The organism is Microbulbifer maximicatervae (SeqCode) (assembly GCF_052467505.1).
In genome coordinates this window covers 3580344-3638014 of the sequence record NZ_CP174313.1, presented here as the reverse complement: position 1 = coordinate 3638014, position 57671 = coordinate 3580344, and the positions used below count along the sequence as shown (strand labels likewise).

Here is a 57671-nt window from a genome sequence, read left to right as displayed (position 1 = left end):
TGAACAGCACAATTTTACTGTGCCATTGTACTTTGAGAATTTTGACAGTGCGCAGGTCGTGATAGGCCAGGATGATTTTTCCAGTACTTTGACGGCCATCAGTGCAAAAAATCTTGGCGAGGGGCCCCTGGGTTCCGGTGCCGTTACTGATGAGGGGAAGTTGTTCGTACCCGATTATACAAATAATCGGGTGTTAATTTTTAATTCGATCCCCACAAGCAATGGAGCACCGGCCAATGCGGCGCTCAATAAAGATAGTCTCGACGATATCAGCGTGGGAGATTTTGGTCGCGGGCCCACAAATATCAGTTTTGATAGCGGAAAACTTTTAATAAATTATTTTTTGGGCCCCGAGTACCACAGTATTTATGTTTACGATACTATTCCCGAAGATGGTCGGGCACTGCCTAGTGCCAAACTATCGAAGGACAACTGCCAGGGTAACCACTCCATATATACCAGTGCGATGATTGCGGAGGGGCGCGTATTCGCGGCCTCGTGGTCTAAGGCTCGAGTGGTGGTATGGGATGACTTGCCCTCAATGGAAGATGCGGCACCGGATTGGCTGCTGGGCCAGTCCACACTGGATAATTGCACCCCTAACGACCATGAGCAAGATGGCTCGACTGAGCAGGTCAGTGCTCGCACATTGGCTGCGCCCGGAGATGTGTGGAGCGATGGAGAAAAGTTAGCCATCACCGACTCAGAAAATAACCGGGTACTTCTGTGGAACTCAATGCCTACTAGTAGCTTTGCTCCGGCGGATATAGTTCTGGGGCAAGCAGATTTTGTCAGCAATGAAAGCCAGCCCCCAAGTCGAAAAACCCTGAGTTTATTCGAACGGGGTATCTGGTCGAACGGCATTCAGCTATTTGTAGCGGACAGTGAAAATCACCGAGTATTGATCTGGAACCAGTGGCCACAGGAAAATTTCGCTCCGGCAGATGTTGTCTTGGGTCAGGAAGATTTTGATCGCAGTGCCTTCAACGACAGCAACCAGAATGGGGTTGCTGACGAGGGGGAGTTGCCAAGTGCTGCTACGCTGAAATGGCCCGACGGAATTACCGCTTATGAAGATAAGTTGATTATCAACGACTCGGGTAATAACCGCTTTCTTATTTTCCAATCTCGCTAGTTTTTTCTGCTAAATGTACCGGGCTGGTAACCCGGTACAGGCAAACTTAAGTTGATTTGTTTTCTATTGTTGCGGTCTGGCCCCAGCACAATATTAAATACGCAGTACTTACGGAAAATAGTCCATCATATGGTAGTGATTATATTTACGATGGTAGTTTTTCTGGTGCGAAAATAGTTGGTTCTGGCGTTGTGTCTGCGCTTCTAAGGAGGGAGGGTATAAAGGTATTTAACCAGAATATTGTGGGCAGGCTTAGAAAACTTTTGGAAGTATCCAGAGATAAATAAGTTTTCCAGATATATAGTCATATTAAAGGTAGGTATAAAAGTGAATTCTAAAGTTATCAATTTTAAAGAAAAATTAAACCTGTTCTCGGAGCACTGGTCCCCTAAAGTGATTGCCGAGATGAACGATTACCAGTTTAAACTGGTTAAGATCCAGGGTGAATTTACCTGGCATGATCATCCCGATACCGATGAGGTGTTTGTTGTAGTTTCCGGGCATATGCAGATCGAGCTTCGCGATAGTGTCATATCCCTTGGACCTGGTGAGATGACGGTAGTACCAAAGGGTGTGGAGCATAAACCCAGAGCTGAACAGGAATGTGAAGTACTATTGATTGAGCCTAAAGGGGTCGTTAATACGGGCGATGCCGGTGGAGATCTAACTGCGAAAAATGATGTCTGGATCTAAGTGATTGAGCTGTTAATCAACTTTCTTTTACTGTTTGCTTGTCTGATTAACTTGCACCTTTCAGGGCCTGCGTTGGATTGTCTTCGCCCCATGCCAAATTTTGAGATGAGGGGACTGTTTCGCAGCGGCTATGTTATAAAGTGACAAGAATAAAGCTCTAATAAACTCAGATTTCTCTAGGCTAGCCATGCCGCGCTAATAATAAAGGAGAAGATGATGTCTGAAGTGCATACCCGCCCAGTCTCCCCCGGTTTTGCTGCCAATGCGCTTATTAGCGCCGAAGACTACGAGACAATGTACCGCCAGTCGGTAGAGAGCCCAGAGGCGTTTTGGGCACAACAGGCCAAGGACTTTTTGCAGTGGGACAAGCCGTTCACTCAGGTTCTTGAGGAGGATCTGCACAAAGGTCATACCGCCTGGTTCTCCGATGGCCAGTTGAACGTAACTGTAAACTGCATCGATCGGCACCTGGCAAGCCGTGGCGATCAGACTGCAATTCTGTGGGAGGGAGATGATCCCGCTGATAGTAAGGCAATCAGCTATCAGAGCCTGTACGAAAATGTGTGTCGCTTGGCCAATCTGCTGAAATCCCGGGGAGTTAAAAAGGGGGATCGGGTGTGTATTTATATGCCGATGATCCCCGAGGCGGCTTATGCGATGCTCGCCTGTGCCCGTATCGGCGCTGTGCACTCGGTAGTATTTGGTGGTTTCTCCCCGGTGTCCCTGAAAGACCGTATTCTCGATTCCGATTGTCGCCTGGTGATTACTGCTGATGAAGCGGTTCGCGGCGGTAAGCGAGTACCGCTTAAAGCCAATGTGGATAAAGCGCTGGTGGACTGCCCTAATGTGCATACGGCCATTGTGGTTAAACACACGGGCACACCGGTAGACTGGGATAGCAAGCGTGATATCTGCTATGGCGAATCCATAGGTGAGATGGAGCCGGACTGCGCGCCTGAAGTGATGGGAGCGGAGGACCCGCTGTTTATCCTTTATACCTCGGGCTCTACCGGTAAACCCAAAGGGGTCCTGCATACCACTGCCGGCTATCTGCTGATGGCCACCATGACCTTCAAATATACCTTTGATTATCGCGAGGGAGAGATTTTCTGGTGTACTGCCGATGTGGGTTGGATCACTGGACACAGCTATATCGTCTATGGACCATTGTGTGCCGGGGCCACCAGCCTGATGTTTGAGGGAGTGCCCACTTACCCGGATGCTTCACGCTTTTGGCAGGTTGTGGATAAGCACCAGGTCAATATTTTCTACACCGCGCCGACAGCGATTCGGGCGTTGATGGGAGCGGGTGACGAGTTTGTAAAAGCCGCCGAGCGCAGCTCCCTGCGACTCTTAGGCACCGTGGGTGAGCCGATAAACCCGGAAGCCTGGGAGTGGTATTACAGTGTGGTGGGCGATGAGCGCTGCCCGATTGTGGACACTTGGTGGCAAACTGAAACCGGTGCGCAGATGATCACCCCATTGCCCGGTGCCATGGCATTGAAACCCGGGTCAGCCACTCGGCCCTTCTTTGGGGTACAGCCCGCGCTGCTGGATAGTGAAGGCCGGGAGATTGAAGGGGAGGGCGAGGGCTCTCTGGTGATTAAAAAGAGCTGGCCCTCCATGATTCGGGATGTGTACGGCAATCGCCAGCGAATGCTGGATACTTATTTTTCCGCATTCCCCGGTTATTACTTTACTGGCGATGGTGCCCGCCGCGATAGTGATGGTTATTACTGGATTACAGGGCGCATTGATGATGTGTTAAATGTCTCTGGACACCGCCTGGGAACAGCGGAGATTGAGAGCGCCCTGGTACTGCACAATGATACGGCGGAGGCAGCGGTGGTAGGTTATCCCCACGATATCAAAGGGCAGGGAATCTATGCCTTTGTAATGCTTAAATCCGGCCATGAACCCAGCGATGAGCTGAAGGCAGAATTAATTGAACTCTGTCGCAAGGAGATAGGGCCAATTGCCAAGCCTGACTTTATCCAATGGGCGCCAGCACTGCCAAAAACCCGTTCCGGCAAAATCATGCGGCGTATCCTGAGGAAGATTGCCTGCAATGAGTTGGACAATCTGGGAGACGTTTCCACTCTTGCCGATCCCACTGTGGTTGACGCATTGATTGATCACCGCGAAAATCGCTGACCATAGGTGTGGCGCGTGAAGGTTTTATTGGCCGGGCATAGCCCGGCCTTTTCATTGGGGCAGAGGTTAAATTCCTCCCCGATTTTTGCGCCATTTTCAGTTAAATAGACAAGTAAATGCCTGCTGCTTTGCACAGTTAGTAACCCTCTAACTCCGGATATTGTTTTCAGGGTATTTACAGTTAAGGAGATTCCGTTTGGAACAGGGACAGTACCTCTGCGATCACTACCGCTTCGCCGCCGATCAGCGCCTCAAGGTTTTTAATTTTTTTGTTGTGTTAACCATGTTTGTTGAGGGAGGAATTTTCACTGCCATGGAGAAAGACTTCCACCCTCTAATCCTGGCGTTGCTGGGAGGGTCTGTGGTCATACTGGTAACCGTATTTTGGCTGATGGACATTCGCAGCCGCCAGCTTATCAAGCTTGCTGTTCCGGCACTGAAAACCCTGGAAATGGGATTCCCTGAGGAAGCGAGAATTTTTTCCAACGATGCCATTCGCCGAGGTGACTTGGCCCGATACACTTTCGCTTTCAGGGTTTTGTTGGTGGGGCAGCTGTTCTTTGGTCTGGGCGTCGCTTCTTACGGTATTTATCACTGGTATATCGCCCCTTAATCCCAACCTTACAGTGGCGGGTATGACTGCATGAAGTGAACTACCTGCCACAACCTCCTCTTTGTCTCGCACGTCTAAAAGTCGGCGTGACTCCCCTCGCTAGGCTATCTTGCAGAAGTATCCGCTTCCCTCCCAAGGTTTATACGATGCTTGATCATATCCGCCTTTATGTGCACAGCTATGAACGCAGTAAGGACTTCTATCAGCAGGCGCTGATGCCACTGGGATACCAGTTGGTGATGGAGTTTGATGATTGGGCGGGCTTTGGTTGGGCAGATAAAGCGGAACTCTGGATTCGTGGGGGGACCAGCACCACTCCACAATTGCATATCGCCTTTCGCGCTGAAGAGCGGCAGGTGGTCAGGGAGTTCTATCGCTTGGCCCTGGAGGCCGGGGGTAAAGACAATGGCGCACCGGCTGTCTACGAACAACATCACCCGGATTATTATGCCGCCTACGTGCTTGATCCCGATGGGCATAACCTGGAAGTGGTGTGTCATTTACCGGGGGACTTACAGGAATAAGTCGATCGAGATTTGGGAGTAATTTATGAACGAGGCAACCCGAGCAAAATACCTGCCAATAGCGCTGGTCGTTGTAGGAGCGCTTTTTATTCTGGCGATTTACCCGATGATGATGTGGATTTGGCCGGAAGGGTGGGGCTGGACCCCGCGGCAGCCGGAATACGAGCAAATGATTATCGGTATTTATGTCACCTTGGGGGTGTTTTTAATACGCGCTGCAAAAAATCCCGCCGCAAATGCCAGTTTAATTTGGTTCACCATATGGTCCAGCCTTGTACATGCCGTCATTATGTTGGTGCAGGCATTGGTGGATAAAACCGAGCGAATCAATTTGATGGGAGATATTCCCGCACTTTTTTTGATTGCTGCTGTGCTTTGGTATCTTATGCCCAGGCAAAAAAAATCTGATTAAACTTTTTTCCTTTTCCGATTTCTCAGAAATTCTGAATTGCTCCTCCTGACTCATCATTATTGATCTCTGCTATAAGAGCGATAACAAGGTCTAATTTCCCGCTTATTGATCCCCCTTATAAGCTCTACTCCTGTAATAGAGATGGCAGTAGAGATAAATAATCCCATGAAATACTTACCCTTATTTGCATTAACTATCGGTCTGATAGGCGGTGCCAATGCAGAGACATTGACTCGCGATAATGGCGCACCTGTCGGAGACAACCAGAACGCACAAACTGCTGGAGAAAATGGCGGTAATTTGCTGCAAGATGTTCAACTGATTCAGAAATTGCAGCGTTTTGCCCGTGAACGTATTCCCGAGCGTGTAGTTCATGCTCGTGGAACTGGTGTTCACGGTGAATTTGTTGCGACAGCTGACCTCAGTGATTTAACCCGCGCAGCGGTGTTTGAGCGCGGTAGTAAAACGTCAGTGTTTGTGCGCTTTTCAACAGTAATCCACTCAAAAGGTTCCCCGGAAACCCTGCGCGATCCCCGTGGATTTGCCACCAAGTTTTATACGGAAGAAGGTAACTGGGATTTGGTGGGTAACAACCTGCCGGTATTTTTTATCCGCGACGCGATTAAATTCCCGGATATGGTTCACTCCCTGAAGCCCTCCCCGGTGACTAATCAACAGGACCCCAACCGTTTCTTTGATTTCTTTAGCCATGTGCCGGAATCCACCCATATGCTGAGCTGGGTCTATTCCGATTACGGAACACCGGCTAACTTGCGCCAGATGGATGGCTGGGGTGTTCACGCCTATAAATTTATCAATGACAAGGGTGAAGTGAACTATGTGAAATTCCACTGGAAAACCCGTCAGGGCATTAAAAACCTGACTGCGGAAGAGGCAGCAGAAATTCAGAGCAAGGACTTCAGCCACGCAACTCGCGATATGTATGCCGCGATTGAAAAAGGCGAATATCCGCAGTGGGATCTGTTTATTAAAGTACTGAAACCCTCACAGCTGAGCAGCTTCAATTACAACCCCCTGGACGCCACCAAAATGTGGTTGGACGTGAAGGAAACCAAAGTGGGCACCATGACACTCAATCGTGTGCCCAAAAATTTCTTTCGGGAAACTGAGCAGTCCGCATTTGCGCCAGCCAATATTGTGCCGGGTATTGAGCCTTCGGAAGACCGCCTGCTGCAGGGTCGCGTGTTCTCATACTCCGATACGCAAATGTATCGCCTGGGGGCCAATCACCAGCAATTGCCTATCAACCGTCCCCGTGTTGCCGTAAATAACTGGAACCAGGATGGAGCGAGTAACTACGGCCAGCAGACTTCAGATGTGAACTATCAGCCGAGCCGCATCGATGCGCGCAACGAGGACCCTAAAGGTCTTTATAGCAACAAGGTGCTGAATGGCAGTACCCAGCAGAAAGCGATTGAAAAGAAACTGCCGTTTGCCCAGGCGGGTGCTTTCTACCGCAGCCTGAGCCCTGAAGAGCGCCAGAATCTGATTGAAAACCTCGCTGGTGATCTGGGTAAAGTGAGTGATGAAAACACTAAGCACATTATGCTGAGTCACTTCTACCGAGCGGACAAGGACTACGGACAGCGCTTAACCAAAGCAGTTGGTGGAGATCTGGATCGCGTGAAAAAACTGGCCCGGTAATTTTTACCCAAGTGCGGGGGACCTCTGTCGCCCGCTAAATTTATACAGGTGAAATTATGAGATCATTTTTATTCGCACTACTCTTTCTCACCTTGGGGGTTCAGGCAGGGGAGCCGGAAAAAACGGAATCTGATTTTACCGAGCTCTCCCAGTATTATTTTGCCGCAGCCAGGATTGGTGATACCGAGGTGCTGCGTGAATTTTCGCAAGCGGGTTTCCCCCTGGATGTACGCAGCCCGAAAGGTTATACGGCACTGATGATTGCCACTTACAACGGCAACGGGGAGGCTGTGGACTACCTGTTGCAGAGAGGTGCAGATGCCTGTGCCCAGGATCGCCGTGGCAATACTGCCCTGATGGCAGCGATTTTTCGCGGTGAGTTTGCCCTTGCACGAACCCTGCTAAAGCAGGATTGCGATTCGCAGCAGGTGAATAAGGCCGGCCATTCCGCCGAGGATTTTGCCGAAGTCTTTGGTCGTGACCAGATAGTTCGACTATTGCAGCAACAGCGGGCAAATGGCGACTAAGACAGTTTTTTGTGCGGTTGGCATTGGATGGTGTCACCGCTCCTGTCCTGCGTGAAATCCTCTTGAGTTGGCCGCTTTAGCTTGCGGCACATTTCTCAGTTTGTCCCCGCCCCCGCGACCGCGTTAGCATAGCCAGCTGCAATCCAGTTGGTACCCACTATGACCTCGAATCATCATCCCTATGAAGCCCTCACGCCGGACGTGGTGATCGACTGTGTCGAGACTACCGGGCTGATTTCCGATGCGCGCATTTTCCCTCTAAACAGTTATGAAAACCGCGTCTATCAGGTGGGTATTGAGGATGCCGAGCCGTTAATTGCCAAGTTCTATCGCCCAGGGCGCTGGAGTGATGAGCAGATAATGGAGGAGCACCAGTTCACCCTGGAGCTGGCAGAGGCCGAAATTCCTGTGGTGGCACCGATACAGTTTGATGGGCGCACCCTGATGGAGTCCGCTGGATTCCGTTTTGCGCTTTTCCCCCGACGGGGCGGTCGCCAGTTGGAGCTGGATAACTTTGATCACCTGGAGCAGGTGGGGACCATGTTGGGTCGCATTCATGCAGCCGGCAGCGCCAAACCTTTCAGCTATCGCCCATCCCTCACTTTGCAGCGATTCGCAATCGATAGCCGGGAATTTATCCTGAATGGAGACTTCCTGCCACGTGAGAACCAGGAGGCCTACGCTTCCGTCACGGGCCACATTATCGAACAGATAGCCCCGCTGTTTGAGCGGGACTGGGATGTGCTGCGTCTGCACGGTGATTGTCACAGTGGCAACTTCCTGTGGCGGGATGAGACTCCCTGGTTTGTGGACTTGGACGACTGCCTGATGGGGCCGGCGATCCAGGATATCTGGATGTTGATTTCCGGCAATCGCGCAGAGCAAACCGCCTACCTGGATGCAGTGTTGGAAGGCTATGAAACCTTCTATAGTTTTGATCCCCAGCAGTTGCAGCTGGTGGAACCTCTGCGCTGCCTGCGGCAGATGCATCACGCTGCCTGGTTGGCGCGGCGCTGGCAGGACCCGGCTTTTCCCCAGGCGTTCCCCTGGTTTAATACTGCCCGTTACTGGGCAGAGCATATACTGGCATTGCGCGAACAGCAGTCGGCGCTGCTGGAGCCCCCGTTGACCCTGGGGGCTGTGTAACATGGAGAAAGCAATAATGGATGCGACATGCACCGAGGCTGAGGCGGATCTGATTTGGGAGAAGATTCGTATAGAGGTGGCGCAACAAGTAGAGCGGGAGCCGATCCTGGCCAGCTTTCTACACGCGACCATCCTGAATCACAACTCCCTGGAGGCGGCGCTTAGCTTTCACCTAGCCAACAAGCTGGACAATGCGGTGGCACCGGCGCTGTTAATTCGCGAGGTTATCGATGAAGCACTACAAGCTGACCCTTCCATAGGGCATGCGGCGCGAGCGGATTTGAACGCAATTTACCTGCGGGATTCCGCCTGCCACTCCCTGCACGAGCCCTTCCTGTACTTTAAGGGCTTTCACGCCTTGCAGGTTCACCGTGTGGCCCACTGGCTGTGGCAGCAGCAGCGCCGCTCCCTGGCTATGTTCTTACAGCACCGTGTCTCTGTCGTATTCAGTGTGGATATCCACCCGGCTGCGCGTATGGGTGACGGTATATTGCTGGACCACGCGACCGGTATCGTTATAGGCGAGACCGCTGTGGTGGAAAACAATGTTTCCATCATGCAGTCCGTTACACTGGGCGGCACTGGCAAAGAGAGCGGGGACCGCCACCCGAAAATCCGCCACGGGGTTTTAATCGGTGCGGGCAGCAAGGTGCTGGGCAATATTGAAATTGGCGAGTGCGCCCAAATTGCTTCCGGAAGTGTGGTTCTTAAAACGGTACCGGCAAAGGTGTTAGTGGCCGGAGTGCCGGCAAAAGTTGTCGGGGCAGCCACCTGTGCTGAACCGGCATTATCCATGGATCAGTGTGCCCTGTCGCAAGTACAGAAATAAGGCTTGTCGCCCCGTAGCGAACACCGGCTGCGGGGCTGGGATCACTGGGGAAATGATGCAACGGCACTGTTCTTGGCACTATCCTTTGACCCATGAAATATAGTCTCAGCGCGAAAAATCTTACCTGCCGAAATTTGGAGGCTTATGCGGACTACCGCGCGAGCCTGGTAACTCCGGATTGCACCAAGGAAATTACAGGTATTGTCCGCAGTGATAGCGGCCTGCCTTCCATTGGGCTCAATCAGGTGATTTCCAATATGGTAATGCCGCCGCGCATTATTCAGCGTTTTGCGCTGGATTATTTTGCCGAGCGGCACAGCCCCTTCACCCTTTGGCACAGTGCCACCAAACCCCTGGACAATGACGCTTTGGATGAGCTTGGGCTAAAGCGGCGCCAGTCCCTGGTAGCTATGGCCGCCGAGATACCCCGACTCAGCGCTGCCGAGGTTCCGGTAGTGGAACAGCTGACTATTAGTGCGGTGAAAAAGGAGGCCTTGCCTGATTACGGCGCGGTGCAGGCAGCGGCGGCAGGGGAGCTGGAGGGGGCACAGTTGGCGCACTTCTATCAGGGCCTGCAGGAAATCCCCGAGCAGCGACGCGGGCGACTGAAATTATTTCTCGCTAAGCTGGATGGTGTACCGGTGGCCGCCGGTTGCCTGTTTGCGGCAGCGGATGCACTGGGGCTCTATGACCTGGTGACACTTCCGGATTACCGGGGTCGCGGGATTGGTCGGGCCCTGTTCAAGCATCTGCTAACCGCTGCCCAGGGTAGCCACCATAAAAATCTTGTAGCTTTAGTGCCGGCGGATCGTCAGCAGCTACTGCTCGATAGTGGCTTTTTTACAGTTGGCGAGGTTGCCCGCTATCAATACACTCCGGCGCCGGCGGCCGCTAAGCCAGACTGAAAGGGAAGGCGATAACTTCATCAATCGATTGGTAACCGGCTTTTAACATCAGCAGTCGGTCGACTCCCAGCGCGACCCCGGCGCACTCGGGCATGCCTTGATCCAGGGCCGCAACCAGACGTTCTTCAAAGGGGTGTACAGGGCGCTGGTTAGCACGGCGGTATTCCAGATCCTTTTCAAAGCGGCGCTGCTGTTCCGCGCTGTCGGTTAGCTCCCAATAGCCATTGGCCAGTTCCAATCCACCCACATAGGCTTCGAAGCGCCTGGCTACGGGGGTCCCCTGTTCGTCTGCCACCACTTTTGCCAGTGCCGCTTGCTCTGCGGGGAAGTCGTAGAGCAGGGTGATGCCCTCCCTCATGGTGGGTTCCAGGCGGTGGCTCATCAGCAGGTCCAGGCACTCACTGCGTTCACGGGGTACAAAAGACAATTCCATTTCCCGCTTAACGCAGGAAATCAGCTCGGCTTCGCTGGCACTGTGGGGGTCCAGTTGCAGCTCCCTTAAAAACAATTCCCGGTAACTGAGGGACTGAACCTGGTCCGTCGCCAAAATACCGCAGAGCAGCTTGGCGACCTCCTCCATCAGTTGGTGATCGTCCCAACCGCAGCGGTACCACTCCAACATGGTGAACTCGGGGTTGTGTCGACCGCCGGATTCGCCCTGGCGAAAAGCCTTGCCCAAGTAGTAGCAATCTCCGAGTCCTGCGGCGAGTAAACGCTTTAAACCAAATTCAGGGCTGGTGGCCAGGTAGGCGTTTTCGCCCCGGCATTCGGTGGTGATGGACTCGATATGGGGGTCGCTGGTGGCGCGCTGGGATAGCACCGGAACTTCGGCTTCCACAACGTTTCTTTCAGCAAAAAATGTGCGTATTTCAGCGAGTAGTGCAGCGCGTTGGCGCAGGGCTGCAATAGTGGCGGTGGGGCGCCAGGTATCTGTGCTCATGGGGGGTAGCTCTGGAGACGAGCGGCCGTAGGCCGCTCGAGGGGAGGAGGTGCTTAGTCTTCCTTGGCACGGCCCAGGTATTCGGCAGTGCGGGTGTCTACCTTGATGGTTTCACCGATTTCCAGGAACAGAGGAACCTTCACAACGGCGCCGGTAGCCAAAGTGGCCGGCTTGGTGCCGCCCTGGGCGGTGTCTCCGCGCAGGCCCGGATCGGTATCGGTAATTTCCAGGATAACGTGGTTGGGCGGAGTAACTGCCAGCGGTGAGCCGTTGTACAGGGTTACAGTGCAGATATCCTGCTCTTTGAGCCATTTTGAAGCATCGCCCACAGCATCGCTGCTGGCTTGGTGCTGCTCAAAAGTCTCGGGCTCCATGAAATGGTAAAACTCGCCATCGTTGTACAAGTATTCCATTTCGCGATCCATCACATCCGCCGCTTCCAGGCTTTCACCGGAGCGGAAGGTGCGCTCCCATACGCGACCGGTTTTCAGATTGCGAAGCTTCACGCGGTTGAACGCCTGGCCCTTACCAGGTTTGACGAATTCGTTTTCCACGATTGAGCAGGGGTCGCCGTCCAGCATCACCTTGAGGCCGCCCTTGAATTCGTTAGTGGAGTAACTAGCCATAGCAAATAGAGCCCTTTAAGTCATTTATCTATATGATTTTTAACGAGTTTTTTGTTTCTAGCCGATTCCGGCCAAGGCTGGGCTAACGCCCTCCGCTTCCGCCACAAATGGTAGCCGCAGGTAACTCGTCTGGCTGGGGAAAAGAGACTTCACCGCCAGCCCTGCATGATGGAGCGGGATTATACAGGAGGGTGGGAGCTTGAACGAATACCAGAGAGAAATGGAGGGGAGGCGTTCCGGTTGTTATAGCCAAGCTGCAATTATTGCGGCAGCCGGCAGTGCAATGGGCTTTAGCCCATTGCACAAAAGCACTTAACTTAATGGATCGTCCCCGCCGCCATAACCTTTTCTCTGCATGCGGCGCACAAAGTAAGCAAAAGTCGCTTGCGTGCGTTTTTCCTGGAGAATCCAGTCGTGGGCTTCGCGGCCCAGTTCGGGATCAATATCCTGGATGGTGCCGGCTGATTCAGCCAGTATTTGCAGTTTGGCAGCGCGCTCGCACTGAACCGCCATTACACAGGCTTCCTCTACAGAGCGACAGGCCATAATCAGGCCGTGGTGTCCCAGTAGGATTGCGCGCTTGTCCCCAATAGCGGCGGAAATCAGCTCGCCCTCGCTGTTACCCACGGGTACACCCGGCCAGTCTTTGAGGAAGGCAATATCCTCATACAACATGCAGGCGTCCATATGGGAAATCTTTAGCGTGCGTTCCAACATGGAAAGTGCACATACGTGCATGGGGTGGGTATGCACAATACAGTTCACATCGGGGCGTGCCCGGTAGATCCAGGAGTGAAAGCGGTTGGCCGGATTGGCCATGCCCTCTCCGGACAGTACTTCGAGGTCTTCGTTGACCTCCAATAAGTTGGATGAGGTAATTTCATCGAAGCCGAGGCCCAGGCGTTGGGTGTAATAAGTACCGGGTTTTTCCGCGCGGGCGGTAATTTGCCCAGCCAGGCCGGAGTCGTGACCATCGTTAAATAAAATTCGGCAAGTCAGCGCAAGCTTTTCTCTCAGAGACCACTCGGGGGTGCTGAGGTGCTGTTTCATTGCTTCACTGGCTCGCTCAACCAGTTCGTTTTTTGCCAGTGATAGTGTTTCAGCCATTGTTATCTCCAATTCTCACAGCAAGTCATATTAATTCTGCGATATTTAATAAATTTTCCTTTTTTATTTTCTTATCGCAGAATAATTTTTAAAAACCTAACTCAAAATGATTCGATTTCTGTCGAATTTATGTTGGTGGCATTTCCCTATGCCCGTGCTTTCTCCAACAACACCTGTGAGTGGGTTGATAAGTGCTTGCTCATTAAGCTGTAACAGCTTCAACTTTTTTATGTTTAGTGGAGTGGTAGGTGGTTTCAATAGAATCGAAGAATTGTAAGCGGGCCTCTACAAGGTGGCGCCCGGCTTCGAGCATTATGTCCAGTTGGCTGGGATCCTTGGAGCCAATATCTACCATAATATCGCGAATGGTTTCTGCATGGCCGTCATCACATTCAATATGCAGCAGGAAAAATTGCATTTCTGCATCGGTTACGCCGCAAGAACGGAATCCGGCAACAATATCTGTATATAAATCGGGTACCAGAGCTTCGGCTCCCAGGCATAGGGCACCTAATCCTGCACTGGCCCTGAGGTCCCGGCAGTTTTTGAACATGGTATCGATCAGGTGCTGAGTACCTGGTAAAACTTCCGCGTTTTCCAGGGTCAAACCAAAATGCTCGAGGGTTTCGCGATAGATTTCTGCGTGGGGTTTGGGGCTATCTGGTTCCAGGCCCAGCTCTTCCATTAGATTTTCGGCGAGTTCCAGGACTTCGTGGTTACTCGGGAGGTTTGCCATCATTGCACAGAGATATCTAACAAAGAATCCACTGTAGATACCTTGTTGAACCAAAAATATTTTTAATTCGTCCAGCGTAATGGAGCCTTCACGGCAACGCTTCAAGAAAGGATGTGCGCGAGTTTGCTCAATCAGTAGGTCTTTATTGGCTTCAAGCAATTCAAGCTGCATTTCCATTGGGTAATTCCTTTTTGTAATTCTAAACTTACTGTTTGAACACCTTTTAGGTGTTTTATTTATTTCTTGATAGTGCCCGCCTTTGGCGGGGTCGACAAAATGGTTTTCTTTGCCGGCGTTTAAATTAACACCGAATTATCCCTATTGTGAATAAGGGAATTATGAATTTTTTGATATTTGTTGATGGTTTTTGGAAGATGTTTTTTCTAGTGATAAAAATTTTATTAATAAATAATTTTTGCTTTGCTTTATCCTTGTTGGATTTATCAAAGAAAATGTTTTTTGCTCCCTGAATTCACTGTGGAAATGTCGACTGTGTAGATTTTCTTTATTGCAGTGGAGTGTTTTGTGGGGTAGGGGTTTTTATTGGTAGGTAGAGTGAATACTTGCTTCGCCGATAATGAGTCTACTCCTAAATTCAGGTAAAGAAGAGTTAAGGAGCCTCTGAATAACTCCATGATACCTCTGGCATGCAGAGCGGTTCACAATCAAGGCGCGGCTTCGCAGGAATGTCTAGACCTTTCAAGAAGTCGCAACGCGGAGTGTGAATCGCTCTGCAAGCCCTGAAGGGCGGGCCTTGAAGGCCACAGCTGCTGCGTTGCAGCTCTTGCAAAGGGCTACGGCCATTCGCGGCGAGCTGCGCCTAACATCTGCAGCCTTCAAGACCCGCAGAGGCATTACGGAGTTATTCAGAGGCTCCTTAAGGCTCTAGTTGCTTAAAGATACAGTCCAACTATCCGATATTTTTCCACAGAATATTGGTGAAGATTTTTTGATTATGTTTATAGGGTTTCTGCAAAAATTAATTCAGTTTATGTAATTACCCTAGGGAATCGATTTGAGGGTTCAACTAACTCACTAGACAGGGTCTAAAACAGATGCCATTTCTCTGATGGGTCTGTACGAATTCCCATGTCTACCTGGTCACGGCACCCTTCGTGGGGCATCACTGTCAGTGGTGGCGGGAGATTGCAGTGGGGGATCTGATACAATCTCTTATTTTGTAGTGTATCTCCATGATGGCGTCATCATCGGCCCCCGGTATAGAGCTTATCGACACACAGGAATCCCGCTGCTGGCAGGATGAGTTGTCTGATCTGGTCACTGATCCGGCAGAGTTGATTCAATTACTACAGCTAGACCCGCGTAAGCTCCCGAAGGCCTTGCAAGCAGCTTCTGGCTTTTCCCTGCGCGTGCCGCGCCCCTTTGTCCGGCGCATGCGTTGCGGCGATCCCGAAGACCCATTGTTGTTACAGGTTTTACCCGGTGCGGATGAGTTGGAGAGAGTGCCGGGATTTAGTGCAGACCCCCTTGAAGAGGCAGAGGCTAACCCTCTGCCTGGAGTTGTTCACAAATACCACGGGCGCCTACTACTGATCACTGCGGGCCAGTGTGCGGTCAATTGTCGTTACTGTTTCCGACGTGAATTCCCCTACGGCGACAACCACCTAACTCGCAGACAGAGCCTGGCAGCTCTAGACTACATTCGCGCGCGCACTGAGCTGCGCGAAGTGATTTTGAGCGGCGGTGATCCTTTGGTAATGAGTGACCGTCAACTGGCCTGGCTCACCGATGAGCTGGCCAAGATTCCCCATGTAGATAAGCTGCGAATTCACAGCCGCCTCCCGATAGTTGCTCCCAGCCGGGTAAACCAGAAAATGTTGGATTGGTTTACCGGTTCCCGCTTGAAGCCCGTGCTGGTGTTGCACTGCAACCACGCCAATGAAATTGATAGTGAGGTGCGGGAGTCTCTGCAAAAGTTGCGAAGCGCAGGGGTCACCCTGCTCAACCAAGCGGTGCTATTAAAAGGCGTCAATGATAGTCGCGAGGCGCTGGGTGCGTTGAGCGAATCCCTCTTTGCAGCAGGAGTACTTCCGTACTATTTGCATCAGCTGGATCGAGTAAATGGTGCCGCACATTTTGAAGTCTTTGATGCGAAAGCGCTGGAGCTAATCGAACATCTCCGCCAGCAGTTACCCGGTTATCTGGTACCAAAACTGGTGCGTGAAATCCCCGGCGTCCCATCAAAATCCCCGATCTTTGCTGAGAGTTGTTGAAACAGTGCAAAATTACTAGCTCCATTTACCTATTTGGTAGAGGCCTTTACGAGGGGATTGTCGGGTGGGTAAATATCGCCAAATTGATCTAGGCTAATTGTGTGATATCGGTGGCAGATATAGTTGGCGGATCGCCCCATTCAGCAGCTGCTATTTCACTTTATAGCGTTGAAGTTAGGGGCTCTTTAGGTTTGGATAGTTTGATTGGTGGCTTTGGCTTCGCAAATAAAAAAAGGTGGAAGCTTTTAGTGGAGAGTGTTGTGTGATTTAGGTCACAAGTACCAGTTTTATCTGCTCTTGTGCGCGATCCTCTACGCCCCCTAAAATTACCACCAGCGGTAGCTGTGTGCCGCCATTAAAAAAATAGAGCAAATAATGAGTAGCAACGACACAATACGACTTCTCCTGATTCACGATACCCCGTCGGAAGCCCAGCGCCTTGTGAGTATGCTGCACAACGCAGGCCGTCCCAACCGAGCACAGCATGTGGCCAGCGAGGCTGTGTTTAACCGCCTGCTCCAGGATAAAACCTGGGATTTAGTGATCGCGGCTGAAAGCAGTACTCAGGTGCCCCCCTCAGTGGCGTTGCGCACCATCAGCAAGCTGCAAAAAGATGTCCCGGTAATTATGCTGACCGAGCGCACCGGTGCCCAACCCGTGGTGGAAGGTTTGAAGCTCGGAGCCCGCGATGTCGTAGTGGTGGATGAAGACCAGCACCTTCTCTTTGTGATACAGCGGGAGCTGGGGGCGCTCGCCAATCGCCGTCAAGCTCGCCTACACGACAGCCGCTATCACGCGACCCTTAACCGTGCCAAGGAGCTACTCGATAGCTCTAAAGATGCCATCGCTTATATTTCTGATGGCTTGATCGTCTACGCCAATGACTCCCTTGCAGAGCGCTTTGGTTACGACTCTGGCGAGGACATCGAATACCAGCCACTGATTGATATGCTGGCTGAAAGTGAACAGGAAGAGGGGCGTGAATTCCTCAAAAGCTGCGCCATCGACAACAATGAGCTGGAGGCGAAAGAGTGGAAATTTATCGCTAAGACCGCCTCTGGCGAATCTCTACCCACTCGCGCAGAAGTACTCAGCACCACCTACGACGATGAGCGCTGTCTGCAGGTGCGTATTGCCTCGCGCCGGGGGGATACGGAGCAATTGGAAGCGCAGCTCAGCGATATCAAGAACCGCGATTCGCTGACCGGGCTTTTCAACCGTCAGCACTTCCTGCAGGTACTGGATTCCAGCATCAAATCTGCAGCGGACTCCCACAATACTGGCGGTCTGATGCTGATAGAAGTGGATCGCTTTGAAGATGAAGTGTTGAAAGTTGTTGGGGTGGCCGGCGCCGACGCCCTGCAAAAAGGTATGGCGGAATTACTCAAATCCTGTCAACGCAGTGGCGATACCCTGGCCCGGTACAGTGAAGATGCTTTCTGCCTGCTCAGCCCGAATACAACTCCGGACAGCATTGAGCAACGCGCGCAGGATATATTGAAGAAGATTTCCGACACCATTTTCGATGCGGATGGCAAAACCCTGCAAATTACCGCCTCTATTGGTATTTCCCTGATGAGTGAGGCCTCCAGCGGTGCGCAACAGGTGCTGGACCAAGCGCTATCTGCTCACAAGCAGGCTCAGGGTGAAGAAAAGAAAGGTGGGAATTTTGCGCTCTACGAGCCGGATACTGAAGGTGGCGCCGATGCCGATACCTATCACCGTGCACGAGTGGTTCAGGCGCTGGAGGCCGGCAGCCTGAAGCTGCTCTATCAGCCAATTCTCAGTTTGCAGGGAACTGGTGAGCAACTGTACGAAGTATTGGTGCGTATGCTCGATGACAAGGAAGAGCTGGCGCCGCTGGCCTTCCTGCAGGAACTCGGCGATGCGGGCCTGTCGGCGAAAATGGATCGCTGGGTAATTATTACCGCGATCAAGGCCGCCGCAGCCGCCAGGGCTGAGGGCAAGAATATTTCTTTGGTGCTGCATATCACCACTGCTTCACTGGTGGACAGCAGCTTACCCGGCTGGCTGGGGGTTGCCTTCAAAGCTGCCAAGGTTGCGCCGGGAACGGTGATCTTCCAGTTGCGTCAGGAGGATATCAACAGCAACCTGCACGCGGCCCGGGACTTTACCACTCAGGTCCAGCAATTGGGTTGTCGCGTTTCGGTCTGTCATTTCGGCACCGGACTCAATCCGTTCAAGGCTCTTGAGCATGTGAAAGTGGATATCGCCAAGATCGATCCCTCCTTCGTGCGCGAGGTCCAGGATGAAGGCGAGAGCAGTGACTCCCTGGCAGGATTGGTACAGCGCTTGGGTGAGGCGGATACCAAGGTGATAGTGCCCCATATTGAGCAGGCCAGTATGCTGCCGACTTTGTGGCAGACCGGTACTGATTATATTCAGGGGTACTATGTGCAGGCGCCGGCGGAGGATATGAACTTCGATTTCAGTCTCGAATAATTTCTCTCTGTAAGCTTTTAAAAAACCGCACCGCCTTAACAGGGGTGCGGTTTTTTATTGCCTGCAAATCAGACGTTGTAGCGGCTGCGAAGGGCGGCGATGGTATTGCGCGCTAGGGCGCCGTACTGCGGTGCCGGTGCCGGTACCAACTCATCAGCTGTGCTTTCACTCCAGGCACGCTGGATATGGTTCTGCCCCGCTTCCTGCTTATAAATCCTTGCCAGGCTGGCGTTGTAATTCTGACTGGTGACTGTATCCACGTGATACCAGTGGGCCTTGGCGCGGGAGTGGGAAACATCCATTAACAGGTAACCGCGCTGGGTGATCTCCACCCACTTGAGGTGTGGTATTAACCCGTCCATAGCAATCGCTGCAATATCCGTCAGGTGGGATTTGTCCAGGAAGCTGGAGGTTACTCCGGGAGTGACAAACTCACCGCCGAGGGCACCGCGTCCGGTCAGGCGCCCGTATTTCAAGATGCTGAAAGGATTGCTGGCCAGGTCCCAGGCCCAGGAGCTGTGGATATCTCCAGTGAGGACGACAAAATTGTCGATATTATTGTCGGCAATGTGGTCGAACAGACGCTCGCGGGATGCGGTGTAACCATCCCACTGGTCCATATTCACAGACAAATCCCGAGCCAGGGTGAGTTGCGCCATCATTACCTGTTGCCCCAATACCCGCCAGCGCACGCCATCCGACTGGGACTGGGTCAGGCTGTTGTGCAGCCATTGTTCCTGCTGGGTACCAAGGATGCTGCGCTCCGGGTCGTCGGCGGTCTGCTGATCGAACCAGTTGGCCTGCTCGGAGCGCGCGGCGATGCGGGTATCCAGCATCATCAGGTCCATCAGGTTGCCGAAACGGAAGCTGCGGTAGATGGCCCTGTCACCAAATAGATCAAAGATGCCGTTATCGCGGATGGGCATCCACTCGAAGTAGGCCTGGTTGGCTACCGAGCGGCGTACAAACCAGTCGCCCTCGCCATCTTGGACATTGTGGTTCTCAGCACCGCCAGCCCATGCGTTGTTAGTGGTTTCATGGTCGTCCCAGACACAGATAAATGGGTGTTGGCGGTGTACCTCCTGTAAATCCGGGTCGGAGCGGTACTGGGCGTAGCGCAGGCGGTAATCCTGGATATCCACCATTTCCTTGGCGGGGATTGGCTCTCGCCCCAGGCCCGTGCCGGTACCGTAGCCACCGGGTCCGTACTCGTAAATGTAATCTCCCAGGTGCAGTACCACATCCAGGTCTGCACGCAGGGCAATTTCCCGGTAAACATTGAAATAACCCATGGGATAGTTGGAGCAGCTGGTCACCGCGAAGCGCAGCTTATCCACATGGCCGATGGGCAGTGTGCGAGTGCGGCCTATGGGCGAGTCGATACCGTTAGAGTAGAAGCGGTAGTAGTAACTGGTGCCGGGTTGCAGACCGCTGGCATCCACTTTGATGGTGTAGTCCACATTAGGCCCGGTAATACCGCTGCCGCTATTGACCACCATGGCCATTTCCGGGTCCAGAGCGACCTGCCAGGTGTAGGGCACCATGGATTGGAATTCTGGATCGGCGGACGGAGTGATACGGGTCCAGAGAATTACGCGATCTGCCAGGGGGTCACCGCTGGCTACGCCGTGCTGGAAGGGCTCTTGGCCGGAACCGTAGGCTTTCAGTAGGGGCAGGGCCGCCAGGCTTGCGCCGGAAAATTGTAGAAACCGCCTCCGGGACAGAGACATGGGGTTCTCCTTATAGTGCTTGTTATAAAAGAGCCGCAGTCTGAATCTGGAAAGTGAACGATGTATTAATTCCCGGTCAGTATTTTTCTTCCCTCGCTGCTATTAGTCATGAAATTCGTCCTAAGGCGACGAAACTGAGACATTAATCTGGTTTATTGGCAAAACGCGGCATGACCGTCGGTACCCGTGGCTCGAGCGGGTGATCAGTGAGCCCCCTTACGGCGGGTGCAGAGTCCCCTGTCGTTTCTCATCTGCGCTCTGTCAGGTATCCTGTGGCGCAAATTGAAAAGCTGAACTCAGGGAGTAGACCCATGTTGCCCCGTTTACTGTGTACCAGTCTGATCGTTGGCGGCCTTGCCGTTGCCGGTGGCTGTTCCAAGTCGGAGCCTTCCAAGGCCGAAGTAGACAGTGCGAGCGCGCCGATGAAGGCGTCCGCTGTGATCGAGAAGAAGCCGGGTGTTGAAAAAGCGCCCCAGTCCGGAGTGGATTACCACTCTTTTGCCAACAGCAATGATTACCAGGTGCAACACCTGGATCTGGACCTGACTGTCGACTTCTCCCGCAAGGTTCTTGAAGGTGAAGCCAAGTTGGACTTCAAGCGTCTCAACGACAAGAACCTGCCGATGGTACTGGATACCCGCGAACTGGAAGTGGTTTCTGTATCCGCTAATGGCGCGCCAGTAAAATTCTCCATGGGCGAGAAAGACAGTCACCTGGGCACTCCGCTGAATATTGAGCTGCCGGAAGATGCCGACAGCATTACTATCCGCTACCGTACAGCGCCGGGCGCCTCCGGCGTTCAGTGGCTGGAGCCTCAGCAGACTGCGGGTAAAAAGCATCCGTTCCTGTTTACCCAGGCCCAGGCGATTCACGCGCGCAGCTTTATTCCGCTGCAGGACTCCCCGAAAGTTCGTATCACTTACAATGCCACTGTACGCACCCCGAAAGAGTTGCGCGCAGTCATGAGTGCGAACAATGACCCGCAGGCGGCCAAAGATGGCGTCTACGAGTTTGAAATGCCCCAGCGCATACCCTCCTACCTGATTGCCCTGGCGGTTGGCGACCTGCAGTTCAAGCCCATGGGTGAGCGCACCGGTGTCTACGCCGAGCCCTCCATGCTGGAATCTGCAGCGGCGGAGTTTGCCGATACCGAATCCATGCTGGAAGTGACCGAAAAGGCGTATGGTCCCTATCACTGGGATCGTTACGACCTGCTGATTCTGCCACCCAGCTTCCCCTTCGGTGGTATGGAAAACCCGCGCCTTAGCTTTATCACTCCGACGGTAATCGCCGGCGATAAGAGCCTGGTAGCCCTGATTGCCCACGAACTGGCCCACTCCTGGTCCGGTAACCTGGTGACCAATGCCAGCTGGCGCGACCTTTGGCTGAATGAAGGTTTCACCACCTACCTGACTAACCGCATCATGCAGTTCGTCTACGGTGATGAGCGCTACCAGATGGAAATGGCCCTGGGCTATGACGATCTGCAAGCGGATCTGGCTGATAGAGAGCCCCGCGATGAGATTATGGCGATCGACCTGCGCGGACGTGACCCCGATGAAGTTTTCTCCAATATTCCCTACGAGAAAGGCTCCCTATTCCTGTATGAGCTGGAGCAGAAAGTAGGTCGCGAAGCGTTTGACCGCTTCCTGATGGAGTACTTCAACCACTTCTCCTTCCAGAGCATCACTACCGAGGATTTCGTCAAGTATCTCGACAAGACCCTGTTGGTTGAGCACGCCGACAAGCTGGACCGCGATCGCATTCTTCAGTGGATCTTCGATCCGGGTATTCCCGAAGGTGCGCCGCATCCGAAGTCCGATGCCTTCACTAAATTGGATCCAGTGCGTCAACAGTGGTTGGACGGCAAACTGGCGGCGAAGGATATCGATACCAAAGGCTGGACTTTCCACCAGTGGAAGTACTTCCTCGATGGTATGCCGGAAAAACTGACGGAAGCTCAGTTGAAGGAATTGGACGGCGCCTTTGGCCTGACCGAATCCCGCAATAACGAGGTGGCTTTCAGCTGGCTGATGATCGCAGTGCGCAACGACTACGAGCCGGCCTTCGAGCGCCTTGAGAATTTCCTCACCAGTATCGGCCGCAACAAGTTCCTGCGCCCGCTATATCGCAATATGGTTGAGACCGGTAAAAAAGACGTGGCTGCACGCATTTTTGAGCGCGCCAAGGTGGGTTATCACCCGCTGACGGTAAAAGTAAATAGCCTGGTTATTTACGGTAAAAAAGAGAGTTAATCGCTCTCTTTTCCCAGTTGTCGCAATTCCTATAGGTCAATATGAGAGTTGCGACAACTCTACCCTTTCTTTTCCTTTCCACTTTGGCTAATGCTAAAGTTTGCTCCACAAAATATTTTTTATGGGCATTCTTTCAGTTTGTTTTTATGGCTAAGTGAACTGGTACGATAGCGTGATTAATACGCCAGATTTCTGGCATAAAAATCATTAAACGGCTGTTCAAATGGATTGCCTTTGCGTACTCTGCTGCCCAGAGATTTTACTCAGGAAGGGAGGCACCTATGTATAAACGGGCTTTACTAATAGTTGTCCTGGGGCTTTTTCTTGCCAGTTGTGGGCAGAAACCCGGGCCCAGTGCTTGCACGGATCACAACAAGCGGCCGAGTTTCCCTTTTCCTCACGCGATGCTTTAAGAGCTAAGCCGGGTTATACCCCGAGCTTGGCAATTTGTTGGTCATTGAGACCAAATAAGTAGAGGGCGGCGTCCAGGCCAAACAGATTGATGGCCTGGGGGGCCTGTAGCCTCACCTTGGGCTTGGGGTGAATGGCGATACCCATTTCCCCTAAATTCAACATGGGAATATCGTTGGCGCCGTCACCCATAGCGACCACACTTTCCAGTGCCAAATCTAAGCTTCCGGCAATTTCCTGCAGTAACTTGCGTTTGCGATCGCCATCAATAATGGGTTCCACTACTTCTCCGGTGAGGACCCCTTCGGCAAATGTCAGTTCATTGGCATGGATATAATCCAGGGGCAGGCGCTCTCGCTGCAGGAATTTCGCGAAGTAGGTAAAGCCGCCGGAAAGCAGTGCCGTTTTGCAGCCCAGTGCGTGCAAGGCTGCCAGTAACTCATAGGCCCCTTCTTTTAACGGCAATTCCCGGGCAATTTCTGCCAAACGCTGCTCGGAAAAACCTTTTAGCAGGGCCATACGCCGCTTAAAGCTCTCGCAGAAATCTATGTCCCCTGCCATGGCAGATTGGGTGATGGCGGCAACCTGATCACCGATACCAGTAATTTTTGCCAGCTCGTCAATGACTTCAGCATCAATCAGGGTTGAATCCATATCAAAGCCCGCCAGCTTTGGCACTCTCTGGGTAACAGAAGCCTGGATTGTTAGGTCTACTCCCAACTCATCGGCCACTCCAAGGCAGGCCAGGCGCGCGCTGTCAAAATCGAGGTCGCCATCAATTTGGAAGCGGATAACGGTGCGATCGCGTCTTTGTGCCAAAGTATCAGCGGCGAATAGGCTCCACTGTTGTTCATCAAAAAATCGCAGAAGGTATTGGAGTTGGGATAGGGAGGCAGAGGGGCTCAGCAGGGTGATACACCAAATGGCTTCAAGTGCACTCGGTTCTTCGGGGGGCGGGGTAAAGTCCGTAGCCTCACCGGGAAAAGGGGCTACACCGGAATACTCCAGGCCGAGCTTGGCGACTTGATCTCGATAGCTCAGGTAGCGCAGGGTGCCACTTCCTGGAGCCTGGGAAATCTGTTTCAGGGAGAGGTGGAATTCCTGTGAATTTATTTGATCACCCATAAGCTCTGTCCCGATTGAATTAAATGTCCGGCGCATTATAGCTCTTATGAGATTCTTCGCTAAAATTGCCGGGCTTTAATTTCATTGATTGCCGGTCAGCAGGGTTTTTAATGGGCTCAGTTCGAATGGGGAGTAAAATTCCTTTTCGAATTGTGCGAGTTGAATTGAACTATTTCGCCGTCTGCTTTACCAATCGCTCAGGAATTAATTGGGTATGCACAATTTTGGTGCCTACCGTTAAAATGCTCGCTGCTCCAAAACAGCTGGGGCAATAGTAAAAAAACAATACGCAAGATGTCTGCCGCCGTTTATGTCAGTTTCCATTGTATCTATTCTTCGCAAAATACCGGCTCAATTAGCACAGTTGTCCAAACGCGCCCGCCAGCGTTTATTGGCACTGGTTATCTGGCTAACACTGGCAATATTCTGTGCGGCGGCACTGGGGCATTTTTATGGTCAGCAGCGCACCGGCCAGATAGAGCGAGACAGAGTTACCGCGAAGGCGGCAGCAACTATTCTCGCGGGGCAGAGCCTGGAGAGTATTGTGGCCGGGGATCGTATCAGCTTACAGCTGATCGCTCGCCAACTGCTGGAGCTTCCAATGGTTTCTGGCATTTTAATTGAGGATGTGGAATCGAATTCCCTGGCCGAAGTGGGGGACCTGAAAGAGGGGGAGACGATCACCGAGCCAGTGGTCCTGCACGATAGTATTGCCGGCAATATTACCGTAGCGTTTGAGCCCGGTAATTCCGTTACCTTCCCTTGGGCCAGCTTGTTGCTGACCCTCGTTTTTGCCCTGCCATTTAGTGCAGCTGCGGCCCTGCTTACCGGTAGCTTGTCCCGGGAGCGCAAATTGCCCGCACAAGTTACTGAGTCTGCTCAAGCTGTAGCTGAAGTTACCGAGCCCAGCGTTGGGCTTTATCTTCGCCCCCTCAACTGGGCGCAGTTGGGCAACCAGTTAAGTCGCAGCGCCCTGGAGGGTTTGCAGCGGGAGCTAGATGGACGTATGCGTTTGCTGCAGCGCATATACGGTGCCACCCCCCTGAGTTGCGCTGGGCCACAGATCGGCCTGGATTTCTCTGGAACTGATGCGGCCTTCCGCGCAGTCTGCTGTGGTTTATTGCTGCGGGAGATGCAGAGCGTTAGCCGTGCGACCGGTTTGAAGCTGGCTCTGGCGGTAGTCCCATCCCAGCCACAGAGTCCGGATTTCTGTGCCGATCAGCTACTCAACCAGTCCCGCGGCTTGTTTTTGCACCCGGAACTTCTTGAAGACAGTTCCCTGGTGGGGCGAATTGAGCACCACGGTGCCGGTTGGGCATTGGAGGTGACTGGCCTAACCCCTTCCTATCAAAAACTTCTCAACAATCAGCTACAACAGCTGCTCGGCGCTGAGTCTACTCCCCACAGGACCCCCGTGGGCTAAGTGACTGGAAGTGCCTTAGGGTTCTTTTTTGGCGCGTGCTTTACGTTTACGTTAACGTAAACTCTTGCTAGGCTTGATGGCATCTTGAGGAAGTCGTTATGAAAGCAGAAGCAAGCCAAATGGAGCCCCATAATTACAGCATTTCCGAGCTGGCGCGGGAGTTCGATATCACTACTCGCGCCATCCGCTTCTATGAGGACAAGGGCCTGCTCAATCCGGAGCGTCGCGGCCAGACCCGCGTCTATAGTCCCGAAGAGCGTGTGCGCCTAAAGCTGATCCTGCGCGGAAAGCGGCTGGGATTCTCCCTGGATGAGAGCCGTGAAATTATCGATATGTACGACCCGGCCCACGGCAATGTGGAGCAGTTGCACCGTCTATTGGAGCGCATCGCGCAAAAGCGTCTGCAGTTACAACAGCAACTGCGGGATATCGAAAGCCTGATGGAAGAGTTGGATGAAGCTGAATCCAGGGCCCGTGAGTCCCTGGCGCAAAGCGATGACAGCAGCGTTTCCTAAACAGATTTCGGCACTGTGCCAAGAGTGACGCAGTTGCCTCATGTGGTATTGAACAGCCGCCAAGGCGGTTATTTGAATTAAAGACATTTTTAAATATCAATGGAGCCGTTATGAACACCTCCTACCCAACCCTGAATTTCGGTCTCGGTGAAGACATCGATATGCTCCGTGACATGGTTTACAAGTTCTGCCAGGCGGAGCTGGCCCCACGCGCGGCGCAGATCGATGAAGACAACCTGTTCCCAGCGGATATGTGGAAAAAGTTTGGCGAGCTGGGTCTGCTGGGCATGACCGTGGAGGAGGAGTTCGGCGGTTCCAATATGGGTTACCTGGCACACGCTGTGGCCATGGAAGAGATTTCCCGCGCCTCTGCTTCTGTGGGCTTGTCCTATGGTGCCCACTCCAACCTGTGCGTAAACCAGATCCGTAAAAATGGTACCCGCGAGCAGAAGCTCAAGTACCTGCCCAAGCTCTGTTCCGGTGAACATGTAGGCGCCTTGGCCATGAGTGAGCCCAACTCCGGTTCCGACGTGGTAAGTCTGCAACTGCGCGCCGAGAAGCGCGGTGATCGCTTTGTTTTGAACGGCAATAAAATGTGGATCACCAACGGTCCCGATGCCGATACCTATGTGATCTACGCTCGCACTGAGCCGGGCATCAGCTCCGGTGGTATCACTGCGTTTATTGTTGAGCGCGGCTTTGCCGGTTTCTCCCAGGCGCAGAAACTCGACAAGCTGGGCATGCGCGGTTCCAACACCTGTGAGCTGGTGTTCGAAGACTGTGAAGTGCCGGAAGAAAATATCCTCGGTGAACTGAACGGCGGTGTACGCGTATTGATGAGCGGTCTCGACTACGAGCGCACGATTCTCTCTGGAGGCCCTGTCGGAATTATGCAGGCCTGCCTGGATGTGGTGGTTCCCTATATTCACGAGCGCAAGCAGTTCGGCAAGGCCATCGGTGAGTTCCAGCTGATGCAGGGCAAGATCGCCGATATGTACGCTGACCTGAATGCCAGCCGCTCTTACCTGTACGCTGTGGCCCGGGCTTGTGATCGCGGTGAGGACTCGCGCAAGGACGCCGCCGCTGTAATCCTGTTTACTGCGGAGCGCGCAACACAGATGGCCCTGCAGGCTATCCAGACACTGGGAGGCAATGGCTACATCAACGAGTACGCCACTGGTCGTCTGCTGCGCGATGCCAAGCTCTACGAAATCGGCGCGGGTACTTCTGAAGTGCGCCGTATGCTGATTGGTCGCGAGCTGTTTAAAGAGACCCGCTAAGGCTGGGCATTTCTTCTCGCCGCCGGCGCCTGCCGGCGGCAGCTGTCTCCAGCCGGGCACTGCGGCAATAAGCTGCGCCCTGTGGAGGTCTTTTCTCCGGGAAAGTGAATCGGACTTTATGAATCAGTTGCAGAGCAAAATAAACACGCGCGATGCCGCCTTTGGCGAAAACCGCGAGCAGATGCAGGCGCTGGTGGCAGACCTGCGTGAGAAAGTGGAAGCCATCGCCCAGGGCGGCGGCGAGCGCGCAAGGGAAAAACACCTGGCGCGAGGAAAGTTATTGCCACGGGACCGTATCGATGCACTGCTCGATCCGGGTAGCCCTTTTATGGAATTTTCCCAGCTGGCCGCTCACGAGGTTTACGGTGAGGATGTTCCGGCCGCGGGTATTATTACCGGCATCGGCACCGTCTCCGGTCAGCCCTGTGTGATAGTGGCTAACGATGCCACTGTAAAAGGTGGAACCTATTATCCCCTCACAGTAAAAAAACACCTGCGCGCGCAGACCATCGCCGAGCAGAACAATCTGCCGTGCATTTACCTGGTGGATTCCGGTGGTGCTAATTTGCCGCGCCAGGACGACGTTTTCCCAGACCGTGAGCACTTCGGTCGCATCTTCTTTAACCAAGCCAATCTCTCTGCACAGAATATTCCGCAGATCGCGGTGGTTATGGGTAGCTGCACCGCCGGTGGTGCCTATGTGCCGGCTATGGCAGACGAATCCATTATGGTGAAAGAGCAGGCCACCATCTTCCTGGCGGGCCCGCCCCTGGTGAAAGCGGCCACCGGTGAAGAAGTTTCCGCTGAGGAACTTGGCGGTGCCGAGGTGCACTGTCGCACTTCCGGGGTTTCCGATCACTACGCCAATAATGATGTACACGCCCTGCAGTTAGCGCGCCGCTCTGTAGCTCGCCTGAACCGTATCAAAAATCCTGGCCTGGATATCCAAAAGCCTGTGGAGCCGATTTATCCACCGGAAGACATTTACGGCGTGGTGCCCAAAGATTCGCGCCAGCCGTTTGACGTGCGCGAGATTATCGCGCGGGTTGTGGACGGATCTGAGTTCGATGAATTTAAAGCGTTGTACGGCACCACCCTGGTAACCGGTTTTGCCCGTATCCAGGGCTACCCGGTGGGAATTGTTGCCAACAACGGCATCCTGTTTGCGGAGAGTGCGCAGAAGGGCGCGCACTTTATTGAGTTGTGCGCGCAGCGCAAGATTCCATTGGTTTTCCTGCAAAATATCACTGGTTTCATGGTGGGCAAGCAGTACGAGGCGGGCGGTATCGCCAAACACGGCGCCAAGATGGTGACCGCTGTCGCTACCGCCAAGGTGCCCAAAATTACCATCCTTATCGGCGGCTCTTTCGGCGCCGGTAACTACGGTATGTGTGGCCGCGCCTACGATCCCAACTTCCTGTTTATGTGGCCCAATGCGCGCATTTCGGTTATGGGGGGTGAACAAGCTGCTGGCGTATTGGCCCAGGTGAAGCGCGACCAGATGGCCGCCCGGGGTGAATCCTGGAGCGAAGAGGAAGAGCGCCAGTTTAAGCAGCCGATTGTGGATAACTACGAACACCAGGGGCACCCATACTACGCCTCCGCGCGCTTGTGGGATGACGGCGTTATCGATCCGGCGGATACCCGCCGCGTGCTCGGTCTGTGCCTGGCGGCGGCCAGCCACAAGGAACCGGAAGAGACCAAGTTCGGCGTGTTCCGCATGTAAGGAACCGTGGTTGCGGCGCCAGCGAAATGTTCCGGTGCCGCTTTTGATAGACGCCCCAATCGAGGAATTACAATGAGCGATAAATTGCTGTGCGAAGTGGATAGCGAGGGCGTGGCCACGGTCACCCTGAACCGGCCGGAAATCCACAACGCTTTTGATGATGAACTGATCCACGAGCTGGCCACCACCTTTGACACCCTGGCGCAAAACCCCGCTGTACGTGTGTTGGTACTGGCCTCCAATGGCAAGAGCTTTTCTGCCGGAGCCGACCTCAACTGGATGAAGCGCATGGCGACTTATTCAGAAGAGGAAAACCGCCGCGACGCAGCTGCGCTCGCCGCCATGCTGTACAAGCTCGACACTTTTCCTGCGCCCACTATTGCGCGAGTACAGGGCGCCGCTTTTGGCGGGGCCGTGGGCCTGGTGAGCTGCTGCGATATGGCCGTGGCCTCTGAGCGCGCCAGCTTCTGTTTGTCCGAAGTCAAAATCGGGTTGCTGCCCGCCACCATCAGTCCCTATGTCATCAATGCTATCGGCACTCGCCATGCGCGTCGTTACTTTGTCACAGCGGAACGTTTCCCCGCCGAGCGCGCGGAACAGATCGGTTTGGTATCCGAAGTCTGTGCCGAGGCTGATCTGGACCTGCATGTGCAGAAATTAGTGAATGCCATTGCCGACAATGGCCCCAAGGCAGTCGCCATGGCCAAGCAACTGGCTATGTCCATGTCCAACCGGGTTATCAACGATGAATTGCAGGGCCAGACCAGCGCGCTGATCGCTGCCGTGCGTGTGTCGCCGGAAGGACAGGAAGGGTTGAGTGCGTTTTTGGAAAAGCGTGCACCCAGTTGGATGAATGGTAGCGAAGGGTAATTTTTATGATTCGCAAACTGTTAATAGCTAATCGCGGCGAAATTGCCTGTCGCATTATCAAGACCGCGCGCCGCCTGGGGGTGGCCACTGTCGCCGTTTATTCCGATGCGGATGCCGACGCTCTGCATGTGCAGATGGCGGACGAAGCGGTGCACCTGGGTCCGGCCCCGGCCAGGGATTCGTATCTGGATATCGACAAAGTATTGGGTGCTGCCAAGCAGACTGGTGCCGATGCCATCCATCCGGGTTATGGCTTCCTGTCGGAAAACGCCGAGTTTTGCCGCGCCTGCGATAGCAACGGCATTATTTTTGTCGGCCCACCCACCGGCGCGATTGAGGCGATGGGCTCCAAGTCCGCAGCCAAGCGTATTATGGAAGAGGCCAATGTGCCCCTGGTGCCCGGTTACCACGGCACCAATCAAAATGAAGAGCTGTTGGAAGGCCATGCCAATCGCATCGGTTACCCGGTATTGCTGAAAGCTGCTGCCGGCGGCGGTGGTAAGGGCATGCGCCGTGTCGACAGTGCCGATGAATTCCACGAAGCTCTGGCCGCTGCCAAGCGTGAGGCCATGAATGCCTTTGGCGACGACATTATGTTGCTAGAGCGCTATGTGGTGAGTCCCCGCCATGTGGAAATCCAGGTGTTCTGTGATCAGCAGGGCAATGGCGTCTACCTGTTTGAACGGGATTGCTCGGTGCAGCGCCGCCACCAAAAAGTAGTGGAAGAAGCTCCCGCACCGGGCATGACTCCGGAGCTGCGCGCCCGCATGGGTGAAGCGGCCCTGCGCGCGGCCCACGCGATTGGTTACGTGGGGGCCGGCACGGTGGAATTTCTGCTGGATGCCAGCGGTGCCTTCTACTTTATGGAAATGAATACCCGCCTGCAGGTGGAGCACCCGGTGACGGAAATGATCACCGACCAGGACCTGGTGGCCTGGCAGCTGTCAGTTGCCGCTGGTGATACCCTGCCCATGAGCCAGGATGAGCTGCAGATCAACGGCCACGCCATGGAAGTGCGGATCTACGCCGAAGACCCGGACAATGATTTCCTGCCGGCAACGGGCGTGTTGGTGCGCCACCAGCCCCCGGCGGAAGGCGAGGGGGTGCGAGTGGATACCGGTGTGCAGACCGGCGATGAAATCAGCGTGCATTACGACCCGATGATCGCCAAATTAATCTGCCACGGCCGCACCCGCAAAGAAGCCCTGGCCAAATTGGATCGCGCACTGCGTGATTATCAAATTGCCGGTGTGCGCCACAATATCGAATTCCTGCGCCGAGTGATCAATCACCAGGCATTTGCCAGCGGTTGTATTTCGACGCACTTTATCGAGGACTACGAGGCGGAAGTACTGCACCAGGAGCAGACACTGACGCCGCTGAAATGTGCTGCTATTGCCGGTTATTTGCAGCAGCGTGAAGAGCGCGATCTGCGCAATAGCGCACCTCAGCGGGATCCTTTCTCTCCTTGGCACAATGGTGATAACTGGCGCAATGCTCTGGCTGGCAGTCGCACCCAGACGGTGGACTACCGTGGCCAGCACGCTCAAATTCGCTTTGTTGCGGAGGGCGATAGTCTGCGCTGGACTTGCGATGCCTTGCCTGAGGAACAAAACAGCGGTGAGATTCGCCTGCTCCCGGGACGTGACTTGATGTTGGTGGATGGCCGCCGCATGAGTTTCTCCGCCGTGGATACCCGCGATGGCGGTGCTGTATTTATCGATGGCACCCAGGTGGAATTCAAGCTGTTGCCACCGGATATCGGTGAGAGCAATGACCAGGCCCACGGCCTCGATGCCCCCATGAACGGCACCATAATTTCGCTGCTGGTTGAGCCCGGCTCTACGGTGGAAAAAGACCAGCCGCTACTGGTAATGGAAGCCATGAAAATGGAACACACCCTGCGGGCTCCAGCCGCCGGCACCGTGCAGCAGTTCTTCTGTGCCGAAGGTGAATTAGTGGATGGCGGTAGTCTGCTGGTGGATTTTGCCGGGGAGGAGCAATAATGACTTTGCCCAAACAGGTCAAAATCGTCGAAGTGGGCCCCCGCGATGGGCTGCAAAATGAAAAGCAGCCTATCTCTGTGGAGACCCGTATCGCTCTGGTGGACAAGCTCAGTGCCAGTGGGCTGTTGGTTATTGAAGCCGGCAGTTTTGTCAGCCCCAAGTGGGTACCGCAAATGGCCGCCAGCGAGGAAGTGCTGGCGGGTATCCAGCGCAAAGACGGAGTTATCTACAGCGCGCTCACGCCAAACTTAAAAGGCTATGAGCGTGCAGTGGAAGCCAAAGCGGATGAGGTCGCCGTATTCGGCGCAGCCTCAGAAGCCTTCACCCAGAAAAATATTAATTGCAGTATTGCTGAGAGTCTTGAGCGCTTCCGTCCACTGGTGGAAAAAGCGAAGCAAGACGGTATACCCGTGCGCGGATACGTATCCTGCGTACTTGGTTGCCCCTATGAAGGCGATATTGATCCGGCCAAAGTGGCAGAAGTTAGTGCCGCTCTATTGGAAATGGGTTGCTACGAAATTTCCCTCGGCGACACCATCGGTGTCGGCACCCCGGAATCCGCCAAGCGTATGCTGGAGCAGGTAATGACCCGCGTGCCTGTGGAAAAACTTGCGGTGCATTTCCACGATACCTACGGCCAGGCACTGGCCAATATCTACGCGGCCTTACAAATGGGTGTCGCAGTAGTAGATTCCGCCGTAGCCGGCCTGGGGGGCTGTCCCTATGCCCGCGGCGCTTCCGGTAATGTTGCCAGTGAGGATGTACTTTATATGCTCAATGGCATGGGTATTGAAACCGGCGTGGATTTACAGTTGCTGGCAGAGGCTGGGAACTTTATTTCTGAACAGCTGGGGCGGGAGACTAACTCCCGTGTGGCTAAGGCTTTGGTGCCCTGCTGAGTGCGGTTTTGATTTATTCACATCAGGACTATATATGGTCCTGATGTGAATTCCTGCATTTAGTTTTGAATTACCTTAATCAATCACTTAGAAAAGAACTGCCAGTTGAAGATAGTATCTAGTACTTCTTTTCTGGCAAGAGATTAAGTAATGACAGAACACTGAGGATAACCGGCTGAAATACTGGACGCCAGTTACATAATAAGTATCAAGTTCTATCATTGATAATTAAAGTTTATCGTTTCTATACTCTTCATGAGCTTTTTGCCACTAGTGGGAAATCAATAGACTAAGATCAGAGGCCGCCCTCTATCTTCCTGGTTTAGTTTATATGCATCTGTAAATATCGACTCATTATGTTGGCTAATAATGGAGTTTATAATCTTAAACTCATCGACATTTTTAGATTTTATATAGGATGATTGAGTAAAACTATTGCCCTCCCGCGAAAAGAGATAGAGTGCACCAGCATCAAGTTTATAGTAATTGTGATTTTGATTCCCTGAAAATGCACTGCTATAGCTATCCTCACCGGGAGCACTCACAAGCAATTTTGAACCATCGTAATTCAGGCTTACACTGCTTCCAAATTTATCATATTCATCGGGATTGGATGCTCGTAAAAGCCCAGCTTGTGAAGCCGTCTCTCCATCAAAATGGTATACATATGTTGCTCCGGCGCTTTGATACCGGCTGCTCTCTTCCTTAGAGCCAATGGCGATATACTTCCCGTTGCCACTTATAGTTAGGTATTCTCCAAAATGCTCATATTCACGGGCTCTAGTTGGTTTTAAATATGCTCTTTGCAACCATTCTATTCCGTCGTATTTAAAGATATACGCAGCTCCTGAGCTATTTTCTGAATTGTTGCTCTCATCACCGTTTACCCCACCTGATGCGCTGTCTTCTCCTATTGCACCAATCAGCAGGATGTTACCAGATGAGTCAAACTCTAAGCTTTCACCAAATTGATCCAGCGAGTCACTCTTTTTAGCCCAAATCTTAGTAGACTGCACCCAAGCTTTGCTCACTAGTTCAAAAATATAAACATTACCTGTTGCACTTTCATGCCCTTCAGAAAAAGGAGAGCCGACGGCAATTCGGGTTCCAGTATCATTGATTGAAACTGATCTACCAAAATACCTTCTTTCATTACTTGGTGGTGCTATATCGGGCTTAAGATATGCGACCTGTGACCAGATTGAATGCTCCCTCTCGAATATATATACTGCTCCTACGCTTGAACCTGAATCGTCACTGCTGTCGCCATTGATGCCTGTTGATAAGCTATTTTCACCAGGAGCTCCAACAACTAACCTAGAACCATTTGCACTAAGGTCGATGGAGTAACCAAAGTGATCATAATTACCTGGGTGAGTTGGCTTTATATATGCTTCTTGTAACCATTCTCCGTCTTTAAGAGAAAAGATATACACGGCTCCGGCTTGCGAAAAAGATTCATCACTACTATCACTGTTGATACCTGCAGCAGAACTACTCTCGGTGCATGGGCTAATTGCCAAGGTTGAGTGATCTGAGCTTATTTGCATGTCACAAAGGTAGCCATCTACAGGGTCATAATTCTCTGGATATATTTCTCCAATACCATTAGCTAATAAGTCTCTTACGTATACGGTATTACTACTTTCACAAACCTGCCCAAAACAAATTTCTAAGAAATATGAGGCGTTAACACGTGCGAAGAGAGGAACAATATGCTTGTAGTTTTGTGTTCCCTGAGTAATATCTTCGCCAACTTGAACAAACCCTGTTTGTCCATCTACATTTTCATGTAATTTATAGTGAGAGGCGCCAGGAGTATCGACCCAAGTGAAATATAATGATTTCGTTGGCTCAACAGATACATCTAAAGTTGTTCCTCGTTTAAATGTGGCTGAGACTTCACAATTTTTTATTAATTGACCTGTCTTATAAATATTGCCATCTAGTGTACCGGAGCAGCCGCTAACTTGGTCAATTACATATCCAGAGTCTGGGATTAGGTGTAGTGATATAGATCCTTTACCGATCAGAGAATCAGATTGAAACTTTCCTCCAGGCCCTGCGACGGTCGTCACCCTAAAAAACTCTTGTTTAAAAATAACAGAGATCTCACAATCGTCGGCGATAACACTTGTGGTATAAGTTGTTCCAACCAAGTTCCCACCACAGCCAGCTGCAGACTCGATTACATATCCTTCATCTAATGTAATATTGAATTGAGCATTGCGGCCTGGCCCCACTTTTACAGACTTCGGCTCAATGTCCCCTCCATCGCCAAGGCTCGTGGTTATGTTATATTCCGTAGTGGTTTGATTTGTTGTGTCGTTACTTCCAGATCCCCCGCCGCCGCTACATGCGGATAGTGCTAATGCAATGCAGAAAATTCCGCTGCTAAATATGCTCCTTGAAGGTTTCTTGCAACCTTTCATTTAACTTCCCTCATGTACAAATCGAAAATACTAAACTTTACAAAATCTGCCAGGTATGATTTTTTCTTTTTCAAAAGAACCCTTCCTCAAGGCTATTAAACAACAGGCAGGTCATTTTTGGCCAAAGGTGACAGGGTGGCTTATCTGTGGTTGTTACTAGCATACTTTATGTGACGGTATTTTCGTTGTAGTCGCAAAATTATGAAACCCCCACGGTTATTAAATTTTGCCGATTAGGTAAATAAAAGTGATCATCAGGTTATTCGATTTTCCGTATCGCCTGCATGTACAAAGGTATGCCCCGGTGTTGGGCTTTGCTGTGGCTAGCTTTACTATCTCTTCACATTTAGGTTGTTGTAATCTATTAACGTGAAATTTGTGGCCGGTTCAAACTTGGTATAGATATATCGCTGTATTGCTTATGCAGTAGAGCCTTAAGCTATCCAGATTTTGTCTATGATCAATATCCGAGCAACCTTCTCTAGATGTTCTTCTAATAAAGATTAAGTCTTTAGAAGAGCCCAATTAGCATGGCAAGGAGCTCCTCTGTTACGTAGTTTATATTTCGAGATAGTGTCCTTCGTTCGTGAAGAAGATTAATCGTTGGCAGAATGTTTTGGTGCCAACACCCTAAACGGCCTCATCATATCGTAATCCTCATGGGAGAGTAGATGGCAGTGCCATACATAAAGGCCTTCGCGGTCGAAGCGGGCTATTACCCGTGTTACTTGGCCAGGAAGGGCGATGACCGTATCTTTGGGGCCGCTTTCTTCTGGTTGTGGTGGAAGGGGTTTTCCCTGTAGAGATTCTATTTCCAGGCGTGCACCCTGAAATATCTTATCTGTATGCATAAATTTCTGCTGCTTGGCAATAAGTTTTCCTTTAAAAGGCTGGCGATCCAGTACCTGGAATTCCACCAGATGAATATGGATTGGATGAGCCGATACTGTAGGGTTGTATATTTCCCAGATCTCAACGGCGTTGTGTTGGATTATTTCTGTAGTAGGATCTTCAAAAAATAGGGAGCCCTCCTTTACTGGACCTAGCATCAGCAAGTTACGGCCGTAAGGATCGTCTAACCGGTAGGTGGCAAGTTGTCGTGTGCGACTGGCTTGGTTAAGCCTATTAAGTGGGGTGCGTAAGGGAGTATTTAGGCTGAGTTTTAAATCTCCAATGGTATTTTTAATCTCTGATTTCTGTTTATTAGAAGGGGTCTTTGTCGATGTTGAAGCAATATGGAATTGTAGGATCTGGCCTGTAGTATTTGGATCGGTAGCTGGTATGATGCCGCCGCGCCCATCGCTTAATACGCGTTTACCATCCGGGTTATAGACAAGTGGAATTGAACTCTTTGGATCATTGGCCTCTACAAATCCTTTAAAAGGGACATCCGGCCCAAAGTTCCGCAGTGTCAGTTCACGCTCTTCATAACCACTGAAATCTACTAAAACATCTGCTCGCTCTGCGGGTGCCAATATCAACTCGTTCAATTTTACAGGGTAATCGAGAAATCCGCCGTCACCGCCGACTTGTACAAAGGGTGTATTTTCGTCGATCCTGAGTATCAGTGTGCGGGTATCGGATGCGTTGAGTAATCGCAGTCGATAGACGTGTGGAGTGACACTGACTTTGGGCCAGGTCATACCGTTTACCAGAATAAAATTGCCAAAAAATTCGTCGAGATGGGACGGATTGGGCCAATTGGTCTTAACCACCTCATGGGAAACCGGTGATGGAGGCTGGTCCCTCCAGCCAGGAAAATACAGCTGCCCATCCGAGCTAAATAAGCTGTCTGTGATAGCGGCTACAAAAGTGCGCTCTTCTGCGGGGAGCAGCTTCTCCTGTATCAGACGGTCTTCATTGTCATCGCCAACCAGGTAAAAACCGAATAGACCTGCGTAAACATTAAGGCGCGTCATGCCCAGGGTGTGGTCGTGATACCAGATAGTGGCGGCATCCTGGGAGTTGTCGTATTCGTAAATCTTTTTCTCAAATAATGGTCCCGTCTCACGATAATTACGGGTGTACCAAGCGAGGGGGTTGCCGTCACTTTTCCACTCTGTATGCCCGCCGTGAAGGTGGATAACCATAGGTACAGCTTTTGGATCTTTTACGTCGGCGAGGTGAATGGATCGATCCACAGGAAATAGATGCGGACCCGGTAGCTCATTGGCCCAGTGTACAAATACCGGTTGGCCTTCTCGGGCGCGAATAGTAGGGCCAGGAGAGTGGATGCGACCTGCATATTCAAAACCCCAGGCTTTTGTCATTAAACGTTTGCCTTCCTTATCCCGTAGCCCCATCCAAACTTCAGTGGGGCGGGCGGGTAGTTTAATCGAGGCTGAGCCCTGAGGGCGGATTTCTGCGGGTATTGGCAGTTCATTGACGAACTTATCCACAGTTGCTGGATCCAGCAGCCGCAGGGGAGTTGCTTTAGCCACATCTTCAGCAGCAGTCAGGGCAAGGGGAATTAACAACAGCAGGGAAAAGATTACCCGAAACATTGGCTGTTTTTAGCAGTAAGTATTTAACAGTCAAGTATAGGTAAACAAGCGGTATCGGTGGAGTTAACTTGGGGGCAGGGAAGGGTGTACAGGGCCCTTCCCTGATGCGAACTTTCATTAGATAAAGCGATTGATCGCCGTTTTGGCATTGTCCTGATAGGTAGGGTTGTCCAGGTCAGGGAAAAGCTTCCGCTGTTCACCAAGAGGTCCAGTCAATCCGCGTTCACTGCCGTAAAAAATACCTGTGCGGAAGGATCTTGTATCCAGTAGGGCATCGATATAGCGCTTGGCGCCTATTTCTACTTTGTGGACTTTGCCAAGTAGCAGCATAATCTGCATCATGCCCTTCATCATATATTGCTTGAATAACGACAGTGTATTGAAGCCCTCTGTGCCTACCGTAGCCCCGGGACTCATGGTTACGAAGCGGATATGGGGGAATTCCCGTGCCATGGAAGACATCCATAGGGCGCCCATATACTTTATCGGACCATAGGGTACCGTAGCGTCTTTGGTACTGGCATAGAGCTTTCCTTCACAGATCTGCATAAATTCCTCCACAGAGGCGCTTTTCAGGTCTGGTCGCTTCATACCCATCTCTTTTACGCCGCGAGCGGCCTCGGAGCCGGCATAGATAGCAGTCTGGGTTAATTTATTGGCTTTCAGTAACTCGTTAGTCAGTAGAGCATGCCCAAGCAGGTTGACGGCGAAAATTTGTGTGACTCCTTCGGGGGTCTTGTCGTAAAACTCTTTCCCCCCGGTACCGCCAGCATTCATAACCAGCGCATCAACTGGGGAGTCCAGGTTCTTAACTGCCTCTTTCACAGATTGTTGATCCGCGACATCGATCAGCAATACTTCGAAGATATTCCTGCCTGTTACCGACACCAGATCGGCTTGGGCTTCCTTGGCTTTGTGCAGATTGCGGCAGCCGAGATAGATCTTGTTAATCTGCTGGTATTCCGCCAGTTGCTTGGCGCATTCCCTGCCTAAGCCTGCATTCGCTCCGGTAATCAAAACACTCTTAATCATCTTTCTGTCTCTGTGGATATTGGGAACTGGTGCCCGGATATGGATATGCCCGGCTGTTGGAGAGAAAGATAAGCGGTTAAGCGCCTCGTCTTTTGACATTTCTTGCTGTCTTAGTGGGATACCAAGACCGCAAGAAATATCAAAAATAGGGTCTTACTGGCCAATATGATTAGGTCATCACTCCAAATACGGAAAACTAAGGTGACACTATGAATCAGGTGAGTTCTATAGAAAGAAAAATTTTCCAATTGTTAGTGGTAGCGCTAGCGGTGATCTGTTTTGTACCCGGTGGTATCAGTGCATTTGGAGGGCTGAATGGCAGTGCTGCCCTGAGTGGTGGTGCTATGATTTTTGGCCCGGATAGCCCCTTGAGAGGATTTGGGGATAATCAATATCGATTTGCCTTTGGTGTTTTCTTTGCCCAGGGATTGGTTCTACTGTATTTCCTGAGCAATATCGAAAAACATAAAGCATTGTTTTACTTCGTGGCTTTATCCCTCTTTATTGGCGGTCTGGGCCGCTTAAGCAATATTCTGGAATTTGGATTGGTGGATGATCAGGTCTTACCCCCTACGATTATTGAGCTTGCGATAGTTCCACTTCTGGTTTTTTGGCATAGGCGAGTAGCCTCTCAAAGTTAGTCATTAGAAGCTCTTAGTTAAGCAACTAAAATTTATTTACACTTAAGAGGTTATTACTTTGTTACCAGTATTTTTACATATAGAGTCTTCACCAAACTTACAGGAATTGCAGGCTCTTCAGCAGTATAGTGGTCTGGCACCGCAATTAATGCAACAGTATGGGGGGGTGCCTATTGCTTCTTATGATGTGGAAGAGGCCCTGTACGGGGGGCGGTCACCAAGGGCATTTGTTGTGGTATCTTTTCCGGATCGGGAGGCGATCTATGCATTCTTTAATGATCCAGCCTACCAGGCGATTATTCCTTTGAGGGACAAAGCATTTGCCCATTTACGCTTTTTTATCACTAGTGAGCGAATTTAATTTAAAGGCATACTAAACCGGGAAGGTATTGTTCGAAAATTTCACCGTCCCAACGTAGACTGGCAGTGAAGGAGCCTCTCATGCAGCGATTTTTTAAAAGTATTAACTTCGTAGAGCAGCATCTATATGACAAAATTTCTGTTCACGAAATTGCTGCTGCCTCTCATTACTCCACCTACCACTTCAGCCGTATTTTTAAGGCATTAGTGGGGGACTCACCGAAAGAGTATTTGCGTAAGCGCCGATTGACCGTCGCCGCAAAGAGGTTGTTGAGTGAAGATATTGGTATTCTTGAGCTTGCCATGGAGTGCCAATTTGACTCCCAAGAAGCGTTTACTCGCGCGTTTAAAGCTTTATTTAACGTAACCCCGGCACAGTATCGAAAGCAGCAGGATCCTTTTCGGTTGTTGTATAAGGATCAATTTAGCCCTCATATGCTGCACTTCTTGCAAAATGAGTTGTCCATGGAGCCACAAATTATTTCGCGGCCAGCGATGCAATTGGTGGGGGTAGCGCAGGAATACGACCATGAAAATCTCAGCTTGCCAAAGCTCTGGTCTGCATTTCGGCCCTACAGGGATAAAATCCCCAATCGTATCAGCGATGAATCTTTTGGTATCTATGAATGTTATGAGGAAGCGGATGATGAAATTCAGTTTAAGTATGTCTGCTGTGCGCCGGTTGCCGACCTGACTCAGGTACCCGAGGGTATGGTGGCGCGGGAACTACCGGAGCAGCTATATGCAAAATTTGTTCACCGCGGATCTATTACCACCCTGGAACAGACATTGAAGTATATTTGGGGAAGCTGGTTGCCAAAGTCCAATTACGACTATATTGAGAGGCCAGACTTTGAGCTGTACCCACCCAGATATCAGGTTACCAGCCCGACAGCAGAAATGTTTCTCCATATCCCGGTCAAAGAAAGGCCGTAATCGCTTGGCAATAGCGTAGTTTTTTCGCTACTCAATCTTTTCGGTTGCCTGACCTGCGTTGTATCGGTAATGCCCGGTAATTTTAAAGGAAAACAGCATGTCTTCCAGCACGGATCCAGCCCCGATATTGTGTGCGACCAAGTACCGGTTGGTCTTTAGAGAGCGTTTCGCAGTCACAATACCGATATGTGGTAAATTACCGGGCAGCATCCAGGTAACGATGTCCCCTGGTAGATAATCCTCTGCCTTGTCACTTATTGAGAGTGATTGTCCTTTGCGAGTAAAAAAAGCCTGTAGATTGGGTACTCGCCGGTGATCAATATTTTTATCTGGCCTGGAAAGTCCCCAAATGCGTTTAGATGGGTAGGCTTGAAAATGACCCGATATGTCCTCGTGAACTTCTTTTTGCAAATCGATCCCCAGCTTCCTATATGATCGAATCACTACGTCGGTACAAACACCGGTATCAGCCGGCAAATCTCCATTTGGATAGGGAATAGACACATAAGCAGGATCGTAGCGTACCTTATGATAGGTTCGCTCCAGAGCAGCTTCGGCCAAAGTTATATTTTGTGCATAACTGGCGGCAGAAATCAGGGTACCCAAAAATAGAAATATCCGTTTCACTAGGGCTCCAGTTTTTTTGAGTCTAGGTTGAAATCCTATACTATCGTTTATTTACCCTGCAACACATCAATAACTATTTTACCTTTGGCTCTTCCCTTATTTAGGTAGTCGAGTGCGGCTTGAGTTTCATGTATGGGGTAGACTCTATCAATAACCGGTTTCAAAAATTCTTTCTCAAGTAATGAAGCAAGTTCTGCGAGAGTAGTGCCACTTGGCCATGAATAGACTAGTTGGAGACGCTGCCTCATCTTTTCAATTAAGGTATCTGCCCCTTTAGCTTTGACGGAGACTGATACTAATAGACCATGTTTGTTAAGAACTTTGGCAGACCTTTCTAATACTTCTCCGCCTAAAGAGTCGAGTACAAGGTCATAATCCTCGAGTAATTCCTCAAATTTTTCGGTTTTATAATTGATAACAGTGTCGGCACCGAGTCGTTTGACTAATGTAAAGTTGGCATCACTGGTGGTTGTGGCAACGAAGGCGCCAATATATTTCGCTATTTGTATAGCGATAGTACCGACTCCGCCGGAGCCAGCGTGGATAAGAACTCTTTGCCCTTTCTGTAATTTTCCCACTTCAATGAGAGATTGCCAGGCTGTTAAACCCAAGAGAGGGAAAGCGGCACACTCATTGTTGGAAAGATTGCAGGGGCGGATAGCTGCGTCCATTGCTTTGATTGAAGTGTATTCGGCAATCGTACCCGCTTGATTTGTATCGGGGCGTGCAAATATCAGATCGCCAATTTTAAAATTTCTGACAGCGCTGCCAATTTCTACTACTTTCCCAGTAACATCGTACCCGACAATATGCGGCATTTTTACAGGCATTACGTTTTGTAAAGCCCCCGATATTGCCCAGTTATCGAGGGGGTTGATACTGGCCGATTGTACCTTTACTAAAATACTATTTTTATCCGGTGAAGGTTTAGGCATCTGTGCAATTTCGATGGGGCTGCCATAAGACCTGATAATAGCGGCTTGCATATTTCACAGCTCTAAAATTAGAGGATTGATAGCTTTAGTGTGTTGAAAGACTTGCTAGTTTAGTAACTGTAAAAAAATAACGATTGAAAAAAGGGGCCCGAAGGCCCCTTGTAGCAGTAAATATAGCCACAATGGCTAGCGCAAGTTACTGATACAGCGGTTATATTCGCGAATATAAATCTTACCACCTACCGCAGGGTTAGCATTTGCCATATCTGCAGCGGCATTCATACAGCCTTCTACCTGGTCTCTAGTCAGACCCCAAGTTTGGGGGCGAGGTTGTGAGCCGCGGATATACATATCCCGGGGATTCTCATAACTACGAATAGAGGTGGGGGGCTGTACTCTGTAGAAATAACGGCCCTGCTCATTAAAGGCATAGAAAGTATTACCACTTTGATAATAAGTCTTGCCGAGAATTTGCACGGGTTCAGCGTTGGATGGGAGGCGCGTCATGCGGTCATCTGCATAACTGAAACCTGCGAGAGAACACAAGAGCACCATTGAAACAAGATATCGCATAACGTCTTCTCCTTCTCCTAGTTTGGCCACAAGTCTACTCAAACTGGGGGAGTGTCCCAACGTGCGGTAATGGAAGTTTCGGTTGTTGTAAAGGTATCTTTTAAGATCCGATCGAGATAACGGTTATGAATTCAATAATTATTTTTTACATGAATAGGTAGAAAACAAAAAAATTTCCTAGATAGCGGTTTTCTTATAGTAATCAGGACCTTTATTTTGCGGAGGTATTTGTAAGAAAGCTAAATCGTGGAGATAAGAATCTGGGTTAGATTGAAATACAAGAAAAATAGATTGTTACCTACCATTTTAAATTGCTCTGATTAAGGGGAAGTTAAAGGGTGGTTTAAAAAATTACATTGTTGTTTAAAACTGTCATCGAGCCATAAAATTACTCAGGCGTGCCACAGGAGATCAAGAGACTTGTGAGCTGATCTCTAGCGATAATGGTCAATTTCAATTTATGGCCGCTTACAACCCCCTCTTCTTAGGCTTGATCAGAGCTTTTGAAATATAGATTTACTAATTTACAAGCCGAGATTCTGCTCTTTAGAAATGGGTCGTAGGTCCTTATGCCCTGGTTGATGAATGTTCAGCACTCGTACCAAGTAACGAGGCTCTTGTCGCACTAATAGCCTCATAATCTGATACCATCGGCGCAAACCCCTTCGCTAGATGATTTTTTATGAAACTACTGCGTTCACTTCTATTTATTGTGCTTGCCCTAATGGTGATATCTGCCCTGGCTGCGCCGGGTTTTATCGGCCCCAAAGTAGAGGAAATTTGGAAGCAGCAATTGGGCCGCTTGCAGGGGGGGAATTCCACGGGTTACGAACGCGGATGGTTTGGTGCTGAAACCAATACTGAAGTGGCATTGCCGGATGGCACTACCCAGCTCAATACCGAGATCCATCATGGGCCGGTGTTGCTTACCTCCAAGGGGCCGCGCCTGGGTGTGGTTTATACCGAGACCCGGCTGGAGCTGGATCAACTACAGCCTGAATTGCGCGCTCAATTGGAGTCCATTTATGGCGCTTTACAGGCGAGTCCGGTAGTTCTGGAAACCCTGGTTACCGCCGACAACCGGGTGCTGAATACCCTGCGCTTAGACCCTTTCAAAAATACTGGCCCACTCGGGGAGCTGGAGTTTGACGGTGGGGAGGTTGCCGTATCTACGGATTACACCGGTGCTGTGCTGAACGGTGTCGTGGAGCTGGGAAGCTTGCGCCATATTCGCGAAGGTATCGAAGTACTGTTTACCGAGCCCCTTGAAGGCGAGTTTGAATATATGCCCGGCGAGGGCGGTAATGCGGAGCTGCGATTGTCGTTGCTGAGGGCAGAATCAGATTCCGGGCCGGTTCAATTGCGCGATGTTACCCTGGACCTGACCTTGGAAGAATTGGCGGCACAGACCCTGAAAATTATCAGTGACCTGAAGCTCCCCACCGTGGACTCGGCAACACCGATTACCTCTGTGCGCCAGCAGATGACCTTGCCGAGAATTAAGACTGCGGATCTGGGGCACTACCTGCGTGTATTGTTGCCGGCCCCTGAGCGGAATTGGGCTCGTGAAATGAGTCGCCCGCTGCGCCTGGAGCAACAGCTGGCGATTCAATCTCGCAATGGCCCGGTGTTAGTAGATGCTGATATCGATTGGCGGGGTATGCGCAAATCCTCCCGCCGAGGTGCCAGTGAGATCGATCAGTGGCTCAAACCGCTGGTAGGTAGTATGACCGTTAGCGCTGCAGAGCAGGCGCTCTTGCAGTCCCCCCTGGTAGGTCAGGCAATGCTTCTGCGAGATTATGGCCTGCTGATCGAAGACAAGGGTGAGCTGCAAATGTACCTCAAGGTCAATCGTGGCCAGTTGGAGGTGAATGGAGAGCAGTTGCCGGCAGACCTGTTTGTAATGGCCCTTACCGGTAAATTCTGATTGCCCAGGGCCAGCTGCTGTCCTGGCAGCTGGTCCCAGAGCGCAGCTGCAGGGCAGCCGCTAAGGCCTCTAACCCGTATTGCGCATGCCCGCTGCAATCCCTGCGATAGTGACCATCAGCGCGCTTTCCAATACCCCATCACTTTCCCGTTCGCGCAAACGTGCCATCAGCTCGGCCTGCAATAGGTGCAAAGGGTCAGTGTAGGGATCGCGCACGCGGATGGACCAGCGCATCACGGGATTGTTATCCAACAAGCTCTCCCGCCCAGTAAGCTGTTTTAGGGCCTCTACAGTGTGAGCAAGTCGCTCTCGCAAACTAACGCCCAGATGGATAAGGTCAGCATCTTTGGTGAGTCGCTCTTCATACCAGGAGGCAACGCGGGGATCAGCTTTAGCCAGCACCATTTCGAGCATATCCACAACGCCTTGGAAGAAGGGCCACTGACGGCTCATATCCCGCAGAATATCGGTTTCATCTGCGTGCTTAAGGGCATTCTCCAAGGCGGCGCCAGTGCCCAGCCAGGCCGGTAACATCAGTCGTATCTGGGTCCAGGCAAACACCCACGGGATCGCCCGCAGTGATTCGACACCGCCACCGGGTTTACGCCTTGCCGGGCGGCTGCCCAGGGCCAGGCGGCTCAGCTCGGTTTCCGGGGTGACAGTGCGCAAGTAAGCCACCAGGGCCGGATCATCCTGCACGACTTCCCGATAATTGCCGACAGAGACTTCCGTGAGCCGGTCCATCTCCGCGCGCCACTCCGAACGCGGCTCTGCCGGGGGCATCAGTGTCGCCTCCAGAGTTGCGGCGACATACTGCTCCAGGTTGTAAGCAGCTACAGAGGGGCGGCCGTATTTGAAGCGAATCATTTCTCCCTGTTCGGTAACGCGAATGCGCCCGGCTATTGATCCCGGTGGCTGCGACAGCAGGGCCATACGAGTCGGCGAGCCGCCTCGGGATATGGAGCCGCCCCGGCCGTGAAACAGAGTTAGGGGGATACCGTGGTTGCGGAATATTCCGGTGAGAGCTTCCTGTGTGCGGTACTGGGCCCAGGCGGCGCCCAGGAAGCCGGCGTCCTTGGCGGAGTCCGAGTAGCCGATCATCACTTCCTGGCCATCGAGCACACGCTGCTTGTAGAGGGGGATATTCAGCAGGGTACTCATAGTGGTAGCTGCACCATCGAGATCGTCGAGGGTTTCAAACAGGGGAACCACTCGCATTGGCACCTGCACCCCGGCAATTTTTTGCAGCAGCATTACAGCGAGAACATCGGAAGGTGTGGTCGCCATTGAGATAACGTAGGCACCTAATCCTTCGGGACCCTGTTCGGCAATGACCTTGCAGGTCTGTAAGACTTCGCTTACCTCTTCGTCACAAAAATCACTGCGGTAAAAGCTCTCGTCCACCAGTGGGCGGCGGCTGTCCAGCTCGGACACCAGGAACTCCTGTTTCTCCTCTTCACTCCAACTACTGTAATTGCCCATACCCAGATAGCGGGTAATGGCATCCAGGGTGTCAGCGTGGCGGGTGGATTCCTGTCGTATATCCAAACGCAATAGAGTGATGCCGAAGCAGTTGAGTCGCCTCAGGGTATCTTTAAGTTGGCCATCGGCGATGGCTGAGAGGCCCACATCGCGTAGGGAGCGGTCGATCAGGCGCAGCTCGTCGGCCAGCTGCTCGCTGCTGGTAAACGCGAGGCCGGAAGGCTCTGCGCGTCGACCAATGCGGGCCTCCATTTTTTCCCGGGTTATTTTGAGACGGTCGCGAACCTGGCGCAGCACCAGGCGATAGGGCTCGTGGCTGGGGCCAGTGCGCTGTAAAAGTTCTTCGCTGGCGCGATGCATGGACAAATCTGCGAGCAGGTTTTCCACATCGCGCAGATAGAGGTCGGCGGCCATCCAGCGGGCTAGGTGCAGAACTTCCCGGGTGACGCTGGCGGTGACATTGGGGTTGCCGTCCCGGTCTCCCCCCATCCAAGAGGCAAAGTGGATGGGAACCCAGTCCACCGGCAGAGGGGGAAGCTTGGCCAGGGCCAATTCACTGTCTATTTCCCGCATGCTTCTGGGAACCGCCTGCCACAGGGACTGTTCGATAGTGGCAAAGCCCCATCTGGCTTCATCAACCGGAGTGGGCCTGGAGCGACGGATCTCGTCTGTGCTCCAAGCGGAAAGGATCTGCTCTTGTAGGTGGCGACGTAAATCCTGGGATTCTTCTAGGGTCAGGTCGGGCCTGTCCAGTGTGTTGAGCAGGTCTGCAACTCGATCGTATTTGCGAATTAGGGTACGGCGTGTCACTTCGGTGGGATGAGCGGTTAGGACCAGTTCTACGGATAACTCTTTTAGTGTCCCGTGGATTTCCTCGGGAGACTTCCCCGCTTTGCTTAACTCTGCCAGTACCTGTTGCAGGCCGCGGTCTGTATCGGGATCTCCGGGAAAGCGCTGGTGCTGGCGGTGCAGTCTCTCGCGATGGCGCTGTTCGGCAATATTGGCCAGGTTTAGAAACTGGCTGAATGCCCGGGCAACTTCCAATAGGGTCGCATCATCCAGGGGGTCGAGTAGCTCTCGCAAGTGATCGGCCTGCATCGCCCCTTTGCTGCGGCTTTCAACGGCCGCCTGACGAATATTCTCAACGGTATCAAATAGTGGCTCGCCAACTTGGTTTCGGAATACTGCGCCGAGCTCTTCACCCAGCAGGCGTACATCTTCCCGCAAGGGGGCATTCTGGTCCTGGTTCACGAATCTATTTCTCCCTGTTAACAACGCGGTGAAAGTCAATCGGATAGGCATATTCGCACACTTTGTGATGAAGCATGCAATGTTGCAGCTGCAACTTTTGGCGAATAAGGGCTTGAGAAAGTAAATGAGGAAAAGTTGGTACAGCCTTTTGGCTAGTCAATCTGCTTTTGTCTTTTACGAGGTGTGAAAGTCGGTAATTTCAGTCAGGGAATCTTGGGTTCATTTCTTACTGAGAAGTAAATGGGCCCAAGATACTGGGCCCATAAAATGAAATATTTGCCATTAATAAGCTGGGCGCCGGTCGACCAGTGTCAGCCAGCCGCGAATAACCCGATAAATTACCCATATCCAGTTAATCGCAAGGATTAGGTAGCCTAGCCCCAGTACCCAGATGGTTAATGAGCCAACAATGGTCCACAGCAGCCAGAACCAGAAGGTGCGAATCTGCCAGCGGAAATGGGATTCGGCCAGGGTGCCGCGAACATCGCTGCGCTTAAAATAGTTGATTAATACCCCGATAAAAAATGGTACTGCAGTAAATAAGCTGATCGCCTGGATCAGGTAAACCATGATGGCCAGGTCGCGCCCGCTTTGTTCTCGGGCTTCCTGACTGCGTTCGGGATACTGCTCTGACATAACTTGTTCTCTTTACTATTCACTCCAATATAGTGTGGTGCAAATAGTGCATTTCAACTTAGCTGCGCTGGGATGTGTTATTTGCGCGGTGGATTGCAGACGCTTTTTCCGCCCTATTGTTTCCCAGTAAGAGTACTGTGGCTCGAAATTGGGTCACAGTAGGGTAGTTCATTTTAATGCCCACTCGGTGTGAACATTGCGTTCGCGCCAGGCCTTTAGCTGGCGTACAGATTCGCGCATAAGCTGTAAAAGCTCTGTGCGCTGTTGGCGACAATGTTCTCTTTCACTATCGATAGAGAGGTTTGCGGCCAGGGTACGCAAGCGAGAAGCTATTGTTTCGAGGCCGACCTCAATAGCTGAGCGAGCCAGTCTTTGTGCCTGCTGTTCTGCATCAAGCCAGTGGCGTCCAGTAATAGCGCTGGTTAATGACGTTATTTGTTTTGGCAGGGTGGCGGTGCGCTCGCTGAGTAATTCGGCAAACGTATGGTGATCCAATGTATCCCGCAGGCGAAATAGGGTATTGGTATTAAGGAGTCGAGTGGGCTTTGCTCCCTGGGGGCCTGCAATGCCCTGGCTTCGGCGAACAGCCCAACTCAATAATTGCATCAGCTGTCGGTCGCCGATCGGGTGGGTCAATACCCCGGTAAAGCCTCTGGCTTGGTAGCGCTCCTTATCGCCAGAGCTGGCATTTTGTAAAAGGGCAAAAATAGGTAGTTCTGCACCTCTCTCCCTGCGGATTTCCCGCACTGCTTCAACACCATCCATCAACGGAAGATGGGTATCTGCCAAAATAAGATCGAAATTTTTTTGCAGTGCCGCGCTGCTCCCATCGATCCCATTGCACTCCCGTTGCACGTTATGGCCCATGGTCTCCAGGGTGGGCTGAAGGGAGTCATGCTTACTGTTTTCAACGAGTAATACAGAGAGCTGTTTGCCGGGTGCACGATGGCTTTCAGTGGGGAGTTTTAATTCTACTGTTTCAACATTACCGCACTGATGTAAGTTCTCCAGGGATTTAAGGGCGCTGTTTAATTGTCTTTTCCCGATTTCTACCAGGGCGCGCGTATTGTTGTCTTCGCTGCGAGCCAATAAATTCAAAGTGCCGAGAAGTGTATCCAGGGGATGCTGTAAGTGGTGCCGGGTTATGGTGAGGAGATCAGATTTCTCCTGGCGCAATTGTTCCAGCTCACTGAGAGCATCGGCAAGTTGTTTTTCCAGTGCGATAAATTCGCTGTTACGACTGTGTACCTGTTGGAAAAGATTGCTATTTTCCTTGCTCAAATTTTTAAGCCGAGCATTGGTATCGAGAGTTAATTGGCGTAATTTAACTTGCCTATTTATTGCAAACGCACAAATTAGCAGTAGAAGCACAGCAGGTATTCCCATCCAAAAGAGCGGGACCTGACTTTTTAGTGTGGTAATAACATCGGCCTGTGCAGTACTCGATAAAAATACCGAACCCGAGACCAATAGGCCGAGGCATATGGCACGCAAGAATACGTGACGAGAGGGAATTCCCCCAGACAAAGTGGTTTCTATCATCCTTGTAACCAACGTTATTTAAATTGGACTAAATCCTGCAGTCCAAAAAGGGTTTATACGACTTGTTGTAATGAATACCCAGGCACACCGGAGATTTTTGATACTGCAATAAGCCCGCTTTTGGTACAAGAAAAATTTTGCTTCTGCTGTGGGGGGAGCAGAGGCGCTTCAGTTAACTTGCCGATAGAAGAGTTGCCGGCTGGCCCCGTCTGTTCTGCCTTGAGGTTGAGCGGCCGGGTTGTTGGGTGTGAAGTTAATCAGCAGATTGCATCTGATTACATAGAGGGATCTAGCAGCAATTTACTAGATTATATGGGTAGATTAGCGACAGCTCCTGAACAAATTACGCCGGAGCTGTCGTGAGGAAATAGTATTCAGGCAGCCTGGGGAATGCGCTCTTGCAGCAATTGCAACATACGCTCTGAGGGAAGGAAAAGGCGAATGCCATCGCAGTGTGCGAGCAGTTCCCGATAAAAATAATCGAAATGGGTGCAGCCCAAAATCAGGATCTGTACGCCACTTTTCACCAATGCCGCGACCAAGTCATCAAGGGCGTGTTGGCGAACGATCATTTCTGCGGCGAGGCCGTCCTCGATATCTTCCACAATTTGCAAGTTGCCAATACCGATGACTTTGGCGGTTGTATTGCGCTCGAGTATTTCCCGCTCGATATTGGCGCAGCTCTGGCAGTTGGCGGCCAGCAGTCCAAAGTTGCGATAGCGCTGGGTAAGCTCAGCGTAGACCTCGAGAGGGGATACCACCTCAATGGGGGAGGCAGCTTTTACCGCCGTCATATCCACAGCACCGGAAAGTGAGTTGCAATAGATCATGGCCGCTTCTGCACCGGCCTGGTACAGCTGCTCAATGGCTTCGATCAATTGTTGGGTAAGGGCGTCGCGCTCCAGCGCCTGCAATTGAGTCTGGGCCTGGGGAGAGGAAGATAGGGACAGGCCCACGCCACGAAGTTGGCGCGCGGCGAGGAAGTCCAACCCGAAGCGGGTATCTGTGGGGGTGCCGGCGACCACGCCAACGGTCATGGAACTGTTTTCAATGGCGTTATCGGTCAACACAGTCATGTTCCTCTCTCGTAATGCCTAATCGAGTATCGGTGACCCCTCAGGCAGCGCGTTTGCTCCACAGGGGGACAAGCGTATTAATCCACACTCGGCGCACCCAGTCGAGATAAATTCCGTAGGGGCGGCCAAGAGCTCCCGCGATGAGCATAAAAGTAATACTGGCGGTGGCAATTTCGTCCCAGCTGGCCCCACCGAGGCGCATATTGGCCATATATAGCGGGAACTGGAAGCTGAGGAATACAAAGGTGTCTACCAGATAGGCATTGATAAAGCCGCCACCCCCAAAACGGTTCACAATCCAGTTGCGATACATACTGAATGGACGGGCGATAAGGGTATTGAATACCAGGGCCATCAGGCGAACTTTCAGGTGTTCGTTCCAACTCATACCCGCCAGAATCAGCTCGATGGGGATCGCTACAGCCCAAGAGAAGCTATTCATGGCGAAGATGTCCAGCATAAAGTCCCAGCGGCGCGCCCCAGATGCCTTTTCATCTGGGGCATCTGGACTGGATGGGGATAGTGCGGGCGCGGACATTGGGCAAACAACCTCGTAGACAGTGGCCGCCTAAACGACTTTGGCGACAGACCGGCGATTATATCTACAATTTGCATAAAAGCTAGCCTTACATCTCGACTGATAGTTTCTAACGATACATTTGTCCTATTTTTTAATTATTTATTAATCTAATTATCTTGTTGTGAAAATCTGGCAGCTGGTCACGAATGGCTGGCACCGGTTAATATGCAACTCTTTGCATAAGATGAGTTGGAGTTTTCATGTCCCTGCGCTTTGCCGTTCTCACCTTGCTGGATATTGAGCCCGGCAGTGGTTATGACCTTAAGCGGCGCTTTGAGCGCAGCGTCTCCCACTTCTGGAGTGCCAGCCATCAACAAATGTATCGCGAGCTGCACAAGTTACATGAGGAGGGCCTGCTGGACTGTGAGGAGCAAGCCCAAGAAGGCAAGCCGGACAAGAAGGTCTATAGCCTCACGGATCTAGGTCGCGCCGAGCTGCGTGACTGGGTCACTCAGCCCAGTGCGCCGCAGAAGATTCGCGAGCCTTTCCTGGTGCGTATGTTCGCCGGCCACAACCTGAGCAAGGATGAAATGCGAGATGCTCTGGAGGCCCAACTGCGCCAACATCGCAGCTCTCTGGAAAGTTACCAGGAGCAAAATGAGCGGGTATTAAAGAGTGATACAGCGCTCCAGGAGCGCTACTGGTTGGCACATCAAACCCTGCTTTTGGGTATTGAGGCGGAAAAGACCTGGATCAGTTGGGCGGAAGGTCTGCTGAGTGAGCTTGAAGAGTCCGTAAAAAAATAACCGCTACTCGCTTGGAATGACGCGCCCGAATCTGGCCAGCGATGCTGTTTGGTGTTCAGTAACCTCGCTCTTTTAGCAAGTGGGGTGACCTTAGCCATGACTTTTACCGTAACACCTATCCGCGAAGATTTTTTAGAAAAGGTTCGTCAAGCAGGTCTAGATGATCTAGGGCAGCCGGTACGGCAGCTGAGCGCCCAGGGCGGTGAGCCATGTCGTGATGTGCGACGGCGCGCACGGCCGGGGGAGAAAATCCTCTTGGCGAGCTACTGCCCTTTCTCTTTTGCCGGTCCTTACCGGGAATACGGGCCTGTATTTGTACTGGCGCAGCCGCAGCCGGAACAAGACTTCAGAGCACAGAATAGCTTCCCCCCGCTAAATAATAATGCGGAAGATTATTTCAAGAGTGGTGTGCCACTAGTGCTTCGCGCCTATAGCGCTGAAGAGCACATCGTGTCTGCGAAATTGGTGGGCCCTGAACAAATAAAAACAGAAGTGAGTGAATATTTTATGCAGGATGAGATTGATTTCGCTCTGCTGCGCTTCGCTGCTTATGGTTGCTATGCGCTGCGGCTGGATCGCGCATAGTTTTAATAGATATTTGTGAAGGCCAGGTCGCCGGTTAATAAAATCCTGGTGTCAGTGGTAGTGAGAACCACCGGTCTTTTTGGTGGTTGTTTCGGAGTTCAGTATTTATTCCCGAACTCCGAAAATATTTCAAAATTAAATGGAGATTTTTTCCAATACCAAGCTGCCAATGGAATAGCCCGCGCCAAAGGAACAGATAATTCCCCGGTCACCGACCTGCAAGTCATCGCTGTGTAAATTAAACGCGATAACTGAGCCGGCACTTGCCGTGTTGGCGTAGCGGTCCAGAACGATGGGCGCGCGCTCAACGCTTGCATTGTCACCCATTAGCTTCTTGGCGATCAGGTTGTTCATATTGATATTGGCCTGATGGAGCCAGTAGCGGCGCACGCTGTGAGGATCGGTGTCCGTCTCTTGCAGGTGGGCTTCAATATGAGACGCCGCCATGGGGCAAACTTCTTTAAATACCTTTCGGCCATTCTGGCGGAACAACTTACCGGGACCAAATGGGTCCACATCGGCGGCGCGAGCGGTGTAGCCAAAGTTCGAACGGATATTGTTGGAGAAAACGGTTTTCGCTTTGGTGCCGAGAATTTCCCAGGCGCTTTCGACAGTACAGGTTTCTCTGCGCTCGATAATGCTGGCTACGGCTACATCGCCAAAGATAAAGTGGCTGTCTCGGTCGGTGTAATCCACTTGTGGTGAGGCCAGCTCAGCATTGATGACCAGTACAGTTTTGGCTGAGCCTGAGCAGATCGCATCCACCGCACGCTGAAGTGAGAAGGTGGCTGAGGAGCAAGCCACTTCCATATCAAAGGCAAAACCATCGATACCCAGTGCACCTTGGATTTCAATAGCAATAGCGGGGTAGGCGCGCTGCATATAGGAGGCACCGACAATGACCAAATCAATGTCAGACGCCTGCTTGCCGGCTTTCTCCAGAGCTAGTCTGGCGGCCTTTAAGCCCATTTCGGCTTGTACACTCAGCTCGTCATCTGCGCGCTCGGGAATAAGGGGGCGCATGCGCTTCGGATCAAGGATGCCATCGCGGGTCACCACATAGCGGCTCTTGATGCCTGAGGCCTTCTCGATAAATTCTGCAGAAGAGAAAGGTTTTGCTGCGCGCTCACCGGCCTCAATCTCTTGAGCATGCTCAAGATTGTACTGCTCGGCATGGGTGTTATAGGCATCTACCAACTCTTCATTGCTAATAGATTCCGGTGGGGTCCACAGGCCTGTGCCGCTGATGACAATGCCCCGTGGCAACTTGTATTCACTCATCGCTGAATTCCTGGCCCGCGACAACAGAAATGCGGGCAATTTAGTCGCTGTTAGAACCTTAGCAGTGCTGGCAGATGAGGGACTGAGGCGCCAGAACGGCAAGGTAAGCTATTGTGACGTTGGGGTGACTATGGGTCTATTTGTAGTCGCGCCGAACAGTCATGGCGTTCTGGCCAAAACGAAGGCGCTGACCTGTTTTGCCCCGGCTGTGAGTAGCTGGCGAGTGATGATTTCAAGGGTCGCTCCCGTGGTTACAACATCGTCTACCAGGCCGATATGGGCACCCGATATTTCTCCGCGCACGGCAAAGCTGTCAGACAGGTTTTTCAGCCGTTGGTTGCGGCTGAGTTGAGACTGGGTTTTGGTGGAAGTTGTTTTGCGCAGTAGTTGCAGATCTACTGGCAGGCACCAGTTTTGCCCCAGACCACTGGCAATAAGTTGAGCCTGGTTGTAACCGCGTTGCCAATAGCGACGCCAGTGCAGAGGAACCGGGGTAAGTATGTCAGGCATATCCTCTGGAAGCCCCAATTGGCGGGCAGCTAGCTGTATAAGGCTGTGTCCGGCGGCCAGGTCCCGGTGGTATTTGAAATGTTGGATTAAGTGGTTGATTGGGTAAGCGTATTGCCAGGCAGCGCTGATCTTCTTTAAGGTGGGTGGCCTCTGTAAACAGGCCGCGCAAATATTATCTTTTGCCGCCGCCAAGGGTAGGGCGCAGTAGCGGCAACCACGGCCTAGCGCCGGTAGTTCCTGAGTGCAGGCAGAACAGATTCCAACCTCTCCCGATGCTCCGCCGCACAGCAGGCAGCGGGCCAGACTTTGGGCAAGTTTTCTACTGAAAAGCTTGTAAACCATATTGTCTCTTCCGAGTTGACAGCGGTTTGGCCGTGGCTAAACTGGCCAGTCTGGTGGATTGAACGGCAGACGCTGAATTAGGGCTCGCTGATCGATGCCGCTAGAGCCTGTTAACAGGCTGTGAGTATCCGATTTTAATAAGCAACAGAGAGAGTACGCCCTGTGACTGCCGCCCAGCAAATGCCCGCCGCAGAGATCCGCCACGACTGGACCCGCCAGCAGGTACTGGACCTCTTCGCCATGCCGTTTAGCGACTTGATGTTTACCGCGCAGCAAGTGCACAGAGCTTATTTTGATGCCAATCGGGTACAGGTCAGTACCCTTTGCTCTATCAAGACCGGTGCTTGCCCTGAAGACTGTGCCTACTGTCCCCAAAGCGCCCGCTATGACACCGGGCTGGAGCGGGAAAAACTGATGAAGGTTGAAAAGGTGTTGCAGGAGGCAAGGGCGGCTAAGGCCGGTGGTGCTACCCGCTTCTGCATGGGGGCCGCCTGGCGCTCTCCCAAGAAAAAAGATATGCCTTACGTGACCCAGATGGTACGAGAAGTAAAGGCGTTGGGTATGGAAACCTGTATGACCCTGGGCATGCTAAATGATGATCAGGCCCAGGAGTTGGCGGATGCAGGCCTCGATTACTACAACCACAATTTGGATACTTCGCCGGAATATTACGGTGAAATTATTACCACTCGCACCTACCAGGATCGCCTGGAAACCTTGGGGCGTGTGCGCTCGGCGGGAATGAAGGTCTGTGCTGGTGGCATTGTGGGAATGGGTGAAGGCGACAAAGATCGCGCCGGATTATTGATGCAATTGGCGAACCTGCCGGAGCACCCCGAATCAGTGCCCATCAATATGCTGGTAAAAGTCGCAGGTACCCCACTGGAAGAACAAAAGGACCTGGATCCCTTCGAGTTTATTCGCTGCATTGCTGTGGCCCGTATCATGATGCCGAAATCCCATGTGCGCCTATCCGCCGGTCGCGAGCAGATGAGCGATGAGATGCAGGCAATGGCCTTCCTTGCCGGCGCCAACTCTATTTTTTACGGTGAAAAACTGCTGACGACCGCGAATCCGGAAGCTAACGAAGATATGCAGTTGTTCAGTCGCCTGGGTATTAAGCCAGAAGAGTATCAGCAGTACGCCGATGAGGCTGAGGTGGAAGCGGAATTGAACGCGCAGATCACCGAACAGCAAAATGATGCTTTCTTCTACGACGCGGCCAAATGACTCTGAATGAAGTTCTGCAACAGCGCCTCGCCGAGCGCCGCCAGCAGAATCTGTACCGGGAGCTAAAAACCCTCGATCGTGCACCCGGGCCGCGAGCCCGGGTCGATGGGCGGGAGCTACTGGTATTTAGCAGTAACGACTACTTGGGGCTTGCCAGCCGCGAGGAAGTCATCGCAGCACAGAAGGCGGGAGCGGAGTGTGGTGCAGGCGCCACAGCCTCTCACCTGGTTAATGGTCACCTGGATATTCATCACCGCTTGCAGCAGTGCATCGCCGAGGTAACCGGGCGAGAAGCGGCGCTGATATTCTCGAGTGGCTACATGGCGAATATCGGCACTATTTGTGCCCTGTTGGGGCGAGCCGACAATATTGTTTCGGACAGGCTTAATCACGCCTCACTGATTGACGGTGCCCGCTTGAGTGGCGCCAACAGTCTGCGCTTTGCCCATAACGATCTCGCTGGCCTTGAACGCCAATTGCAGCGCGCTACTAGCCGGGGTGGCGCTACTTTAGTAGCGGTGGATGGCGTTTACAGCATGGATGGTGATTTGGCCCCTCTGGCTGAGATTGCCACTCTGTGTAAGCGATACAACGCCTGGTTAATGGTTGATGAGGCCCACGGCTTTGGCGTAATGGGTAGCGAAGCATACCCACTGGCGGGCAGCTGTGCCCTGGCGGGGCTGTCCCAGGAACAAGCCCCGGTTGTGATGGGTACCTTGGGTAAAGCGGTTGGCAATGCCGGTGCCTTTATTGCGGGCTCCCGGTCACTGATAGATTTCCTCACCCAGTTTGCGCGGCCCTATATCTATACCACCGGAATGACGCCAGCAGTGGCTGCCGGCGCCTTGGCTGCTATCGAATTGATTCGCGATGAGCCTCAGTTACAAGGGCGCTTGCGGGTAAATATCGCTTATTTCCGCCGCAGGGCACTACAGCTCGGCCTACCCCTACAGGCGTCAGCCAGTGCGATACAGCCGCTGGTGTTGGGCTGTGAAAGTACTGTGATGGCGGTTGCCAGAGAATTGCAGGAGCGCGGATTCCTGGTGGGTGCCATTCGCCCGCCTACAGTGCCGCTGGGCACTGCACGCTTGCGCATTACCCTGAGCGCGGCTCACCGGGCCGAGAATATCGATGAGCTACTAGGCGCGCTGCAGCAGATTTTGCAGGACGCAGGGGTACTGGATAAGTGATACGGGTTGAACACTTGGTTTTCCTGCACGGGTGGGGCGGGAGTGCAGACCTTTGGCAGCCGCTTATAGAATCCCTGGCGCGTCGTACAGAAGTGCAACTCCACTGTATTGAGTTACCTGGATTTGCTACACAGGGCGCTGAAGACTGGCCCCCACTAGAAGCTTTGCTGCAGAAGCTTTACCAGCAACTTCCCCCTCGCTGTATCCTGGTTGGCCACTCCCTCGGCGGTATGCTGGCCGTTCGCCTGGCTTCTATAGCGAAGCAGGACAAAGTTCTGGGGTTAATGACCATAGCTGCCAATGC

At 52.0% G+C, this 57671-nt stretch carries 50 protein-coding genes (2 of these 50 cut by a window edge); 31 read left to right on the top strand and 19 right to left on the bottom strand.

Features of this window, described 5'->3' with window-relative positions:
• The 12 genes from ACJJIN_RS16130 to ACJJIN_RS16075 form a co-directional block, all read left to right on the top strand.
• On the top strand, positions 1–1135 hold the 3' portion of the coding sequence (locus tag ACJJIN_RS16130; protein ID WP_444895397.1) for an Ig-like domain-containing protein. Its footprint begins 674 nt before the window's first position; 1135 of the gene's 1809 nt are visible here — the last part of the coding sequence; its start codon lies off the left edge, out of view; it ends in the stop codon at positions 1133–1135.
• Between the two features lie 56 nt (positions 1136–1191).
• The gene (locus ACJJIN_RS16125) at positions 1192–1422 is read left to right on the top strand and encodes a 2-thiouracil desulfurase family protein (protein ID WP_444895396.1); all 231 of its coding nucleotides are present in this window, start codon (positions 1192–1194) and stop codon (positions 1420–1422) included.
• 40 nt (positions 1423–1462) lie between these two features.
• The gene (locus ACJJIN_RS16120; RefSeq protein ID WP_444895395.1) at positions 1463–1828 is read left to right on the top strand and encodes a cupin domain-containing protein; all 366 of its coding nucleotides are present in this window, start codon (positions 1463–1465) and stop codon (positions 1826–1828) included.
• Between the two features lie 216 nt (positions 1829–2044).
• Entirely contained in the window at positions 2045–3982 is a 1938-nt protein-coding gene (gene acs / locus ACJJIN_RS16115) for an acetate--CoA ligase (RefSeq protein ID WP_444895394.1), read from the top strand.
• Positions 3983–4178: 196 nt separating this feature from the next.
• Positions 4179–4595 carry a hypothetical protein gene (locus tag ACJJIN_RS16110; protein ID WP_282930221.1) on the top strand — a complete coding sequence of 139 codons (417 nt, stop codon included), beginning with the start codon at positions 4179–4181 and terminating at the stop codon, positions 4593–4595.
• A gap of 146 nt (positions 4596–4741) precedes the next feature.
• A complete protein-coding gene (locus tag ACJJIN_RS16105; RefSeq protein WP_444895393.1) occupies positions 4742–5119 on the top strand; it encodes a VOC family protein in 378 nt (125 codons plus the stop codon).
• Positions 5120–5144: 25 nt separating this feature from the next.
• On the top strand, positions 5145–5531 hold the full coding sequence (locus ACJJIN_RS16100) for a DUF6632 domain-containing protein (RefSeq protein ID WP_444895392.1): 387 nt from the start codon (positions 5145–5147) through the stop codon (positions 5529–5531).
• 165 nt (positions 5532–5696) lie between these two features.
• Positions 5697–7196, top strand: a complete 1500-nt coding sequence (locus tag ACJJIN_RS16095; protein WP_444895391.1) for a catalase — start codon at positions 5697–5699, stop codon at positions 7194–7196.
• A gap of 56 nt (positions 7197–7252) precedes the next feature.
• Positions 7253–7723, top strand: a complete 471-nt coding sequence (locus ACJJIN_RS16090; protein ID WP_444895390.1) for an ankyrin repeat domain-containing protein — start codon at positions 7253–7255, stop codon at positions 7721–7723.
• Between the two features lie 159 nt (positions 7724–7882).
• Positions 7883–8869, top strand: coding sequence for an SrkA family protein kinase (locus ACJJIN_RS16085; RefSeq protein WP_444895389.1), 987 nt, complete (start codon positions 7883–7885; stop codon positions 8867–8869).
• Position 8870: 1 nt separating this feature from the next.
• Positions 8871–9698, top strand: a complete 828-nt coding sequence (cysE, locus tag ACJJIN_RS16080) for a serine O-acetyltransferase (protein WP_413664156.1) — start codon at positions 8871–8873, stop codon at positions 9696–9698.
• Between the two features lie 92 nt (positions 9699–9790).
• Positions 9791–10603, top strand: coding sequence for a GNAT family N-acetyltransferase (locus ACJJIN_RS16075; RefSeq protein ID WP_444895388.1), 813 nt, complete (start codon positions 9791–9793; stop codon positions 10601–10603).
• Here ACJJIN_RS16075 and epmA read toward each other — a convergent pair.
• The 4 genes from epmA to ACJJIN_RS16055 all read right to left on the bottom strand — a co-directional run bounded on the left by epmA (position 10590) and on the right by ACJJIN_RS16055 (position 14189).
• On the bottom strand, positions 10590–11543 hold the full coding sequence (gene epmA, locus ACJJIN_RS16070) for an EF-P lysine aminoacylase EpmA (RefSeq protein ID WP_444895387.1): 954 nt from the start codon (positions 11541–11543) through the stop codon (positions 10590–10592). The two genes, ACJJIN_RS16075 and epmA, sit on opposite strands and share 14 nt — an antisense overlap.
• Positions 11544–11596: 53 nt before the next feature.
• Complete coding sequence (gene efp / locus ACJJIN_RS16065; RefSeq protein WP_108731510.1) at positions 11597–12169, bottom strand: elongation factor P; 573 nt, start codon at positions 12167–12169, stop codon at positions 11597–11599.
• Positions 12170–12481: 312 nt separating this feature from the next.
• Positions 12482–13276 (bottom strand): aldolase, encoded by a 795-nt coding sequence (locus tag ACJJIN_RS16060; protein ID WP_444895386.1) that lies wholly within the window; start codon positions 13274–13276, stop codon positions 12482–12484.
• 202 nt (positions 13277–13478) lie between these two features.
• Positions 13479–14189, bottom strand: coding sequence for an iron-containing redox enzyme family protein (locus ACJJIN_RS16055; RefSeq protein ID WP_444895385.1), 711 nt, complete (start codon positions 14187–14189; stop codon positions 13479–13481).
• A gap of 1016 nt (positions 14190–15205) precedes the next feature.
• On the opposite strand from ACJJIN_RS16055, the gene epmB reads away from it, so the two are divergent.
• Both epmB and ACJJIN_RS16045 read left to right on the top strand, forming a co-directional pair.
• Complete coding sequence (gene epmB / locus ACJJIN_RS16050; RefSeq protein ID WP_444895384.1) at positions 15206–16246, top strand: EF-P beta-lysylation protein EpmB; 1041 nt, start codon at positions 15206–15208, stop codon at positions 16244–16246.
• A 375-nt stretch (positions 16247–16621) separates the two neighbouring features.
• Entirely contained in the window at positions 16622–18709 is a 2088-nt protein-coding gene (locus ACJJIN_RS16045) for a GGDEF/EAL domain-containing response regulator (protein ID WP_444895383.1), read from the top strand.
• 68 nt (positions 18710–18777) lie between these two features.
• Here the strand turns inward: ACJJIN_RS16045 and ACJJIN_RS16040 are convergent, their stop codons facing one another.
• Positions 18778–20439, bottom strand: a complete 1662-nt coding sequence (locus ACJJIN_RS16040; protein ID WP_444895382.1) for an alkaline phosphatase D family protein — start codon at positions 20437–20439, stop codon at positions 18778–18780.
• Positions 20440–20750: 311 nt separating this feature from the next.
• On the opposite strand from ACJJIN_RS16040, the gene ACJJIN_RS16035 reads away from it, so the two are divergent.
• Complete coding sequence (locus ACJJIN_RS16035; RefSeq protein ID WP_444895381.1) at positions 20751–22694, top strand: M1 family metallopeptidase; 1944 nt, start codon at positions 20751–20753, stop codon at positions 22692–22694.
• Positions 22695–23120: 426 nt separating this feature from the next.
• On the opposite strand, the gene serB is transcribed toward ACJJIN_RS16035, so the two are convergent.
• A complete protein-coding gene (gene serB, locus ACJJIN_RS16030; RefSeq protein ID WP_444895380.1) occupies positions 23121–24230 on the bottom strand; it encodes a phosphoserine phosphatase SerB in 1110 nt (369 codons plus the stop codon).
• A gap of 310 nt (positions 24231–24540) precedes the next feature.
• Here serB and ACJJIN_RS16025 point away from each other — a divergent pair, with 310 nt between their 5' ends.
• From ACJJIN_RS16025 to ACJJIN_RS15995, 7 genes are all read left to right on the top strand, one after another.
• The gene (locus ACJJIN_RS16025) at positions 24541–25653 is read left to right on the top strand and encodes a hypothetical protein (protein WP_444895379.1); all 1113 of its coding nucleotides are present in this window, start codon (positions 24541–24543) and stop codon (positions 25651–25653) included.
• A gap of 98 nt (positions 25654–25751) precedes the next feature.
• Complete coding sequence (locus ACJJIN_RS16020) at positions 25752–26168, top strand: MerR family transcriptional regulator (RefSeq protein WP_444895378.1); 417 nt, start codon at positions 25752–25754, stop codon at positions 26166–26168.
• Positions 26169–26278: 110 nt separating this feature from the next.
• Positions 26279–27448 carry an isovaleryl-CoA dehydrogenase gene (locus ACJJIN_RS16015; RefSeq protein WP_444895377.1) on the top strand — a complete coding sequence of 390 codons (1170 nt, stop codon included), beginning with the start codon at positions 26279–26281 and terminating at the stop codon, positions 27446–27448.
• A gap of 118 nt (positions 27449–27566) precedes the next feature.
• Positions 27567–29174, top strand: a complete 1608-nt coding sequence (locus ACJJIN_RS16010) for a carboxyl transferase domain-containing protein (RefSeq protein WP_371838961.1) — start codon at positions 27567–27569, stop codon at positions 29172–29174.
• A 72-nt stretch (positions 29175–29246) separates the two neighbouring features.
• The gene (locus ACJJIN_RS16005) at positions 29247–30044 is read left to right on the top strand and encodes an enoyl-CoA hydratase/isomerase family protein (RefSeq protein ID WP_282934596.1); all 798 of its coding nucleotides are present in this window, start codon (positions 29247–29249) and stop codon (positions 30042–30044) included.
• A gap of 5 nt (positions 30045–30049) precedes the next feature.
• Entirely contained in the window at positions 30050–32050 is a 2001-nt protein-coding gene (locus tag ACJJIN_RS16000) for an acetyl/propionyl/methylcrotonyl-CoA carboxylase subunit alpha (RefSeq protein WP_444895376.1), read from the top strand.
• A complete protein-coding gene (locus ACJJIN_RS15995) occupies positions 32050–32949 on the top strand; it encodes a hydroxymethylglutaryl-CoA lyase (RefSeq protein ID WP_444895375.1) in 900 nt (299 codons plus the stop codon). Before ACJJIN_RS16000 ends, ACJJIN_RS15995 begins: the two co-directional genes overlap by 1 nt.
• 281 nt (positions 32950–33230) lie before the next feature.
• On the opposite strand, the gene ACJJIN_RS15990 is transcribed toward ACJJIN_RS15995, so the two are convergent.
• The 3 genes from ACJJIN_RS15990 to ACJJIN_RS15980 all read right to left on the bottom strand — a co-directional run bounded on the left by ACJJIN_RS15990 (position 33231) and on the right by ACJJIN_RS15980 (position 39016).
• The gene (locus tag ACJJIN_RS15990; RefSeq protein WP_444895374.1) at positions 33231–35381 is read right to left on the bottom strand and encodes a hypothetical protein; all 2151 of its coding nucleotides are present in this window, start codon (positions 35379–35381) and stop codon (positions 33231–33233) included.
• Between the two features lie 596 nt (positions 35382–35977).
• The gene (locus tag ACJJIN_RS15985) at positions 35978–37885 is read right to left on the bottom strand and encodes a multicopper oxidase family protein (RefSeq protein WP_444895373.1); all 1908 of its coding nucleotides are present in this window, start codon (positions 37883–37885) and stop codon (positions 35978–35980) included.
• 117 nt (positions 37886–38002) lie between these two features.
• Positions 38003–39016: an SDR family NAD(P)-dependent oxidoreductase gene (locus ACJJIN_RS15980; protein ID WP_444895372.1), complete on the bottom strand. Its 1014-nt coding sequence runs from the start codon at positions 39014–39016 to the stop codon at positions 38003–38005.
• Between the two features lie 110 nt (positions 39017–39126).
• On the opposite strand from ACJJIN_RS15980, the gene ACJJIN_RS15975 reads away from it, so the two are divergent.
• The 3 genes from ACJJIN_RS15975 to ACJJIN_RS15965 all read left to right on the top strand — a co-directional run bounded on the left by ACJJIN_RS15975 (position 39127) and on the right by ACJJIN_RS15965 (position 40854).
• Positions 39127–39558, top strand: a complete 432-nt coding sequence (locus ACJJIN_RS15975) for a DUF4345 domain-containing protein (RefSeq protein WP_444895371.1) — start codon at positions 39127–39129, stop codon at positions 39556–39558.
• Between the two features lie 58 nt (positions 39559–39616).
• Entirely contained in the window at positions 39617–39919 is a 303-nt protein-coding gene (locus ACJJIN_RS15970) for a DUF1330 domain-containing protein (protein WP_444895370.1), read from the top strand.
• 80 nt (positions 39920–39999) lie between these two features.
• Entirely contained in the window at positions 40000–40854 is an 855-nt protein-coding gene (locus ACJJIN_RS15965; RefSeq protein ID WP_444895369.1) for an AraC family transcriptional regulator, read from the top strand.
• 27 nt (positions 40855–40881) lie between these two features.
• Here the strand turns inward: ACJJIN_RS15965 and ACJJIN_RS15960 are convergent, their stop codons facing one another.
• From ACJJIN_RS15960 to ACJJIN_RS15950, 3 genes are all read right to left on the bottom strand, one after another.
• Complete coding sequence (locus ACJJIN_RS15960; protein ID WP_444895368.1) at positions 40882–41481, bottom strand: DUF1287 domain-containing protein; 600 nt, start codon at positions 41479–41481, stop codon at positions 40882–40884.
• A gap of 47 nt (positions 41482–41528) precedes the next feature.
• A complete protein-coding gene (locus ACJJIN_RS15955) occupies positions 41529–42467 on the bottom strand; it encodes an NADP-dependent oxidoreductase (RefSeq protein ID WP_444895367.1) in 939 nt (312 codons plus the stop codon).
• A gap of 135 nt (positions 42468–42602) precedes the next feature.
• On the bottom strand, positions 42603–42989 hold the full coding sequence (locus ACJJIN_RS15950; RefSeq protein ID WP_282934530.1) for a hypothetical protein: 387 nt from the start codon (positions 42987–42989) through the stop codon (positions 42603–42605).
• 682 nt (positions 42990–43671) lie between these two features.
• On the opposite strand from ACJJIN_RS15950, the gene ACJJIN_RS15945 reads away from it, so the two are divergent.
• Positions 43672–44916 (top strand): DUF945 family protein, encoded by a 1245-nt coding sequence (locus tag ACJJIN_RS15945; RefSeq protein WP_444895366.1) that lies wholly within the window; start codon positions 43672–43674, stop codon positions 44914–44916.
• 69 nt (positions 44917–44985) lie between these two features.
• Here the strand turns inward: ACJJIN_RS15945 and ppc are convergent, their stop codons facing one another.
• From ppc to alaE, 5 genes are all read right to left on the bottom strand, one after another.
• Positions 44986–47649 (bottom strand): phosphoenolpyruvate carboxylase, encoded by a 2664-nt coding sequence (gene ppc, locus ACJJIN_RS15940; protein ID WP_444895365.1) that lies wholly within the window; start codon positions 47647–47649, stop codon positions 44986–44988.
• A 282-nt stretch (positions 47650–47931) separates the two neighbouring features.
• Positions 47932–48285 carry a DUF4870 family protein gene (locus ACJJIN_RS15935; RefSeq protein WP_444895364.1) on the bottom strand — a complete coding sequence of 118 codons (354 nt, stop codon included), beginning with the start codon at positions 48283–48285 and terminating at the stop codon, positions 47932–47934.
• Positions 48286–48453: 168 nt separating this feature from the next.
• Positions 48454–49827 carry a response regulator gene (locus tag ACJJIN_RS15930; protein ID WP_444895363.1) on the bottom strand — a complete coding sequence of 458 codons (1374 nt, stop codon included), beginning with the start codon at positions 49825–49827 and terminating at the stop codon, positions 48454–48456.
• Positions 49828–50201: 374 nt separating this feature from the next.
• Positions 50202–50903, bottom strand: a complete 702-nt coding sequence (locus ACJJIN_RS15925) for an aspartate/glutamate racemase family protein (protein WP_444895362.1) — start codon at positions 50901–50903, stop codon at positions 50202–50204.
• Positions 50904–50943: 40 nt separating this feature from the next.
• A complete protein-coding gene (gene alaE, locus ACJJIN_RS15920) occupies positions 50944–51441 on the bottom strand; it encodes an L-alanine exporter AlaE (RefSeq protein WP_444895361.1) in 498 nt (165 codons plus the stop codon).
• A gap of 242 nt (positions 51442–51683) precedes the next feature.
• Here alaE and ACJJIN_RS15915 point away from each other — a divergent pair, with 242 nt between their 5' ends.
• Together ACJJIN_RS15915 and ACJJIN_RS15910 are read left to right on the top strand one after the other, a co-directional pair.
• The gene (locus ACJJIN_RS15915) at positions 51684–52229 is read left to right on the top strand and encodes a PadR family transcriptional regulator (protein ID WP_413664186.1); all 546 of its coding nucleotides are present in this window, start codon (positions 51684–51686) and stop codon (positions 52227–52229) included.
• Positions 52230–52325: 96 nt separating this feature from the next.
• Positions 52326–52814, top strand: coding sequence for a DUF1203 domain-containing protein (locus ACJJIN_RS15910; protein ID WP_413664187.1), 489 nt, complete (start codon positions 52326–52328; stop codon positions 52812–52814).
• Between the two features lie 135 nt (positions 52815–52949).
• Here the strand turns inward: ACJJIN_RS15910 and ACJJIN_RS15905 are convergent, their stop codons facing one another.
• The gene (locus ACJJIN_RS15905; RefSeq protein WP_413664188.1) at positions 52950–54095 is read right to left on the bottom strand and encodes a beta-ketoacyl-ACP synthase III; all 1146 of its coding nucleotides are present in this window, start codon (positions 54093–54095) and stop codon (positions 52950–52952) included.
• A 159-nt stretch (positions 54096–54254) separates the two neighbouring features.
• Entirely contained in the window at positions 54255–54947 is a 693-nt protein-coding gene (locus tag ACJJIN_RS15900) for a ComFC family protein (RefSeq protein ID WP_444895360.1), read from the bottom strand.
• A 180-nt stretch (positions 54948–55127) separates the two neighbouring features.
• Between ACJJIN_RS15900 and bioB the strand changes: the two genes are divergently transcribed.
• The 3 genes in view from bioB to bioC are tightly spaced (each overlapping or abutting the next) and all read left to right on the top strand, a layout consistent with a single transcriptional unit that may run on beyond the window.
• A complete protein-coding gene (bioB, locus tag ACJJIN_RS15895) occupies positions 55128–56177 on the top strand; it encodes a biotin synthase BioB (RefSeq protein ID WP_413665834.1) in 1050 nt (349 codons plus the stop codon).
• Entirely contained in the window at positions 56174–57367 is a 1194-nt protein-coding gene (gene bioF / locus ACJJIN_RS15890) for an 8-amino-7-oxononanoate synthase (protein WP_444895359.1), read from the top strand. The genes bioB and bioF overlap by 4 nt, the downstream gene beginning before the upstream one ends.
• Positions 57364–57671: the beginning of a malonyl-ACP O-methyltransferase BioC gene (gene bioC / locus ACJJIN_RS15885; protein ID WP_444895358.1), read on the top strand. The gene runs 1237 nt beyond the window's last position; the window shows 308 of its 1545 coding nt (coding positions 1–308); the start codon lies at positions 57364–57366; its stop codon lies beyond the right edge, outside the window. The genes bioF and bioC overlap by 4 nt, the downstream gene beginning before the upstream one ends.

Bases quoted from the DNA above. Each gene is read 5' to 3' on its own strand.
- acs (WP_444895394.1), top strand. From the start codon at position 2,045: ATGTCTGAAGTGCATACCCGCCCAGTCTCCCCCGGTTTTGCTGCCAAT.
- ACJJIN_RS16105 (WP_444895393.1), top strand. From the start codon at position 4,742: ATGCTTGATCATATCCGCCTTTATGTGCACAGCTATGAACGCAGTAAG.
- ACJJIN_RS16100 (WP_444895392.1), top strand. From the start codon at position 5,145: ATGAACGAGGCAACCCGAGCAAAATACCTGCCAATAGCGCTGGTCGTT.
- ACJJIN_RS16095 (WP_444895391.1), top strand. From the start codon at position 5,697: ATGAAATACTTACCCTTATTTGCATTAACTATCGGTCTGATAGGCGGT.
- ACJJIN_RS16090 (WP_444895390.1), top strand. From the start codon at position 7,253: ATGAGATCATTTTTATTCGCACTACTCTTTCTCACCTTGGGGGTTCAG.
- ACJJIN_RS16085 (WP_444895389.1), top strand. From the start codon at position 7,883: ATGACCTCGAATCATCATCCCTATGAAGCCCTCACGCCGGACGTGGTG.
- cysE (WP_413664156.1), top strand. From the start codon at position 8,871: ATGGAGAAAGCAATAATGGATGCGACATGCACCGAGGCTGAGGCGGAT.
- ACJJIN_RS16075 (WP_444895388.1), top strand. From the start codon at position 9,791: ATGAAATATAGTCTCAGCGCGAAAAATCTTACCTGCCGAAATTTGGAG.
- epmA (WP_444895387.1), bottom strand. From the start codon at position 11,543: ATGAGCACAGATACCTGGCGCCCCACCGCCACTATTGCAGCCCTGCGC.
- efp (WP_108731510.1), bottom strand. From the start codon at position 12,169: ATGGCTAGTTACTCCACTAACGAATTCAAGGGCGGCCTCAAGGTGATG.
- ACJJIN_RS16060 (WP_444895386.1), bottom strand. From the start codon at position 13,276: ATGGCTGAAACACTATCACTGGCAAAAAACGAACTGGTTGAGCGAGCC.
- ACJJIN_RS16055 (WP_444895385.1), bottom strand. From the start codon at position 14,189: ATGGAAATGCAGCTTGAATTGCTTGAAGCCAATAAAGACCTACTGATT.
- epmB (WP_444895384.1), top strand. From the start codon at position 15,206: ATGATGGCGTCATCATCGGCCCCCGGTATAGAGCTTATCGACACACAG.
- ACJJIN_RS16045 (WP_444895383.1), top strand. From the start codon at position 16,622: ATGAGTAGCAACGACACAATACGACTTCTCCTGATTCACGATACCCCG.
- ACJJIN_RS16040 (WP_444895382.1), bottom strand. From the start codon at position 20,439: ATGTCTCTGTCCCGGAGGCGGTTTCTACAATTTTCCGGCGCAAGCCTG.
- ACJJIN_RS16035 (WP_444895381.1), top strand. From the start codon at position 20,751: ATGTTGCCCCGTTTACTGTGTACCAGTCTGATCGTTGGCGGCCTTGCC.
- serB (WP_444895380.1), bottom strand. From the start codon at position 24,230: ATGGGTGATCAAATAAATTCACAGGAATTCCACCTCTCCCTGAAACAG.
- ACJJIN_RS16025 (WP_444895379.1), top strand. From the start codon at position 24,541: ATGTCAGTTTCCATTGTATCTATTCTTCGCAAAATACCGGCTCAATTA.
- ACJJIN_RS16020 (WP_444895378.1), top strand. From the start codon at position 25,752: ATGAAAGCAGAAGCAAGCCAAATGGAGCCCCATAATTACAGCATTTCC.
- ACJJIN_RS16015 (WP_444895377.1), top strand. From the start codon at position 26,279: ATGAACACCTCCTACCCAACCCTGAATTTCGGTCTCGGTGAAGACATC.
- ACJJIN_RS16010 (WP_371838961.1), top strand. From the start codon at position 27,567: ATGAATCAGTTGCAGAGCAAAATAAACACGCGCGATGCCGCCTTTGGC.
- ACJJIN_RS16005 (WP_282934596.1), top strand. From the start codon at position 29,247: ATGAGCGATAAATTGCTGTGCGAAGTGGATAGCGAGGGCGTGGCCACG.
- ACJJIN_RS16000 (WP_444895376.1), top strand. From the start codon at position 30,050: ATGATTCGCAAACTGTTAATAGCTAATCGCGGCGAAATTGCCTGTCGC.
- ACJJIN_RS15995 (WP_444895375.1), top strand. From the start codon at position 32,050: ATGACTTTGCCCAAACAGGTCAAAATCGTCGAAGTGGGCCCCCGCGAT.
- ACJJIN_RS15990 (WP_444895374.1), bottom strand. From the start codon at position 35,381: ATGAAAGGTTGCAAGAAACCTTCAAGGAGCATATTTAGCAGCGGAATT.
- ACJJIN_RS15985 (WP_444895373.1), bottom strand. From the start codon at position 37,885: ATGTTTCGGGTAATCTTTTCCCTGCTGTTGTTAATTCCCCTTGCCCTG.
- ACJJIN_RS15980 (WP_444895372.1), bottom strand. From the start codon at position 39,016: ATGTCAAAAGACGAGGCGCTTAACCGCTTATCTTTCTCTCCAACAGCC.
- ACJJIN_RS15975 (WP_444895371.1), top strand. From the start codon at position 39,127: ATGAATCAGGTGAGTTCTATAGAAAGAAAAATTTTCCAATTGTTAGTG.
- ACJJIN_RS15965 (WP_444895369.1), top strand. From the start codon at position 40,000: ATGCAGCGATTTTTTAAAAGTATTAACTTCGTAGAGCAGCATCTATAT.
- ACJJIN_RS15955 (WP_444895367.1), bottom strand. From the start codon at position 42,467: ATGCAAGCCGCTATTATCAGGTCTTATGGCAGCCCCATCGAAATTGCA.
- ACJJIN_RS15950 (WP_282934530.1), bottom strand. From the start codon at position 42,989: ATGCGATATCTTGTTTCAATGGTGCTCTTGTGTTCTCTCGCAGGTTTC.
- ACJJIN_RS15945 (WP_444895366.1), top strand. From the start codon at position 43,672: ATGAAACTACTGCGTTCACTTCTATTTATTGTGCTTGCCCTAATGGTG.
- ACJJIN_RS15935 (WP_444895364.1), bottom strand. From the start codon at position 48,285: ATGTCAGAGCAGTATCCCGAACGCAGTCAGGAAGCCCGAGAACAAAGC.
- ACJJIN_RS15930 (WP_444895363.1), bottom strand. From the start codon at position 49,827: ATGATAGAAACCACTTTGTCTGGGGGAATTCCCTCTCGTCACGTATTC.
- ACJJIN_RS15925 (WP_444895362.1), bottom strand. From the start codon at position 50,903: ATGACTGTGTTGACCGATAACGCCATTGAAAACAGTTCCATGACCGTT.
- alaE (WP_444895361.1), bottom strand. From the start codon at position 51,441: ATGTCCGCGCCCGCACTATCCCCATCCAGTCCAGATGCCCCAGATGAA.
- ACJJIN_RS15915 (WP_413664186.1), top strand. From the start codon at position 51,684: ATGTCCCTGCGCTTTGCCGTTCTCACCTTGCTGGATATTGAGCCCGGC.
- ACJJIN_RS15910 (WP_413664187.1), top strand. From the start codon at position 52,326: ATGACTTTTACCGTAACACCTATCCGCGAAGATTTTTTAGAAAAGGTT.
- ACJJIN_RS15905 (WP_413664188.1), bottom strand. From the start codon at position 54,095: ATGAGTGAATACAAGTTGCCACGGGGCATTGTCATCAGCGGCACAGGC.
- ACJJIN_RS15900 (WP_444895360.1), bottom strand. From the start codon at position 54,947: ATGGTTTACAAGCTTTTCAGTAGAAAACTTGCCCAAAGTCTGGCCCGC.
- bioB (WP_413665834.1), top strand. From the start codon at position 55,128: ATGCCCGCCGCAGAGATCCGCCACGACTGGACCCGCCAGCAGGTACTG.
- bioF (WP_444895359.1), top strand. From the start codon at position 56,174: ATGACTCTGAATGAAGTTCTGCAACAGCGCCTCGCCGAGCGCCGCCAG.